At 68.0% G+C, this 56,202-nt stretch carries 48 protein-coding genes and 2 tRNA genes (1 of these 50 running past the window's edge); 24 read left to right on the forward strand and 26 right to left on the reverse strand.

All coding sequences use genetic code 11. The annotated features are described in order from the left end of the window. From KHC28_RS09730 to KHC28_RS09775, 10 genes are all read right to left on the reverse strand, one after another. A protein-coding gene (locus KHC28_RS09730; protein ID WP_214008115.1) for an autotransporter outer membrane beta-barrel domain-containing protein crosses the window boundary here: on the reverse strand, positions 1 to 4,951 show its 5' portion. 1,505 nt of this gene lie to the left of the window's left edge; 4,951 of the gene's 6,456 nt are visible here — the first part of the coding sequence; its start codon is at positions 4,949 to 4,951; its stop codon lies off the left edge, out of view. 475 nt (positions 4,952 to 5,426) lie between these two features. Then, positions 5,427 to 6,107, reverse strand: coding sequence for a flavin reductase family protein (locus KHC28_RS09735; RefSeq protein ID WP_214008116.1), 681 nt, complete (start codon positions 6,105 to 6,107; stop codon positions 5,427 to 5,429). Further along, a complete protein-coding gene (locus tag KHC28_RS09740) occupies positions 6,104 to 6,868 on the reverse strand; it encodes a GntR family transcriptional regulator (RefSeq protein WP_214008204.1) in 765 nt (254 codons plus the stop codon). Before KHC28_RS09740 ends, KHC28_RS09735 begins: the two co-directional genes overlap by 4 nt. A 39-nt stretch (positions 6,869 to 6,907) precedes the next feature. Next, on the reverse strand, positions 6,908 to 7,417 hold the full coding sequence (locus tag KHC28_RS09745) for a nucleoside deaminase (protein WP_214008117.1): 510 nt from the start codon (positions 7,415 to 7,417) through the stop codon (positions 6,908 to 6,910). 93 nt (positions 7,418 to 7,510) lie between these two features. Further along, positions 7,511 to 8,590, reverse strand: a complete 1,080-nt coding sequence (locus KHC28_RS09750; RefSeq protein ID WP_214008118.1) for an ABC transporter ATP-binding protein — start codon at positions 8,588 to 8,590, stop codon at positions 7,511 to 7,513. A 14-nt stretch (positions 8,591 to 8,604) separates the two neighbouring features. Beyond that, on the reverse strand, positions 8,605 to 9,417 hold the full coding sequence (locus KHC28_RS09755; protein ID WP_214008119.1) for an ABC transporter permease: 813 nt from the start codon (positions 9,415 to 9,417) through the stop codon (positions 8,605 to 8,607). Continuing rightward, complete coding sequence (locus tag KHC28_RS09760) at positions 9,414 to 10,343, reverse strand: ABC transporter permease (RefSeq protein ID WP_246564551.1); 930 nt, start codon at positions 10,341 to 10,343, stop codon at positions 9,414 to 9,416. Before KHC28_RS09760 ends, KHC28_RS09755 begins: the two co-directional genes overlap by 4 nt. Positions 10,344 to 10,370: 27 nt before the next feature. Further along, positions 10,371 to 11,501: an ABC transporter substrate-binding protein gene (locus KHC28_RS09765; protein ID WP_214008120.1), complete on the reverse strand. Its 1,131-nt coding sequence runs from the start codon at positions 11,499 to 11,501 to the stop codon at positions 10,371 to 10,373. Positions 11,502 to 11,899: 398 nt separating this feature from the next. Then, a tRNA-Ser gene (locus tag KHC28_RS09770) sits at positions 11,900 to 11,989 on the reverse strand. Positions 11,990 to 12,117: 128 nt separating this feature from the next. Next, entirely contained in the window at positions 12,118 to 12,444 is a 327-nt protein-coding gene (locus tag KHC28_RS09775) for a hypothetical protein (protein WP_214008121.1), read from the reverse strand. A gap of 313 nt (positions 12,445 to 12,757) precedes the next feature. Here KHC28_RS09775 and rplU point away from each other — a divergent pair, with 313 nt between their 5' ends. From rplU to KHC28_RS09840, 13 genes are all read left to right on the forward strand, one after another. After that, positions 12,758 to 13,066 carry a 50S ribosomal protein L21 gene (rplU, locus tag KHC28_RS09780; protein ID WP_214008122.1) on the forward strand — a complete coding sequence of 103 codons (309 nt, stop codon included), beginning with the start codon at positions 12,758 to 12,760 and terminating at the stop codon, positions 13,064 to 13,066. Positions 13,067 to 13,094: 28 nt separating this feature from the next. Further along, positions 13,095 to 13,364, forward strand: a complete 270-nt coding sequence (rpmA, locus tag KHC28_RS09785) for a 50S ribosomal protein L27 (RefSeq protein WP_213352509.1) — start codon at positions 13,095 to 13,097, stop codon at positions 13,362 to 13,364. Positions 13,365 to 13,504: 140 nt separating this feature from the next. Next, positions 13,505 to 14,152 (forward strand): GNAT family N-acetyltransferase, encoded by a 648-nt coding sequence (locus KHC28_RS09790; protein WP_214008123.1) that lies wholly within the window; start codon positions 13,505 to 13,507, stop codon positions 14,150 to 14,152. Positions 14,153 to 14,262: 110 nt separating this feature from the next. Then, on the forward strand, positions 14,263 to 15,297 hold the full coding sequence (gene obgE, locus KHC28_RS09795; protein WP_214008124.1) for a GTPase ObgE: 1,035 nt from the start codon (positions 14,263 to 14,265) through the stop codon (positions 15,295 to 15,297). A 252-nt stretch (positions 15,298 to 15,549) separates the two neighbouring features. Beyond that, complete coding sequence (proB, locus tag KHC28_RS09800) at positions 15,550 to 16,737, forward strand: glutamate 5-kinase (protein ID WP_246564553.1); 1,188 nt, start codon at positions 15,550 to 15,552, stop codon at positions 16,735 to 16,737. Positions 16,738 to 16,816: 79 nt separating this feature from the next. After that, entirely contained in the window at positions 16,817 to 17,359 is a 543-nt protein-coding gene (locus KHC28_RS09805; protein WP_214008125.1) for a hypothetical protein, read from the forward strand. Positions 17,360 to 17,585: 226 nt separating this feature from the next. After that, positions 17,586 to 18,596, forward strand: coding sequence for a serine hydrolase domain-containing protein (locus KHC28_RS09810; RefSeq protein WP_214008126.1), 1,011 nt, complete (start codon positions 17,586 to 17,588; stop codon positions 18,594 to 18,596). Positions 18,597 to 18,858: 262 nt separating this feature from the next. After that, positions 18,859 to 20,034 (forward strand): extracellular solute-binding protein, encoded by a 1,176-nt coding sequence (locus KHC28_RS09815; protein WP_312893150.1) that lies wholly within the window; start codon positions 18,859 to 18,861, stop codon positions 20,032 to 20,034. Positions 20,035 to 20,262: 228 nt separating this feature from the next. Further along, on the forward strand, positions 20,263 to 21,345 hold the full coding sequence (locus KHC28_RS09820; RefSeq protein ID WP_214008127.1) for an ABC transporter ATP-binding protein: 1,083 nt from the start codon (positions 20,263 to 20,265) through the stop codon (positions 21,343 to 21,345). Between the two features lie 12 nt (positions 21,346 to 21,357). Beyond that, entirely contained in the window at positions 21,358 to 22,374 is a 1,017-nt protein-coding gene (locus KHC28_RS09825; RefSeq protein WP_214008128.1) for an ABC transporter permease, read from the forward strand. Continuing rightward, a complete protein-coding gene (locus KHC28_RS09830; RefSeq protein ID WP_214008129.1) occupies positions 22,371 to 23,258 on the forward strand; it encodes an ABC transporter permease in 888 nt (295 codons plus the stop codon). The genes KHC28_RS09825 and KHC28_RS09830 overlap by 4 nt, the downstream gene beginning before the upstream one ends. 195 nt (positions 23,259 to 23,453) lie before the next feature. Next, positions 23,454 to 23,954: a MarR family winged helix-turn-helix transcriptional regulator gene (locus KHC28_RS09835; RefSeq protein WP_214008130.1), complete on the forward strand. Its 501-nt coding sequence runs from the start codon at positions 23,454 to 23,456 to the stop codon at positions 23,952 to 23,954. 77 nt (positions 23,955 to 24,031) lie between these two features. Next, positions 24,032 to 24,589, forward strand: a complete 558-nt coding sequence (locus tag KHC28_RS09840) for a hypothetical protein (RefSeq protein WP_214008131.1) — start codon at positions 24,032 to 24,034, stop codon at positions 24,587 to 24,589. Here the strand turns inward: KHC28_RS09840 and KHC28_RS09845 are convergent. The 6 genes from KHC28_RS09845 to KHC28_RS09870 all read right to left on the reverse strand — a co-directional run bounded on the left by KHC28_RS09845 (position 24,558) and on the right by KHC28_RS09870 (position 30,541). Beyond that, positions 24,558 to 25,355 carry a glutamine amidotransferase gene (locus KHC28_RS09845; protein ID WP_214008132.1) on the reverse strand — a complete coding sequence of 266 codons (798 nt, stop codon included), beginning with the start codon at positions 25,353 to 25,355 and terminating at the stop codon, positions 24,558 to 24,560. The two genes, KHC28_RS09840 and KHC28_RS09845, sit on opposite strands and share 32 nt — an antisense overlap. A 173-nt stretch (positions 25,356 to 25,528) precedes the next feature. After that, positions 25,529 to 25,990: a tellurite resistance TerB family protein gene (locus KHC28_RS09850; protein WP_214008133.1), complete on the reverse strand. Its 462-nt coding sequence runs from the start codon at positions 25,988 to 25,990 to the stop codon at positions 25,529 to 25,531. Between the two features lie 307 nt (positions 25,991 to 26,297). Further along, positions 26,298 to 27,020, reverse strand: a complete 723-nt coding sequence (locus KHC28_RS09855; RefSeq protein WP_214008134.1) for a GntR family transcriptional regulator — start codon at positions 27,018 to 27,020, stop codon at positions 26,298 to 26,300. A 217-nt stretch (positions 27,021 to 27,237) separates the two neighbouring features. Further along, a complete protein-coding gene (locus KHC28_RS09860) occupies positions 27,238 to 28,743 on the reverse strand; it encodes a tripartite tricarboxylate transporter permease (RefSeq protein ID WP_214008135.1) in 1,506 nt (501 codons plus the stop codon). A 57-nt stretch (positions 28,744 to 28,800) separates the two neighbouring features. Further along, complete coding sequence (locus KHC28_RS09865) at positions 28,801 to 29,301, reverse strand: tripartite tricarboxylate transporter TctB family protein (RefSeq protein WP_214008136.1); 501 nt, start codon at positions 29,299 to 29,301, stop codon at positions 28,801 to 28,803. Between the two features lie 226 nt (positions 29,302 to 29,527). After that, positions 29,528 to 30,541: a Bug family tripartite tricarboxylate transporter substrate binding protein gene (locus tag KHC28_RS09870; protein WP_214008137.1), complete on the reverse strand. Its 1,014-nt coding sequence runs from the start codon at positions 30,539 to 30,541 to the stop codon at positions 29,528 to 29,530. Between the two features lie 785 nt (positions 30,542 to 31,326). Here KHC28_RS09870 and zwf point away from each other — a divergent pair. The 3 genes from zwf to edd are packed head-to-tail and all read left to right on the forward strand — an operon-like array spanning position 31,327 to position 35,383. Continuing rightward, entirely contained in the window at positions 31,327 to 32,802 is a 1,476-nt protein-coding gene (gene zwf, locus KHC28_RS09875) for a glucose-6-phosphate dehydrogenase (RefSeq protein ID WP_214008138.1), read from the forward strand. Positions 32,803 to 32,816: 14 nt separating this feature from the next. Next, positions 32,817 to 33,500, forward strand: coding sequence for a 6-phosphogluconolactonase (pgl, locus tag KHC28_RS09880; protein ID WP_214008207.1), 684 nt, complete (start codon positions 32,817 to 32,819; stop codon positions 33,498 to 33,500). A gap of 38 nt (positions 33,501 to 33,538) precedes the next feature. Next, the gene (gene edd / locus KHC28_RS09885; protein WP_214008139.1) at positions 33,539 to 35,383 is read left to right on the forward strand and encodes a phosphogluconate dehydratase; all 1,845 of its coding nucleotides are present in this window, start codon (positions 33,539 to 33,541) and stop codon (positions 35,381 to 35,383) included. Positions 35,384 to 35,727: 344 nt separating this feature from the next. On the opposite strand, the gene KHC28_RS09890 is transcribed toward edd, so the two are convergent. Next, a complete protein-coding gene (locus KHC28_RS09890) occupies positions 35,728 to 36,789 on the reverse strand; it encodes a DUF2125 domain-containing protein (RefSeq protein ID WP_214008140.1) in 1,062 nt (353 codons plus the stop codon). 1,697 nt (positions 36,790 to 38,486) lie between these two features. Here KHC28_RS09890 and KHC28_RS09895 point away from each other — a divergent pair. Further along, positions 38,487 to 39,026: a gamma-glutamylcyclotransferase gene (locus KHC28_RS09895; RefSeq protein ID WP_246564555.1), complete on the forward strand. Its 540-nt coding sequence runs from the start codon at positions 38,487 to 38,489 to the stop codon at positions 39,024 to 39,026. 131 nt (positions 39,027 to 39,157) lie between these two features. Here KHC28_RS09895 and KHC28_RS09900 read toward each other — a convergent pair whose 3' ends face one another. Then, positions 39,158 to 39,487: a hypothetical protein gene (locus KHC28_RS09900; RefSeq protein WP_246564557.1), complete on the reverse strand. Its 330-nt coding sequence runs from the start codon at positions 39,485 to 39,487 to the stop codon at positions 39,158 to 39,160. Between the two features lie 227 nt (positions 39,488 to 39,714). Between KHC28_RS09900 and KHC28_RS09905 the strand changes: the two genes are divergently transcribed. Continuing rightward, positions 39,715 to 39,791: transfer RNA gene (locus tag KHC28_RS09905), tRNA-Arg, on the forward strand. A gap of 58 nt (positions 39,792 to 39,849) precedes the next feature. Here KHC28_RS09905 and KHC28_RS09910 read toward each other — a convergent pair. The 6 genes from KHC28_RS09910 to KHC28_RS09935 form a co-directional block, all read right to left on the reverse strand. After that, a complete protein-coding gene (locus tag KHC28_RS09910) occupies positions 39,850 to 41,157 on the reverse strand; it encodes an FtsX-like permease family protein (protein ID WP_214008142.1) in 1,308 nt (435 codons plus the stop codon). A gap of 3 nt (positions 41,158 to 41,160) precedes the next feature. Continuing rightward, positions 41,161 to 41,835 carry an ABC transporter ATP-binding protein gene (locus KHC28_RS09915; RefSeq protein ID WP_214008143.1) on the reverse strand — a complete coding sequence of 225 codons (675 nt, stop codon included), beginning with the start codon at positions 41,833 to 41,835 and terminating at the stop codon, positions 41,161 to 41,163. Between the two features lies 1 nt (position 41,836). Then, entirely contained in the window at positions 41,837 to 42,250 is a 414-nt protein-coding gene (locus KHC28_RS09920) for a hypothetical protein (protein WP_214008144.1), read from the reverse strand. 263 nt (positions 42,251 to 42,513) lie between these two features. After that, positions 42,514 to 43,296 (reverse strand): ABC transporter permease, encoded by a 783-nt coding sequence (locus KHC28_RS09925; protein ID WP_214008145.1) that lies wholly within the window; start codon positions 43,294 to 43,296, stop codon positions 42,514 to 42,516. Further along, the gene (locus KHC28_RS09930) at positions 43,296 to 44,111 is read right to left on the reverse strand and encodes an ABC transporter ATP-binding protein (protein WP_214008146.1); all 816 of its coding nucleotides are present in this window, start codon (positions 44,109 to 44,111) and stop codon (positions 43,296 to 43,298) included. The genes KHC28_RS09925 and KHC28_RS09930 overlap by 1 nt, the downstream gene beginning before the upstream one ends. A 45-nt stretch (positions 44,112 to 44,156) precedes the next feature. Beyond that, the gene (locus KHC28_RS09935) at positions 44,157 to 45,266 is read right to left on the reverse strand and encodes an ABC transporter substrate-binding protein (RefSeq protein ID WP_214008147.1); all 1,110 of its coding nucleotides are present in this window, start codon (positions 45,264 to 45,266) and stop codon (positions 44,157 to 44,159) included. Positions 45,267 to 45,868: 602 nt separating this feature from the next. Between KHC28_RS09935 and KHC28_RS09940 the strand changes: the two genes are divergently transcribed. The 3 genes from KHC28_RS09940 to KHC28_RS09950 all read left to right on the forward strand — a co-directional run bounded on the left by KHC28_RS09940 (position 45,869) and on the right by KHC28_RS09950 (position 49,610). Continuing rightward, complete coding sequence (locus KHC28_RS09940) at positions 45,869 to 46,753, forward strand: Hint domain-containing protein (RefSeq protein WP_214008148.1); 885 nt, start codon at positions 45,869 to 45,871, stop codon at positions 46,751 to 46,753. Positions 46,754 to 47,033: 280 nt separating this feature from the next. Beyond that, entirely contained in the window at positions 47,034 to 47,924 is an 891-nt protein-coding gene (locus KHC28_RS09945; RefSeq protein ID WP_214008149.1) for a Hint domain-containing protein, read from the forward strand. Positions 47,925 to 48,185: 261 nt separating this feature from the next. Further along, positions 48,186 to 49,610: an aldehyde dehydrogenase family protein gene (locus KHC28_RS09950; protein WP_214008150.1), complete on the forward strand. Its 1,425-nt coding sequence runs from the start codon at positions 48,186 to 48,188 to the stop codon at positions 49,608 to 49,610. Positions 49,611 to 49,714: 104 nt separating this feature from the next. Here KHC28_RS09950 and KHC28_RS09955 read toward each other — a convergent pair whose 3' ends face one another. Continuing rightward, positions 49,715 to 50,248: a YciE/YciF ferroxidase family protein gene (locus KHC28_RS09955; RefSeq protein WP_214008151.1), complete on the reverse strand. Its 534-nt coding sequence runs from the start codon at positions 50,246 to 50,248 to the stop codon at positions 49,715 to 49,717. A 140-nt stretch (positions 50,249 to 50,388) separates the two neighbouring features. After that, positions 50,389 to 51,915, reverse strand: coding sequence for a malonate--CoA ligase (locus KHC28_RS09960; RefSeq protein WP_214008152.1), 1,527 nt, complete (start codon positions 51,913 to 51,915; stop codon positions 50,389 to 50,391). A 200-nt stretch (positions 51,916 to 52,115) separates the two neighbouring features. Between KHC28_RS09960 and cysQ the strand changes: the two genes are divergently transcribed. The 3 genes from cysQ to cysN all read left to right on the forward strand — a co-directional run bounded on the left by cysQ (position 52,116) and on the right by cysN (position 55,833). Beyond that, complete coding sequence (gene cysQ, locus KHC28_RS09965) at positions 52,116 to 52,964, forward strand: 3'(2'),5'-bisphosphate nucleotidase CysQ (RefSeq protein WP_214008153.1); 849 nt, start codon at positions 52,116 to 52,118, stop codon at positions 52,962 to 52,964. A 78-nt stretch (positions 52,965 to 53,042) separates the two neighbouring features. Continuing rightward, on the forward strand, positions 53,043 to 53,936 hold the full coding sequence (cysD, locus tag KHC28_RS09970; protein ID WP_214008209.1) for a sulfate adenylyltransferase subunit CysD: 894 nt from the start codon (positions 53,043 to 53,045) through the stop codon (positions 53,934 to 53,936). A 1-nt stretch (position 53,937) separates the two neighbouring features. Continuing rightward, entirely contained in the window at positions 53,938 to 55,833 is a 1,896-nt protein-coding gene (gene cysN, locus KHC28_RS09975) for a sulfate adenylyltransferase subunit CysN (RefSeq protein ID WP_214008154.1), read from the forward strand. The last annotated feature ends 369 nt before the right edge of the window (positions 55,834 to 56,202 follow it).

Consider the following 56,202-nt stretch of genomic DNA (forward strand, 5'->3'; position numbering starts at 1 on the left):
TGCCCGACCGGCTCCGGTAGGTGCCGCCCGCCTCGGTGAGGAACTGGTTGGCGCCGGAGGAGAGCAGCACGTCGCCCTCGATCGTTCCCCAATTGGTGAGGCTGGTGGTGCCCAGCCGCGAGATCAGCGCCAGCTCGGAGGCCGCCCCCATCAGCGAGCCGGCGGTCAGCTTGACGGTGTTCGCCCCCGCCGCGTCGATGCGGATGCCCGCCCCGGTGCCGGAGCCGCCCCAGATCGTGCCGTCATGCGTGATGTCGGCGCTGCCGCTCCAATAGGCGACGCGGCTGTCGATCGAGCCGTCGGTCTTCTGGCGGCCGGCCTGGATGAACACCCCATAGGCGTCCTTGCCGGTGGCGATGATGTCGCCGCGTGTGTCCAGCGTCACCTTGCCGGCGTGGCCGGTGTGCCAGTTCGGCGTGTAGTGGTCGGACTTGCCGGGCGGATCGGTGTGTTCGTCATAGGTGTCCTCGATGATGCCCCAGACGAAGCTCTTGAACCGGCGGATCGGGCGGCTCGCCGCGCTGGTGATCGGCGCCACGTCGGTGCCGTTGACGTCGAAGGCGGCGCCGCCGCCCCCGGTCAGGCTCTGGATGAACAGGCCGTGCGCCCGCTTGCCGGTGGTGAGGATGGACATGCGCGAGGACGGGTCGTCCATGCCGACTTTGATGTCGCCGCCGTGGCCGTAGGACGGCACCCAGCCATTCACCCGGCGCGTAGTCTCCGCGAGGTCGTAGACGGAGGCCATCTTGATCTGGCCGGTGCCCACGCCGCCATAGCCACCGCCGCCGCCGATGGACTGTAGCAGCGCGCCATAGGCGCCGTCGCCGGCGGTGACGATCCGCGCCCCCGACCCCAGGGTGAGCGTGACCTTGCCGCCGTCCCCGCCGGCGTTGCGCTGGGTGTCGGAGCTCGACAGGCCGCCGAAGGTGAGATCGAAGGTCACCGGCTTGTTCTGGCTGCTGGCATCGGCGCCGAGACCGCCGCCCGCGCCGATGCTCTGCGCCACCACGCCGATGGCGCCGAGGCCGGCGGTCGCGATGGTGCCACTCGTCGTGACCTTCACCTCGCTGCCGGATCCGCCGAACGGGTTGTTCGAGGCGTAGCCCGCTCCGCCGAACTGCGCGGTGACCTTCGCCGCTGGGATGCCGCTGGCCTCGGCCTCGCGCAGCGCCTTGAGGTCCAGGCTGTGATCGCCGGCCTCGCTGGCGGCGTCCGCCAGCAGCGCGTCGAGCGCCTTGAGGGCGTCGGCTTCCTCCTGGCTCGCCGCGAGGGTCTCGGCATCGGCCGGATCGCGCCGGTTGATCACATAGACGCCGCCGCCGCCGCCGATGCTCTGCGCGACGATGCCGTGCGCCTCCTTGCCGCCGGTGGTGATGAGACCGGAATTGACCAGCGTGACGGCGCCGCCATCGGCCAGCGAATTGATGCTGGCGCCGAGGCTCACCTTGGCGTTCATCGCCGCCGTCATCGCCTTGCTCGACGTCGCCGCCACCAGCCCGCCGCCGCCGCCGATGCTCTGGCCGAGCATGCCGAACGCCGCGTTGCCGGTGGTGGCGATCGCGCCGCTATTGGTGAGGGTGGCGCTCGCCCCGGCACCGGAGGCGCCGCCGGAGCGGTTGCCGATGGTCATGTTGATGTCGAAGACGCCGGGGCCGACCGTGACCGAGCCGCCGGCGGTGCCGCCGCCGCCGCCGATCGATTGCGCCAGCATGGCATGGGCGATCGCGCCATGGGTGGTGATGCTGCCCTCGTTCGTCGCCGTGACCTCGCCGCCCTTGCCGCCGTCGCCGCCCTTGCCGCCGACCTGCACGTCGAGGGTGATCGGCACGGGAATGGGGGATTCCTTCAGCTTGCCGTTCGCCCAGCCCTCCTTGGCAAGATACTGCGTCACGCTGGTCACGCGCGCGATCAGGTCCTTGATCGCGGCGGTCTTCACGGCTTCGACGAGCGCGTCGGTGTAGATCTTCTTGTAGTCGATCCGCCGCTCGACCTCCTCCAGCGCCGCCTTGGCCGACAGGGAGCCGTCATTGCCGGCCGCCACCTGCCGGGCGACGTTGCGCCGGGCGTCCTCGATGTCCTGCTTGGCCTGCGCCAGGCCGGCCTTGATGCCGCTGAGGATCGATTTGGCACCGAGCAGCTTCAGCTGGAAGGACGAGTTCTCGTTCAGCCAGTCGACGCTGTTGCCGGCGACCTTGGAGAGCAGGTCGTTGCCCTGGACCAGATAGTTGGCGATCTTGACGACGCTGGAGGCGACGTCGGTGACTGCGTTGCCCTGCGGTTCGGTCGAGTCGCCGAAGGCGCCGCCATTGCCGCCGCCGCCGCCGACGCTCTGGGCCTGCATGCCGAAGGAGCCGTCGCCATAGGTGGTGATGGAGGCGTTGCGCGCATTGGTGGCGGTCGCCACGCCCCCGTCGCCGCCCTTGCCGCCCTTGCCGCCGACCCCGAGCCGGGCGGCGCCGTCGGTCGAGCTCGCCGTCAGGTAGCCGCCGCCATTGCCGCCACCGCCGCCGACGCTCTGGACCAGCAGGCCGGTGGAGGACGAGCCGCGCGTCAGCACGCTCGACGCATTGGTCGCGCTGGCCCGGCCGCCGGCGCCGGCGCCGGCGCCATCGCCGCCCACGCTGATGCTGACGCCGAGCGAGGCGCCGTTCGGGATCGACCCCGCCGCCGTCTCCAGGATGTAGCCGCCGAGGCTGGAATCGGTGGTGAGCCCGGCCTTCACCGACGAGGAGCCGGGACCGCCATTGCCGCCGCCACCGCCGATGCTCACCACCTGCATCGCCGGCGAGAAGGCGCCGGAGGTGGTGATGGTGCCCCGGTTGGTCGCGAGCGCCTCGCCACCATCGCCGCCACCACCACCGGTGCCGCCAATGCCCAGCGAGACGCCGAAATTGTAGCTGACGCCGAGCATGTCGCTGATCGAGCTGGCGGCGGCGCCATTGCCCCCGCCGCCGCCAATGCTGCTGATCAGCATGCCGACCGCGCTGTCGCCGCTGGTCTTGATGTCGGCGCGGTTCACCACCGTGGCGGTGCTGCCGGCGCCGCCCTTGCCGCCCGATCCGCCAAGCGCATAGGTCATGCTGAAGGTGGGAACATCCGGCAGGCCCACCGCCACCGCATAGGCGGAGGCGTCGCCCGCCCGCCCGCCGCCGCCGCCGATGCTGCTCGCCTCGACGCCATGCGCGCCGACGCCGCTGGTGGTGACGTTCGAGGTGTTGTCGATGCTCACCCGGCCGCTGGTGCCGCCATCGCCGCCGTCGCCGCCGATCGAGACCGATATGGCCGAGACGATGCCGCCGGTCTTGCTCGTGGCGCTGCCGCCGGCGCCGCCGCCGCCGCCGATGCTCTGGGCGATGATGCCGCTCGCATTGTTGCCGGAGGTGACGATGCTTCCGCGCTTGCCGTCGGCGCTCGGCCGGATCCTCACCGTGCCGCCATTGCCGCCGGCCCCGCCGTCGCCGCCGCGGGCGACGCCGAGCAGGATCGCAAATCCGCCGGCATCGCCGCCGGGTCCGCCACCGCCGCCGACGCTCTGGGCCAGCAGGCCGTAGGCATCCTTGCCGGAGGTGGTGATGCTGCCGTCATTGTCGACGACCACCCGGCCGCCGTCGCCGCCATAGCCGCCCGTGCCGCCCTTGGAGAAGAACGTGCCGTCGCCGCCGGCGCCGCCGCCCACATAGGAGCCCGGCGTGATCTTCGACAATCGCACCGCCGCCAGGGCGGCGCCCCCGCCGAGGCTCTGCGCCGCCAGTCCGATCGAGCCCTGGCCCGACGTGGTGATGGTGCCGGTATTGACCACCTCCACATTGCCGCCATTGCCGCCGGCCCCGCCATTGCCGCCATGCGTGAAGATGTCCTCGGAATCGCCGCCATTGCCGCCGGGACCGCCCATCGAGGCGGCGGAGACGCCAAAGGCGTAGTCCCCGGCGGTGGTGACGGTGCCGGTCTGGCGCAGCCTGACATGGCCGCCATCGCCGCCGGCCGCGCCGGGCACGCCGCCGATGCCGGCGCCGTCGTCCTCGAAATAGGCGACGGCCCGGCCGCCTTGCCCGCCCACCGAGCGCAGGACGATGCCATGCGCGCGTTCCCCATGGGTCTCGACCCGGCCGTCATTGGTGACGATCACCTCGCCGCCGGCCCCGCCCGGCGTCAGTCGGCCTTCATCGTCGTAGCCGGCGTCGAGGCCGGTCCCGCCGATGGATTCCGCCAGCACGGCGGGCAGGGCGCTCCAGGTCTCGATGCTCCCCGCCTTGCCGATAGTGACCGTCACCGGGCCGCCGGCGGCGCCGGCATAGTAGCTGGTCTGCCAATCCTCATCCCGCTCGAAGGCGAAGGCGATCGGATTGCCGGTCCGGTTGCGGCCGGACTGCCCACCCTTCGAAAGCGCCCAGATCCCCGTGACCGCGCCGTTCTCGGCGCCGCTCTCGAACAGCGAGCCGTTCATCTCGACGGTGACCGCGCCGCCTGAGCCGCCGCGACCGATGCCGCTGGCTCCGACGCCGCCGGAACCGCCGATGGAGTAGGCCTCGATCACCGCCCGCTCATTATTGGCGCGGTAGGCGTCGGGCACGTAGAGCGAGACGCCGTCGCGGATGGTGATGTGCACATCGCCGGCATCGCCACCATCCTTGCCCGCCACGTCGCGGGCATAGCCGAACAGCTCGTCCAGCCTTGTGTACGGCGTGGTGCCGATGCCGCCGTCGCCGCCGACCGATCCAGCTTCGACGAGCGGGCTCACCTTGTCGGAGATGCCGGTTTCGACGACCACGGTCACCGGCCCGGCGGAGCTTCCGGCCGTCGCGCCATGGTCGGTAGTGTAGGAAGTGCCGTTCGCGCCGCGCACGACATGGGCAATGCGCTCGTCGGCCTGCGCGGTTTCGGCGGTCTGCATGCAGAGGGCAAGCACGAGGCAGCTTGTGCCCGTCAGGAGAAGCCGGCGCCGCTGACTCATACGCCCTTCCCGAACCATTGCGTCCTGCCCTGCCCCCGTATCCCGACCGTGTCGGGCTCGCAGGCCTTTCGTCGGCGAGCAATGTGATCACCAACGGCCGTAAGGTCCAAGGAGATCAGGCGAGTGGACGCTTCGTCATGCTGAATTGCACAGGGTTGTCGCCGTTCGGGCACACCTCGGAGCCGGGCTGCCCATGCGGGGGGGAATCCGTCATCCGCGATGGCGGGCCCCCGGCTAAGCGACCGACCGGAGATTTCTGAGCCGCCTCCCGACATACGGCCCGGATGGGCGAGGCGACCTCACAAGGTCCGGCAGTCGGTGAGGGCGAAGGTGCGACACCGTCACCACGCGTTGAAGCAGGGGCGTTTCGCCGATGCGGCTTGGCGTACCCGAGCCGGAGCCGATGCATCGCCGCCCAGGCGCAACGGGCCACGATGCATCGGCGGGCACAACGTCCCGGTATCGGCGAGTAGTGCTAGCCTGCCCGCTCGCCGGCCGGCGCCAGCGCCGACCATTCGGCGAAGGTCGGGGTCGGCATGTCGAAGCGGTCGCGGATGGTCGCGCAGGTCGAGCCGCCGAGCCGGGCGATGGCGTCGAGCCGCGCCGGGTCGACGCGCAGCCGCTCGGCATCGACCACATCGGCGCGGTAATGCGCATAGACGATCTCGCCAAGGATGATCTGGCGCGACTTGCCGAGCTCCAGCGTCAGGTGCCGCCGGCACTCGAAGGCCGCCGGCGCCTCTCGTATCCAGGGCGAGGCCACCTTCACGCCCGGCATTGCGGTGAAGCCGGCGGCGGCGACCTCGTCATGGCCCGGCGGGAAATTCGCCGCGCACAGATGCATGCCCTCGGCGATGGCGTGCGAGACGATGTTCACCGTGAACACCTCGGTCAGGCGGATATTGCGCGCGGTGTCCTTGAACGACATGTCGGCGTGGTTCTCCACCCCGAGCGCCAGGATCGGCGGATCGGCCGACAGGCAGTTGAAGAAGCTGAACGGCGCCGCGTTCACCCGCCCTTGCGGGTCGACGGTCGTCACCAGCGCGATGGGGCGCGGCACGATGGTGCCGATCATCAGCTTGTAGCGCTCGCGTTCGCCGAGCGCCCGGAAGTCGAAGCCGACGGTCTCGGCGGCGGGTTCTGTGAGCGTGCTCATAGGTCGAGCCCCTTGATCCGCGCCGCATAGGGGGCGAGGACATCGCGGATGTCGCGCTCGACCTTCTCCTGCAGGAGCGCGCGACTGGCGACGGCGGCGAGGTGATGGTCCATCAGCCCGGCAGCGCGCGCGGCATCGCCGGCGATCAGCGCGTCGACGATCTCGCCATGTTCGCTCACGCCGCAGTCGGAGGAGTGCGGGCGGCCATACATGGCGAGGATGAGCGAGCAGCGCGACACCACCTCGGTGACGTAGCGGATCAGCACGTGATTGCCGGTCAGCCGCGCCAGCAGCAGGTGGAATTCGCCGGCGAGGCGGATCGATTCCACCTCATTGCGGCCGGAAACCTCGTGCTCGCGGGCGACATGGTCGCGCAGCACGGCGATCTCGTCCGCCTTCAGCTTGCCGGCGAGGCATTCGGTGACGATGCGTTCGAGGCCCCGCCGGACGACGAACACGTCGCGTCCCTCGTCGAGGCTGGGATTGGCGACGAAGGCGCCGCGATTGGGTTTCAACTCGACCAGTCCTTCGACGGCGAGGCGGCCGAGCGCCTCGCGCGCAATGGTGCGGCTGGTGCCGAAGGCGTCGCCGATGGCGTCCTCCGGGAGCTTGGCTCCCGGCTGGAGCCGCTGCTCGATGATGGCCTGCCGAAGCGCGTCCTGAACCGCTTCGGTACGGGAGATCGCCCCGTGCTCGGCCGGGGGCGGACCTTTCCCCTTGGCGGTCGGATCGTTGACGGAGCGCGAGGCCCCCTTCTTCATCGTGTTCATGCGAATTCTCTGCGTTTCGTATGCGCTGAATCAGCCTCGCGCCGCGGTGGCAGCCTTGCGCGCTTTCACCCAGCTGTCGAGGATCGCCACCGCCTCGGTGTCCATCGCCTGCTGCGACGGCATGGCACGCGCCTCGACCGGGGCGCCGGCGGCCACGCGCAGCGCCTCGACATCGATGGGGTGGCGCTCGGCGCGGGTCAGCGTGGCGAAGGCGACACCGGCCTGACCCATCGAGGCGGCGTAGTAGAGCGTCGAGATGCCCGCCACCTCCATGGTCGCCACGCACATCGCGCAGGGCTCGCAGGAAGTGTAGAGCTCGCAACCCGAGAGGTCGACGCATTCGAGCCGGCGGCAGGCGTCGCGGATCGCCTCCACCTCGCCATGCGAGGTCGGATCGAAATGGGCGAGCGAGTGGTTGAGCCCCTCGCCGACGATGGCGCCATCCTTGACGATGACGCAGCCGAACGGTTCGGTGCCGGGCTTTTCCAGCGCCTCGCGCGAGATGTCGATGGCGCGGCGCATGAAGTCTTCGCGATACATGTCTGTCTCCTCCTTCGATAGGTCAGGCGGCCTGCGGTAGCAGCCGGCCTCAGTATGTCGAGCCCGGCTGCGGCGGCGGCCATGCTCAGTGTGTCAGGCGGCCTGCGGCAATAACCATGCATGCCGCGAATCCCAACTCAGCTTCACCCGGCGGCCGGGCACGAGGTCGAGCGCTTCGATCTCGTGCTGCTGCTTCTGCACGCGGAATTCCGTGCCGCCCTCGATCTCGACGAACACGGTCTGCGTCGAGCCGACGAATTCGAGCCCGAGCACGGTCCCCGCGATGCCCGGCCCTTCGATGTCAGCCGCTAGGGCAATGCGGTCGGCGGCGATCACGAAGTCGCCGCGACTGCCTTCCGGGCGCGCGGCGTCGGCCGGCACGCGGAAATCGCCGAGCGCGCTGCCGATCTCCAGCTGGCCGTCCGCACCGCCGCGCACCTCGCCGCGGATCAGGTTGTTCATGCCCATGAACTCGGCCACGAAGGCGTTGGCCGGCGCGCGATAGACGTCCTGCGGCCGCCCGACCTGCTGGATGTGCCCCTCGCTCATGATGACGATGCGATCGGCGAGCGCGAAGGCTTCCGACTGGGCATGCGTCACATAGACGAAGGTGATGCCGAGCTCGCGGTGCAGCCGTGACAGCTCGGTCTGCATGCGCACGCGCAGATGCGCGTCGAGCGCCGAGAGCGGCTCGTCGAGCAGCAGCACCGAGGGTTCCGTCACCAGCGCGCGGGCGATGGCGACGCGCTGGCGCTGGCCGCCGGACAATTGGGCGATGTTGCGTTCCGCCATGCCGGCGAGGCCGAGCCGGTCGAGCCAGTCGAGCGCGCGCTTGCGCCGCTCGGCCGCGCCGACCTTCTGCATGCGCAGCGGGAAGGCGACGTTCTCGGCCACGGTGAGGAACGGGAACAAAGCGAGGCTCTGCCACACCATCGGCGTGTTGCGCTGGAAGGCGGGCACGCCGCGCATGCTGTCGCCGCCGATACGGATTTCGCCGCCGGTCGGCTCGTCCAGCCCGGCGATCAGCCGCAGCGTGGTGGACTTGCCGCAGCCGGACGGGCCCATGATGGCGATGAACTCGCCGGCGTCGATGTCGAGATCGATCGACTTGACGGCGTGGTGGTCGGGGTAGCGCTTGTCGAGCTTGTCGAGCGCGATATAGGGCGTCGGCATCGGACTCTTCCTCGTCAGGATGTGGGGTTGCGGCGTCCGGCGCGGACACCGGTGAAACGCTGGGCGAGCAGCACCAGCGCCACGCTGACGACCAGCACCACCGTGCCGACCGCGTTGATCTTCGGGTTCACCTGTCCCTGCAGCAGGTTGAGGATGCGCACCGGCAGCGTCTCGTGCACGCCGCCGACGAACCAGGCGATGAGGAACTCGTCGAACGACACCGCCGCCGACAGGAAGAACGAGGCGATCAGCGCCGGCTTGCAGAACGGCAGCACGACATGGATGAGCGCCGCCGCCGGCGAGGCGCCGAGGTTCCACGCCGCCGGCTCGAGGTCGCGGCTGAGATCGTTGAGGCGCAGGCGGATGATCGCCATCGAGAAGGAGGTGGCGATGGCGACATGGCAGGCCATGATGGTCTCCAGCCGCCCGAACAGCCCGAGGCGGGACAGGAAGGCGAGCATCGCCATGCCGAGGATGGTGGCCGGTACCGCCGGTGGCACCGCCACCAGGAGCACGAAGGGCAGCTTGAGCTGGAAGCGGTAGCGGAAGTCGATATAGGCCGCCGCGAAACCGAGCACCGTCGAGGCGATCGCCGTCCCCAGCCCGACCAGCACGCTGTTGACGAAGGCATCGCGGATCATCGGGTCGTCGAGGATGGCACGGTGCCATTCCAGGCTGAAGCCGCCCCACGGAATGGTGGGGAAGCGGTTGGCGTCGAAGGAGAACACCACGATGACCAGCATCGGCGTGGCGATGAACAGGAAGAGCGCGCCGAGAAAACCATATTGCGCGAGGCGCGACAGCCGGGTGGCGAGGGGGCGGTTCATCGCGCGGCCCCCCGTCGGGCGGTGCGGCCGGACGACAGCCACTGGCCGATCCCCAGCACCAGCGCCAGCATTACCAGCATGGCGACGCCGATCACCGAGGCGCGCGGCCATTGCGAGCCGGACTTCACCGTGTCGACGATCAGGATGGACAGCGTCGGCGGCTTGGAGCCGGTCATGAACAGCGGGCTGACATAGTCGCCGAAGGCGAGCAGGAAGCTCGTCGTCGCCGACAGCATGATGGCGGGACGCACCGACGGCGCGATGACATGCATGATCACCCGCGCCCGCCGGCAGCCGAGATTCTCCGCCGCCTCGATGAGGGTGCGGTCGATGCCGGCCATGGCGAAGACCAGGATCAGCACGGCGATCGGCAGCGTCAGGGTGAGCAGCCCGACCTGCAGCGAGAAGGCGCCGCCGAGCAGCGGCAGCGGCCCGACGCCCGTGAGCCCGAGCAGGGCATTGATCATGCCCTCCGGGCTCAGCACGATCTGCCAGGCATAGATGCGCAGCATGTAGCTGGAGAACACCGGCACCACGAGGAAGGCGACCACGAGGTCGCGCATCCGCGGGCTCAGCCGGAAGGCGATGGTGTAGGCGGCGGGAAAGGCCAGCGCCACCGCCAGCACGGTCGTGGTGCCGGCCACCGCGAAGGTATGGACGAGGGCGCGCTGGAAGGTGGCGGAGAACAGGATCCGCGACCAGTTGTCGAGGACGAAGGCGGGCTCCAGCCGGAACGCCTTCACCTGCCAGAAGGTCACGACGACCAGGAACACCAGCGGCGCGGCGAAGAACACCGCCTGCCACAGCAGGACGGGCAGGCCCAGCACGGCCGGCAGCACGGCGGGAGATCCCGCCATGCGTGGCCGTCCCAGCCAGGACCAGCGCGACAGGGCGCTGGCACGCGTCGTCACGGAGGCGGCCGTCATGGCTTGGCTCCTTCCTTGGCGATGGGGTCAGAGGCTCTTGAACTCGCTCCAGGCGTCGTTCCAGTCGGAGATTTCCTGCTGCTTGGGCAGCTGGCGGAACTGGATCTTCTTCGCCTTGTACTCGTCCATGACGTTCGGGCCGGTCAGCGTCATGCGCAGGATCTCGGCGTCCTTCGGCATGGTCTGGTTGAGCAGCTTCCAGCCGGGGATGGACGGGATCGACTTCTTGTTGTCGACCTTGGTCGCCATCTTCACCTGGCCCTCGGGCGAGGTGGTGTACTGGATGAACTTGCGGGCGAGATCGCGCTTGGGCGTGCCCTTTACGATGGACAGCGATTCCGTCCACTGCAGGCCGCCTTCCTCCGGGATGATGGTGTCGACCGGCACGCCGTTCATGCGCAGGCCGAGGGTGATCCACTCGCCGATGCCGGGCACCAGCTGGGCGCGGCCATTGGTGAGCGAGGAGAAGATGTCGGCGATGGTGTAGAAGCCGGACGCCTGCGGCTTCAGCGTGAACAGCTTCTGCTTCACCGCCTCGAAATGCGCCTCGTCGATGTCGAAGGGCGGGCGGTTGCCGTTGGCGAGGCTGATCGAGCCGATGGAGGGCAGGTACCAGTCGAAGAAGCCGACCTTGCCCTTGGCCTTGTCGCTCCACAGCGCGGCGTAGGAGGCGACCTCCTTCGGGGTGAACTCCTTGGTGTTGTAGGACAGGCCGAGATAGCCGAAATCGGTCATCACGCCGTAGAGCTTGCCGTCGAACCAGTGCAGCGGGAACTGCTGGAACTCCGGCCAGTAGTCCTTCAGCGGGTAGTCGGCCGGGTCGAGCTCTTCGATGAAGTCGGCTGCATGCAGCAAGTGCATGTACTCGGCGTCGGCCAGCACCACGTCGAAGGAGCCGGGCGGCGACTGGTTGATGACGGCGAGCATCTGGTCGCCGCCGACATATTCCTTGATGCGGATCTTGACGCCGTTCTCCTTCTCGAACTGCTCGACGAGATAGGGATCGGCATTGCCCGGCCAGGAGAGATAGTTGAGCACCTTGGGATCGTCAGCCTGGGCCGACGACCAGCGCGAGGTAGCGGCGAGGGCGCCGGCGGCGACGCCGGCCTTGAGGAAGGAGCGGCGACTGATGTCACCGGCGAGGAAGGGAGTGCGCATCGGGTCTGTTCCTGCTTCTGGGTTATATCGCATGCATCAAGTGCATACGATATCAAAAGCAAGTCGTGTGCCAAATGTCGCGCCGGGGCAGTTGGGTTTGAAATCAGATACTTACGAAACGCAGCGATTTCGCCGCCCGCGCCCATGCTGTCGCAAATGACGGCGCCTCGATCAAAATGTGTGCAATAAGTGCGTGCAATCTATGCTGTCCTGAATGACGTTCCAGGTGCGACGATGCATGCCTTTCGGCTTTCGGAGCTGGCTCCCGTCGCTGGCGGACGGGCGCGCTGCGGGGCATCGCGGCGCGGCGAGCGGAAATCCGGCCGCTCATGCACGGCACATCGCGCCGACGGAGCGACGGTAAACCGGAACAGAGGGCTATCTGGGGAGAAGCATATTGGCGGAGAGGGTGGGATTCGAACCCACGGTACGCTTGCACGCACAACGGTTTTCGAGACCGTCCCGATCGACCACTCCGGCACCTCTCCGCGCACGGGACGCGACGGCGGCCGCCGCGTCGTGGAGCGCAGGCTCAATAACCGAGGAGTCGGTCAGGCACAAGACCCGTGCCGACAGGAAGTGGATCGCGCCCTTGGCAATCCACTCCGGCCGATGTTCAGCGGCGCGAGGCCGAGCTGCACAGCCAGGCGAGCGCCGCACCGGCGATGCCGGCGGCGAGAATCAGCGCGACCGGATGCCGGCCGGCATGGTGCGTCAGTTCCTGCATGCTGCGCCCATAGGCCGAGCGGCCGAACTCGAGCGCGTCGTCGGCGAGATGCCCGGCCTGCCCCCGTGCGCGCTGGCCGATCGCCACCGCATCGTCGTAGAGATCGTCGAACTGGGCGGCGGACTGGCGGCGGGCGCCGCCGGCGACGCTGCGCAGCCGGCCGCCAACCTCGTCCGCCAGCTCGCGGGCTGCTCCGGTAATGCGATTCCTGTTCATCTCGTCCTCGCTGTCTCGACGGCCGGAAACGCGCCGGGCCGTCATCCGGGGTGGTAACGCCGCGGCGCGGCGAAAAGTTCATGGCGGCGAGAGGTTCATGCCGGTGAAGGGCTGGTGGTAAAGAGTTCGGCTCGCCTCGGCTACCGCCATCCGCTCCGTTTTGCGCGCCGGAAAACCTTGACTCGATCCGGCCCAGCCCCTATAGGCGCTGCCTTGGCGCGAAATGGGTTCGTGCCATGATCCGTAGCCGACCGAAAGAAGCCGGTCACGTGCCGCAAGGCGCGCAGTCCGGGCTCGAACGAAAGGACATAACATGTTCGCGGTCATCAAGACGGGTGGCAAGCAGTATCGCGTTGCCGCCGATCAGGTCGTCACCCTCGGCAAGATCGAAGCCGAAGACGGTGCGACCGTCACCTTCCCGGTGCTGATGCTCGGCGGCGATGCCCCGAAGGTCGGCGCTCCGCTGGTCGAGGGTGCTTCCGTCACCGCCGAAGTGGTCAAGCAGACCCGCGGCGACAAGGTCATTGCGTTCAAGAAGCGCCGCCGGCAGAATTCGCGCCGCAAGATCGGCCACCGGCAGGACTTCACCGTGGTCCGTATCACCGCCATCACTGGCGCCTGAGACCGCAAGCAGGATTTAGGAGAGCACCATGGCTCATAAAAAAGCAGGCGGTTCCTCGCGCAACGGTCGTGATTCGGCCGGCCGTCGTCTCGGCGTGAAGAAGTTCGGTGGCGAAGCCGTCATTTCCGGCAACATCATTCTGCGTCAGCGCGGCACCAAGTGGCATCCCGGCACCAATGTCGGCATGGGCAAGGATCACACCCTTTTCGCCCTCGTCGAAGGCCGCGTCGAGTTCCGCAATAAAGCCAATGACCGAACCTACGTATCCGTGATTCCGGCCGCCGAGGCCGCCGAATAAAGCCGGTGAGGTTTCTTGAAATCCCACCGGTCTCGCCCGACCGGTAGGATTTCTGGAGCCACCGTCCATGCTCCGGGTGCCCGAAGGGGAGGCGAGGAAGACCGCCTCCCCTTCGTCGTTCCACGCACCAGGAGCCAGCCATGACCATCGTCGAAGCGACCCTCGGGTCCGCCCTTGCCGAGAGCAGTACCGCCGTCCTCGAGACCGGCCGCCTCTTTCTGCGCGCCCCGCGAATCGAGGACATGGCCTGGATCGCCGAGCTCGCCGACAACCGGCGCATAGCCGAGATGACGTCGAACATTCCGCATCCCTATGGCATGGCGGATGCCGCGGCCTTCGTCGCCAACCTGCCGGCCGGGCCGGATTGCGCGACCTTCGCGATGTTCATGAAGAATGACGGCTCCAACCCGCTCGGCCCGCCGATCCCGATCGGCATGTGCGGCTTTTCCCCGCGCGACGAGGCGGTGCCGGAGATCGGTTACTGGGTGGGCGAGCCCTATTGGGGCTACGGCTATGCGACGGAGGCGACGCGGGCGCTGCTCGACCATGCCTTCGAGGACCTCAACCTGCCGGCGCTCAACGCGGCGGCGCGCGTGGTCAACCCGTCCTCGCGGCGGGTGCTTGAGAAGTGCGGCTTCCAGTGGACGGGTGTCGGGCTGACGCGGGTGCGCGCGATCGGTGCCTCGGTTCCCGTCGACCGGTTCCGCCTCGAAAAGCGGCTATGGGCCTCGCTGCGTTCCTGGGGCGCTACCGCCTCGGCGACCCGGCACGTGCAAATAACGCATTGAGCGCGCCGCAATCGCGGTCGTGATTTGCTATGATCACATCCTCCCCGCTCCGGTTTGCCGGAGCGGGGAGACTCGTTCCGAACCGCGCTGATCCGCCGAGCTGACACGTCATGAAATTCCTCGACCAGGCTAAGATCTATGTCCGCTCCGGCGATGGCGGCGCGGGCTGCCTGTCGTTCCGGCGGGAGAAGTTCATCGAGTTCGGTGGCCCGGACGGCGGCGATGGCGGACGCGGCGGCGACGTCTGGATCGAATGCGTCGACGGTCTCAACACGCTGATCGACTACCGCTTCCAGCAGCACTTCAAGGCCAAGAAGGGCGGCTACGGCATGGGCAAGAACCGCGCCGGCGGCAAGGGCGACGACGTGGTGCTGAAGGTTCCCGCCGGGACCGAGGTGCTGGACGAGGAGGGCGAGACCGTGATCGCCGACCTCACCGAGGTCGGCCAGAAGATCCGCTTCCTCAAGGGCGGCAATGGCGGCTTCGGCAACGCGCATTTCCAGACCTCCACCAACCAGGCGCCGCGCCGGGCCAATCCCGGGCAGGAGGGCGAGGAGCGGTGGATCTGGCTGCGGCTGAAGCTCATTGCCGATGCCGGCCTCGTCGGCCTGCCCAATGCCGGCAAGTCGACCTTCCTCGCCGCCACCACGGCGGCCAAGCCGAAGATCGCCGACTATCCCTTCACCACCCTGCATCCCGGCCTCGGCGTGGTGCGGGTGGACGGGCGCGAATTCGTGCTCGCCGACATTCCCGGCCTGATCGAGGGCGCGCATGAGGGAGTGGGCATTGGCGACCGCTTCCTCGCCCATATCGAGCGCTGCCGGGTGCTGCTGCACCTCGTCGACGGCACCTCGGAGCATGCCGGCAAGACCTACAAGACCGTGCGCAAGGAGCTGGAGCTCTATGGCGCCGGGCTGGAGGACAAGCCCGAGATCGTCGCCCTGTCCAAGGCCGACGCGCTCGATCCCGAGCAGCTGAAGCAGCAGGTGGCCCGCCTGCAGCGCGCCGCCCGCAAGAAGCCGCTGGTGCTCTCCGCCCAGTCGGGCGAGGGCGTGACGCAGGCGCTGCGTGCGCTCGCCCATGTCATCGACGAGAGCCGGGGCGAGGACGAGGCGCAGGAGGTTCAGGAAGCGTGGCGACCGTGACGCCGTCTCGCCGCCTGGCCGCCTGAACATCCATCTTCCCACGACCCCACGAGCGTCGTCCCCGGCGCCGGCGCGGCGAGCCACCATCAAGGGCCCGTCCCGCATCGGGAGCGCGCCGATCCGGTCCCTCCCCGTGTCCCGCTGGCCGGGCCATGGTTCGGGCGGCGAGGTCAGAAGCTGGATGGCGGGAAGACGGCAGGCATGCTTTGGCCTATAAGCCCGTCCTTTCATCGCCCGCCTGCGAGACCGCCAATGTCCGCCGATTCGACCCCTGCCGCCTCGACCCCCGCAATCCATTCCGCCGCCGGCCTGACGGGCGTGCCGCAGATCGCCTCCTTCCGCCGCATCGTGGTGAAGGTCGGCTCGGCGCTGCTGGTCGATAGCACACGCGGCCAGCTGCGCCATGCCTGGCTCGCCGCGCTGGCCGAGGATGTCGGCGCGCTGCACCGGGCCGGCAAGGAAGTGCTGGTGGTCTCGTCCGGCGCCATCGCGCTCGGCCGCAACCTGCTCAAGATGCCGAAGCGCCCGCTGAAGCTGGAGGAGAGCCAGGCGGCGGCGGCCATCGGCCAGATCGCGCTCGCCCGCGCCTGGTCGGAAGCGCTGGCGCATGAGGGCGTCACCGCCGGGCAGATCCTGCTCACGCTCGGCGATACCGAGGAGCGCCGCCGCTACCTCAATGCCCGCTCGACGCTGAACAAGCTGCTGGAGCTCAAGGCCGTTCCGGTGATCAATGAGAACGACACGGTGGCGACCTCGGAGATCCGCTACGGCGACAATGACCGGCTCGCCGCCCGCGTCGCCGGCATGGCGAGCGCCGACCTCCTGATCCTGCTCTCCGACATCGATGGCCTCTACACCGCCCCGCCCAATGACGACCCGAACGCGGCGCTGATCCCGGTGGTGCCGCGCATCACCGCCGAGGTGGAGGCGATGGCGGGCGGCGCCGGCACCGAATTGTCGCGCGGCGGCATGAAGACCAAGATCGAGGCCGGCAAGATCGCCACCACGGCGGGCGCGCATATGGTGATCGGCTCTGGCAAGGTGAAGAACCCGATCCGCGCCATCGAGCATGGCGCGCGCTGCACCTGGTTCCTCGCCCCGGCCAATCCGGTGGCGTCGCGCAAGCGCTGGATCGCCGGCTCGCTGGAGCCGCGCGGCGTGCTGCATCTCGACGCCGGCGCGGTGGCGGCGCTGCGGCGCGGCTCGTCGCTGCTGCCGGCGGGGGTGAAGAAGGTCGAGGGCGAATTCACCCGGGGCGACGCGGTGGTGCTGCGCGGCCCCGACGGCGCCGAGATCGGCCGCGGGCTGGTGGCCTATGACCACGACCACGCCGAGCGGATCAAGGGGCGGTCATCCGACGAGATCGTCGGGATCACCGGGTTCGAGGGACGCAGCGCCATGGTGCATCGGGATGATCTGGTGCTGGGCGGGGGTGGGTGAGACTAGTTGGCGTTGAATAGGCTATTGTAGATGCTGTAAACGAGCTTCTATAACGTCATGCATAACTCTGGGGAGGCGCATGGCAAAGCTCGCGGAAGCCTACCTTCATCTTAAACTCGTTTCAGTCCCAGACAATGTGGGCGAGCTTGGTGATCAGGTCATGCGCGACGCTGTGAAGGCAGCGTCTGGCGTTTACCAGTTTCCTGTAAGTGTGAGTGTTAGATTAGAGGAGGGGAGTCTAAAATATTGGACGTCTGTAGTCGGGAGGCTTTGTGTCGCGATTGCAGCATATCCGACTGTGAAAATGGGCATGGTAGAGCTTTATAAAGATGCAAAAATATTCGGATCTATAGTATCCGAACGTATGATGGTTGAGGTTCCCCCTGCATCTGTTGTTTATCGAATTGAGCGCCGAACTCAAGACTCGGGTCGTATCTATCGCCTTCACAAGCGTATCGATAAAATAGACAGATCGCGTAGCATGCTGAACGCATCTGCGGTGGAGGCCGAGCTTCGTTCAATTCAAGATGAGTTAGATCGTATTGTTGGCGGATTAAGCGATGAGGATGCTGAATTTCTGATAAAAAATCTCAGTATTAATGCGAAACAAAACGCGATTTGAGGCAGATAAAGCCGCGTTCAAAGAAGACCGATCAATTGTCTCTGATGGAGAGGGGGCATGATCGCGACGATGATCGAGATGGCAAGGTCGTCTATCAGAGTTCCGAGGTCGTAATGCCGACAACGTCACCGCGATTCACCTTAGCCGAACAAGGTACTCTCAATACGTGAAGCCCCTCTCCCCATCGTGACCCCACCACGCCTCCGATCCTCCTATCCTCCCCGGCATGAACCGCCGCACCCTCCTGCTCGCCGCCCCGGCCCTGCTGCTCATCCCACGCCACGCTCCGGCGCAGCCTGCACCCCCATCTCCCTTCACCCCCGCCCTCGACACCGCGTCCGCGCTGACCCCGTTGCGCACGGTCCACATCGCGCATGACAACCGGCTCGCCGACGCCCGCGCCTATAACGGTGCCCCGCTCGATGCCCCCGCCAACATCAAGTCTGCCTCGAAATCGGTAATGTCCGCGCTCGTCGGCATCGCCATACATAAGGGCGTGCTGGAAGGTCCTGATCAGCCCATCGCGCCGCTGCTCGCGCGCGACCTGCCTGATGATCCCGATCCGCGCCTCGCCCGGATCACCGTCGGCAACCTCCTGTCCATGCAGGCCGGGCTCGCGCGTACCTCCGGGCCGAATTACGGGCGCTGGATCGCCTCGCCCAACTGGGTGCGCGCGGCGCTCGCCGAGCCGTTCGAGGCCGAGCCCGGCGGGCCGATGCTCTATTCCACCGGCTCGACGCACCTCCTCTCCGCCATCCTCACCCGCGCCACCGGCCGCCCGACGCTGGCGCTGGCGCGCGACTGGTTCGGCCCGGTGGAGGGCTTTGCCATCGCCTCCTGGGATCGCGACCCGCAGGGCATCTATTTCGGCGGCAATCAGATGGCGATGCGCCCGTCCTCGCTGCTGGCCTTCGGCGAACTCTACCGGCGCGGCGGCGTGACGGTGGACGGCACCCGCATCCTGCCGCAGGCCTGGATCGACGAGAGCTGGCGCGTGCGCACCCAGTCGCGCTTCACCGGCGACGGCTATGGCTATGGCTGGTTCCGCCGCACGCTCGGCGGCGCCGATGTCGCCTATGGCTGGGGCTATGGCGGGCAGATGCTCTATGTGGTGCCCGAGCGCGGCCTCACCCTCGCCATGACCTCGGCCACCGACGCGCCCGCCGGCCGCTCCGGTCATCGCGACGACCTGCACGCCCTGGCGGGCGCGCTCATCGAAGCTGCCGGCCCGGGTTGAACCGTCGTTCAATCCGCTTGCGGTTCGGCCGGGTATGAAACCGGATTTATTTCGCCGCTGTTCAATCCGCGCTTAATTCGCATGCATGCACGGGCGAAAATCTGCTGAAAACGACGCCACCGGCAGTTGATCTTCCGGTTGGGAGCGCTGCCGCGCCCCGGCTCCGGGAGGCGAATCGCGGCCGCTCCGACCTGTGGCATGCTTCCTGCTGATCCCCTCGCATCAGTCCGCCAGAAAGGCGGCCCAGAGCGAGGACAAGGACGTGACGAAGCAGACCGACCTTCGCAACTCGACGAACCTGACCCTTCTCGCCGCGCGAGGGTTCACGCGCCGCACCCTGCTCAAGGGCGCGCTCGGCGCCGGCGCGGTGGCCGCTTCCGGCCCGTGGCTGGTGCGGGACGCCTTCTCCTCGTCCGGCGAGCTCAGCCTGCTCAACTGGGACGACGAACTGCCCAACCCGGTGATCCCGAACTTCGAGAAGAAGACCGGCATCAAGGTGAAGACCACCCCGTTCTCGCAGAACGAGGAGCAGATCAACAAGCTGCAGGCCACCGCCGGCGAGGGCTTCGACCTGTGCGAGCCCACCCGCGACCGCGCCCCGCAGTTCAAGGAGCTCGACGTCCTCGCGCCGTTCGACACCAACAAGCTGCACCTCGACAACCTGCTGCCCTCGATGCTGGAAGCCTCCACCAGCGTGTGGACCTGGGACGGCAAGCTCTATCACGTGCCGCATTGCTGGGGCTCGGAGGCGATCTCCTGGCGCACCGACCTCGCACCCGGCCTCACCTACGACAAGCTCAGCTACGGCACGCTGTGGGCGCCGGAGTTCAAGGGCAAGATGCAGGGCCGCCCCCACTCGCTGCTGCTCGGCATCGGCCTGTGGATGGACGCCAACGGCAAGCTCCCGTCCAACCGCATGCTCGATGCGTTCAAGGACGAGGACACGATGAAGAAGATCTACGACGTCATCCTCGCCTACGCGATCGAGAACAAGGCGCAGGTGAAGCAGTTCTGGGATTCCTCGGACAACACCAAGTCCGGCTTCATGGAGAATGGCTGCACCATCGGCCAGACCTGGGACGGCCCGCCGCTGTCGCTGAAGAAGCAGGGCAAGCCGGTCACCTATATGGCGCCGCAGGAAGGCGCGATCACCTGGGTCGACGGCTGGGCGATCACCAAGGGCGCCAAGAACATCGACCAGGCCTATGAGTGGCTGAACTACATCCACTCGCCGGAAGTCTCGGCGCAGGTGGCGGATGGTTCGGGCTACAACCCGGTGGTCAAGGGCGCCGACGCCTTCCTCTCCGAGGCCGCCAAGAAGAACTTCTCCGAGGCCTATCCGGGCGACGCGCTCTCCAAGCTGTGGAGCCGCCCGCCGGAGCCGTCGTGGTACGCCGAACTGCGCACCCAGTACGCCGAGAAGTTCAAGGCGGCCTGATCGCGCGACGATCCCGCCGGAGCCGGCTTGCCGGCTCCGGTCTGCCGCTTCCCGGGCCGGCTTGCCGGCTCCGGTCTGTCGCTTCCCGGGCCGGTCCGTCGGCCCGGGGGTGCCGTTCTTCCGGTCCGGTTCGCCGGCCCGGGTCCGCGCGCGGGGCGATCGTCCGCCCGCGTTTCCGCCGCCATGTCCCGCGATCTGGCGGCCAGTCGACAAGCAACCGGAGACCCTATGGCCGCAGCCGTGGAGCTCGAGGGCGTCAATGTGACGTTCGGGGATTTCGTCGCCGTCCGTGATGCCAACCTCACCATCGAGGCCGGGGAGTTCTTCTCCTTTCTCGGCCCGTCCGGATGCGGCAAGACCACGCTTTTGCGTACCATTTCCGGCTTCATCGAGCCGACGCGCGGGCAGGTGCGCATCGGCGGCAAGGACATGGTCGGCATCGGTCCCAACAAGCGGCCCACCGCGCTGATCTTCCAGAACCTCGCGCTGTTCCCGATGATGAGCGTGGCCGACAATATCGGCTACGGCCTCCGGGTGCGCGGCGTGCCCAAGCATGAGCGCGACGAGAAGGTGAAGAACCTGCTGATCCAGGTGGCGCTGAGCGAGCACGGCCACAAGAAGGTGTCGGAACTGTCCGGCGGCCAGAAGCAGCGCGTGGCCATCGCCCGGGCGTTGGCCGTGGAGCCGTCGGTCCTGCTTCTCGACGAGCCGCTCTCGGCGCTCGACCTCAAGCTTCGCCAGCACATGCGCGCCGAGCTGCGTGCCATCCAGAAGCGGGTGGGCATCACCTTCATCTACATCACCCACGATCAGGGCGAGGCGCTGACCATGTCGGATCGCATCGCGGTGATGAATGCCGGGGTGATCGAGCAGGTCGGCAATGGCCGCTCCGTCTATGCCGAGCCGCGCACGCCCTTCGTCGCCGCCTTCGTCGGCGAGAACAACCAGATCCGCGGCCGCGTCACCGCCGTCGCCGACGGCATGGCGACGCTGGATACGCCGCTGGGCGCGCTTTCCGGGCGCAACCCGGTCGGGCTGAAGGCTGGCGAGGAGGCGCTGCTGTTCGTGCGGCCGGAAGCGCTATCGCTGGTGCCCACGGGCACGCCGAACGGCTCGACAGTCGGCTTCGACGGCGAGGCGCTCGACGTCGCCTATGAGGGCAGCGTCACCCATGTGACGCTCCGGGTCCGCACCGGCCAGAAGATCACCGCCACGGTCGGCGGCGGCGTGGTGCCGGTGAGCGGCGAGACGCTGCATATCGGCTTCAAGCCGCAGGACGGCCTGCTGCTCGCCCGTGCGGCGAGCCACTGAGGGGAGGGCAGCATGGGAGCGACCGGCGGCCTCACCCTCGTCTTCGGGCTACCGCTGGCGGTAGCGCTGTTCTTCTTCGGGCTCGCCGCCTATGAGCGGCGCATGGGCCTCGCCACCGGGCCGGGCTTCTTCCAGCGCAACGGCCTCGCCGTCGGCCTCTATCTGGTGCTGGCGGTCGGCTTCTGGGTGTTCTTCGTCATCGTGCTTCCGCAGTTCTCGATGGTGGACATGTCGTTCCGCCCGAAGCTGCCGCCTGCGCAGATGGGCGGGCCGAAGGACGTGTTCACGCTGGAGAACTACCGCTACTTCCTGTTCGGCTCGACCACCTCGACGTCGAGCTGGAACTGGACGCATCTCAAGGCTTTCGTGCTCACCATCGGGGTGAGCATCGCCATCACCCTGTTCAACTTCGCGCTGTGCTACCCGATCGCCTTCCACATGGCGCAATCGGCGGGGGCGGCGCGGCTGCGCATCCTGCTGCTGCTGCTAATCATCCCCTATTGGGTGAACGAGATCCTGCGCGCCTTCGCCTTCCGCGTGCTGCTGTCCTCCGGCGGCATCATCAACAAGCTGCTGCTGGGCGCGGGCGTGATCGGCGAGCCGATCGATTTCCTCGGCGCCGATGTCGGCCTCTATATGGGCCTGAGCTACGCCTATCTCCTGATGATGGTGTTCCCGCTCTACAGCGCCATCGAGAGCCTCGACAAGAACCAGATCGAGGCGGCGCGGGACCTCGGCGCGCCGTGGTGGCACATCCACCTCTTCGTGGTGATGCCGCACGCCAAGCCGGGCATCGCCTCCGGCTGCACGCTGGTGTTCATGCTGTGCGCCGGCGCGCTCGCCGCGCCGCTGGTGCTGGCCGGTCCGCGCACGCTGTGGTTCACGCCTATCGTCTATGACCGATTCTACCAGGCGTTCAACTGGCCGCAGGGCGCCGCCTATGCCTTCATCCTGCTGGTGACCTGCGTCGTCTTCGTGCTGCTGGTGCTGAAGATGTTCCGCCTGAGCCTTGGAGAAATCACGCGATGACATCCGGGCCGCTCCAACGCATCCTGTTCGCCGTCTATATCGCGGTATTCTTCCTCTATCTGCTCGGCCCGCTCATGGTGATGGGTGTCTCGGCCTTCAACACCCCGCAATACCCGCAGGTCTGGCCGATCGAGGGGCTGACCCTCGACTGGTTCTCCCAGCTCTTCGCCGATCAGGACATGATGTACGGGCTGCGGACCAGCCTGTGGATCGGTGTGCTGGTGGTCGCCATCTCCGTGCCGATCGGGCTCGCCGGCGCCATCGTGATGACGCAGATCCAGCCGCGCGTGCGTTCGGCCTATTATCTCGTCGTGGTGTCGCCGGTGCTGACGCCGGGCATCATCATCGGCATCTCCACTGTGGTGTTCTGGCGCGAATTCACCACGATGACCGGCACGAGGTTCCTCTATGACGGCATCATCCTCACGGTGATCGGCCAGTCGAGCTTCATCTCCGCCTATTGCATGCTGATCATCCTCGCCCGGCTGCAACGCTTCGATCAGGCGCAGCAGGAGGCCGCGCTCGATCTCGGCGCCTCCTATCCGCAGGTGTTCCGCCACATATTGCTGCCTTTCCTGCAGCCGGCGCTGTTCTCGGCGGCGGTGCTCGCCTTCCTGTCCTCCTTCGAGAACTACAACACCACCACCTTCGCCATTCTGTCGGAGAAGACGCTCACCACCGTGCTCGCCGGCCGGGTGCGGCAGGGCTCCACACCGGCGATCAGCGCGCTCGCGGTGATCATCGTCGCGGTGACGATCGTCGGCGCCATCGCCTATGAGCTGTGGAAGCGCCGGGCCGACGCGGCTGCCGAGCGCCGCCTGCGCGCCGCGCAGGCCGCCGAGGAAAGCGAGCTCAGCGGCACCGCCGCGCCCATGGCGGCCTGATCGCGCGCCGGCGCGCCAGGGCCTCCTTCGACCGGACGGCATCCGCGCCCGGTCGCCCCGCATCCGCCGGATCGCCGCGGGCGGTTGCGGCATCGCAAGCCCGGGACGGCAGGCCTGCGATAGTCGATCACTTGCGATTAGATCGTATACGACTATTTTACGGGTGGGCGCCATCGCGCCGAGAGGACACCCGCCATGAAGGGACATGCTGATGAGGCCGCCGCGCGGACGGCGCCGACCACTACGGAGCTAACCGCCGCCGCGCCGCGCGCTGGCGATGCCGGTCTCGACGACTTCCTTTGCTTCGCGGTCTATTCCGCCAATCACGCCTTCAACCGCGCCTATCTGCCGCTACTCGACGCGCTGGGCCTGACCTATCCGCAATATCTGGTCATGGTCAGCCTGTGGCGCACCGACGGGCAGACGGTGGGCGATCTTGCGGGCCATCTCGCGCTGGAATCCAGCACGCTGACGCCGCTGATCAAGCGGCTGGAGGCGCAGGGGCTGGTGAAGCGCCGCCGCAGCGTCGCCGATGCCCGGCAGGTTCACGTCCATCTCACCGATGAAGGGGAGGCCCTGCGGGCGAAGGGCGCGGCGGTGCCGGCCGCCATCGCCGCCGCCACCGGCCTCGACCGTCCGGCGGTGGAGCGAATGCGCGCCGATATCGCCCGGCTGCGCGCGGCGCTCCGGCGCTGAGCGCGGCAGAGGAGACGGGGCGCCCGGCCGCTGCTATGACCCGCGGTGGTAAAACCGCTTGCAGGAGTCGCTCGCCCATGGACGCCGCGCCGATCGAGATCGACATCCGCCTGCGCGACCTGCGCAATTTCTTCGCCACGCCGGATATCGATCCCTTCGCCGGCGAGAGCATCGACGAATCCGGCATCGACCGGCTGATCGATCTGGTGACGGCCGAGCGGCGCTGGCGTCGCCGGCCGGTGCGGCTGCGGCTGCATGTGGCACCGACGCCGGGCAATGCCGAGCTCGCGCCGCGCCTTCCCGAGGCGCTGGCGCGCTATTGCGACACCAATCGCGACTATGCCGAGCGCAAATTGCGCGAGACCCGGCGCGAGGGGCTGCGCACGCTGGCGGTCGGCGTGGTGTTCCTCGCCTTGTGCATCGGCGTCGCGACGTTGATCAGCAGCTCGGCGCTGGACGAGATGCTGGTAGGCGAATTGCTGAGCGAAGGCGCCATCATCGCCGGCTGGGTCGGGCTGTGGCGGCCGATCGAGATTTTGCTGTTCGACTGGTGGCCCTATGCCCGCGACCGCGTGCTCTACACGCGGCTGCGCGGCCTCGAGATCACTGTGCTGCCGTCTGAAGCGGTGCGCTGAACGCCCCGGCGGCGGCCGCGCCGCCGAGCCAGCGGTCGAGGAAGCTGTCCAGCCACAACCGCACCCGCCCGTCATGCTGCAGCCGGTCGGTGAAATGGGCGCTGCGCGGGCGCGCGCCGGGCAGCGACAGCCGCTCATTGCCGCGTATCGTCCACCGGCACATCATGTGGTGCGTCACTTCCGGGTGGAACTGCAGGCCATAGGCTGCCGGCCCGTAGCGGAACGCCTGGTTGGGGAAGGCATCGCCGGAAGCCAGCAATTCGGCGCCGCGCGCGAGCTCGAAACCCTCGCGGTGCCAGTGATAGACATGGTTCGGCCAGTCGTCGGAGGGCGCCGTGCCGGTGGGGGCGCCCGCCTCGTCCCGGCCGTCGTCGAGCAGCGCGCGTCCGGCGGGGGTGGGGCGCAGCGGATAATAGCCGATCTCCACCAGACCCTCGGGATGCGGCGCCACGCGGGCGCCGAGGTGGCGGGCCAGCATCTGCGCACCCAGGCAGATGCCGAGATAGGGCTTGGCTTCCTTCAGCGCGACGCCGATCCAGTCGATCTCGGCGCGCACATAATCGTGGCAGTCATTGGCGCTCTGCGGGCCGCCGAACACAACGGCGCCGGCATGGTGGGCCAGCGTGGTGGGAAGGGGATCGCCGAGGCAGGGGCGCCGCACATCCAGCCGGTATCCGCGCTCGACCAGCAGCCGGCCGACACGGCCGGGCGAGGAATGCTCCTGGTGCAGGACGATCAGGACGTCGGAGGCGAGTTGCTGACCCATTCTTTTCGTCGTCGGCGCGAATCCGCAACGCTGCGCTGCGGCATATGTCAGCCATCACGACATGATTTTCGAGCGGTTTCAAGGCGCGGCGACATGAAAACCCAGCGCCGGTCCGTGATTTGGCGTCGTGGGCGCGCGATACGGGAACGATGCCGGCACCCTGCGGCCGGCGTTCACGCCTCGTCGAAGGTCTCGCGGATGCGCTTGCGGATCTCTACCCGGTCGCGCGAGGAGACGTTCAGCAATTCGGCGGCGCGCCAGACGAGGTTGTCCTCGAATTCGGTCAGCCCGCCATCGGCATAGGCGACCTCGAACATCATCTCGATCACCCGCTTGCGGCCTTCCTCGTCCATTGCCCGGTTGAGCACGCTGGTGAAGGCGTAGAGGTCCACCGCCTCGGCATCGCGGGCGATGGCGGCCTCGAGCAGGTGCTCGGCCTCCTCCGGCTTCAGGCTGAAGCGGAAGGCGAGGATGTGCCGCAGCTTCTCCATCTCGGCGTCGCCGATGATCCCGTCGATGGTCACCACATGCACCAGCAGCGCGGCGGCGGCGAGACGATAATCGTTCTCGGCGAACTCCGGCTCGCGGGTGCCGCCGGCGATCTCGGCGATGAAATCGGTCAAACTGCGCAGCATGCCGGCGCAAGGCTCCAGCGGCGAGGTTCCAGGAACCCCGTTTGATCGAGGGACATTTGGGTGCGGCGAGGCCGGTAGCCAACCTCGCATTTTTGCGTATCGGAATTGCCGGGGCGGCGCAACGTTCTCCCGCCGGCGGGCGGTCGATCCCGCTGCGTGCGTGCAGGCGGGCCACACCATTGGCGTGCGGAAAGAAAAAGCCCGGCGAGGTCGAGGAACCCGCCGGGCGCAGTTTCGGAAAGTCGGGCAAGTCAGCCGGAGGCCGGGGAGCGGGCTCCGGCACAGGCGCGGGCGCCGGCCCGGCCGCCTATGCCAGATAGGCGGCGTAGCGCGCCACGTGATCGGCGAGGCCGAGCGCGTGGTTGCGCACCAGTACCTCGGCGCTGTCGGTGTCGCGGGCCTCCAGCGCCTGGATGATGGCGAGGTGGTCCTGGATCGAGCGGTCGGCGCGGTCTTCCTCGGCGATGGTCTTGCGGCGGATCATCCGCATATGGGTGAACAGGTTCTCGGCGAGATTCACCAATATGCCGTTGCCGCCCATGGCGATGATCGCCTGGTGGAACTGGATGTTCACCTCGGAATATTCGTCGAGCTTGGCGTGCGGGGTGCCGTCCTCGAAGGTGGCGAACATGGCGCGCAGCGTGGCGATCTCCTCGTCGCTGGCGTGCTGGGTGATCAGCCGGGCGGCGAGGCTCTCCAGCGCCGCCCAGACCTGGATCATCTCGATGACCTCGCGCTTGGTCTTGCGCACCACATAGATGCCGCGGCGCGGCACCGAATGGACGAAGCCCTCGCGCTCCAGCTGCGCCATCGCCTCGCGTACCGGGGTGCGGCTGACCCCGAGACTCTGGGCGAGCTGGCGCTCGTCGAGCCGCACCTCGTGCGGCTGGTCGTAGATGTTGAGCGAGACGATGACGTCCTTCAGCGCGGCATAGGCGCGGTTCTTGAAGGTGGAGGTGTCCTCGAGCGGCGCCACGGCGAGCTTGGCGGCGCTGGCGCCGACGCGCGGGATGCTGGTTTCGATGCTCATCGTCCGGCCCGCCTGCGCAACTGAGATGCCGACATGGCGGCGGTGTTGGCGGTGGTCATTGGCGTTGCCCTCCCAATCCCCTGAAGCGTGGTGTGGTCCGCAGGCAGCGCCGGCCGCCTTGTCGGCGTGTCTCGGCGGCATGCGGTCGATCCGGTTCCGGCGGATCGAAAGCCCGCCGCGCGATGGGCGCGGCGGGCCGTGTTGCGGTGCCCGAGGCTCACGCGGGCTGCGGCGAGCGCAGCCGGCTGAGCAGGTTGGAGATCATCGGGTACAGGGCGGCGACCAGGCCGAGGCCCATGATCGTCGACACCAGCGGATTGGACCAGAAGATCCCGATCGAGCCACCCGAGGAGAGCAGCGACTGGCGGAAGGCTTCCTCGGCGCTGTCGCCGAGCACGATGGCCAGCACCAGCGGCGCCAGCGGGTAGTTGGTCTTCTTCAGCACATAGCCGAGCACACCGAACACCAGCATCATCACCACGTCGAACACGTTGTTGTTCACCGTGTAGGCACCGATGGCGCAGATCACCAGGATCACCGGGGCGATGATCGAGAAGGGGATGCGCAGGATGGCGGCGAACAGCGGCACCGTGGTGAGCACGACGATCAGGCCGACGACGTTGCCGAGATACATCGAGGCGATGAGGCCCCAGACAAAGTCCTTCTGCTCGACGAACAGCATCGGGCCGGGCTGGAGACCCCAGATCAGCAGGCCGCCGAGCAGCACCGCGGCGGTCGGCGATCCCGGCACGCCCAGCGCCAGCATCGGCAGCAGGGCCGAGGTGCCGGCGGCGTGCGCGGCGGTCTCGGGGGCGACGACGCCCTCGATCTCGCCATTCCCGAAGTTCTTGCCGTTCTTCGACACGCGCTTGGCGATGCCATAGGCCATGAAGGAGGCCGGGGTGGCGCCCGCCGGGGTGATGCCCATCCAGCAGCCGATGATGCAGGAGCGGATGGAGGTCGCCCAGTAGCGCGGCAGGCTCGCCCAGGTCCGCAGCACCACCTTGGCGTCGATCTTCGCCGACTTGCCGCGGAACTCGAGGCCTTCCTCCATGGTCAGCAGGATTTCGCCGATGCCGAACAGGCCGATGACGGCGATGAGGAAGTCGAAGCCGTTCAGCAGTTCCTCGGAGCCGAAGGTGAGGCGCAGCTGTCCGGTCACCATGTCGAGGCCGACGGCGGCGAGCGCGAAGCCGATCATCATCGACACGATGGTCTTGGCCGGCGGTTCCTTGCTCATGCCGACGAAGGAGCAGAAGGCGAGGAAGTACACTGCGAACTTCTCGGCCGGCCCGAAGCGCAGCGCGAAGGCGGCGACCAGCGGGGCGACGAGGGTGATCATCAGGATGGCGACGAAGGCGCCGACGAAGGAGGAGGTGAAGGCCGCGGTCAGCGCCTCGCCCGCCTTGCCCTGCCGCGCCATCGGATGGCCGTCGAAGGTGGTCGCCACCGACCAGGGCTCGCCCGGTATGTTGAACAGCACCGAGGTGATGGCGCCGCCGAACAGCGCGCCCCAGTAGATGCACGACAAAAGGATGATCGCCGAGGTCGGCGACATGGAGAAGGTGAGCGGCAGCAGGATGGCGACGCCGTTCGCGCCGCCGAGGCCGGGCAGCACGCCGATGATGACGCCGAGCAGGATGCCGACCACCATCAGGAGGATGTTGAACGGATCGCCGGCGACAGCGAAGCCGTGCCAGAGATTGACGAAATTGTCGAACATGAGCGCTTTCCCCTGGGAGCCCGCCCGCGCGTGCTCCCGTTCCGGTTTATGGTGGCGTCACAGCCCGAGCAGGGCTTCGACCGGACCTTTTGGCAGTGGGATGAGGAACCACTTCTCGAAGACGAAGTAGAAGGCGGCCGGCACGCCGATGGCGATGGCGGCGGTCAGCGGCCAGCTGTACTTGCCCAGCCACTTCATGAAGACCGCGATCAGCAGGATCGAGGGGAGATAGATGCCGAGCGGCTCCACCATCAGGCAATAGATTGTGGTGGGAACGAGCACCTTCAGCACCTGGCGGAGTTGGCTCCATTCGGCGAACAGGTCGGCGGGGTTTTCCCGCAGTCCCTGCGCCAGGTTGATGAGGCTGCAGCCGCAGATGGCGATGCCGACATAGAAGGGGAAGAAGCCGGCTTGCGGGCCGTCGGCGCCCCAGCCGAAGCCGACGATGTAGCTGCCATAGACGACGATCAGGCCGAACAGCAGGGTCAGCAGGGCGACACCGATCTCGGCGTTGCGCTGCGTGGGGCCCGTTCCGGCGCCGTGGGATGTTTCGCTCATGATGGGTTCCGCGCTCCTGTCACGATCCGACCGTCCGGCGGGATGTCTCCCGCCGGTGCCGGATCGGCGCATTCTCGATTGACGCGATGTTCTGTGCGCCGGGCCGGCGAAACTGCCCGGGCCGCGCATCGATGGCGGCGGCGGGGGGCAGGTGCTGGCAAGCGGCCTTGTTAGCCGGCGTCGCTCCCGCCGTCGGCGCCGGGGCGCCGGGCGGGAGCGCGCGGGATCAGTTGGCGGCGGCGATGAAGCCGGCTTCCTGCATCAGTCCCTTGTGGGTCGTCTCAGCCTTGGTCAGCCAGTCCTTGAATTCGGCACCGGCCATGAAGGTCTGGTTGAAGGCGCCGTCCTTCATCAGCTGCTGCCATTCGGGGGTCTCGCGGACCTTCTTGAACAGGTCGACGAAATAGGCGACCTGCTCGTCCGAGACGCCCGGCGGCATGAAGATGCCGCGCAGCATCAGATATTCGACGTCGAGGCCGGCCGACTTGCAGGTCGGGATCGAGGACCAGGACAGGTCGCCGAGGATCTTGTCGGTGTAGGGCAGCTGCTTCTGGTCGAACACGCAGAGCGGGCGCACCTTGTCGCCGCGCCACTGGGAGACCGCCTCGATCGGGTTGTTCACCGTCGAGTTGACGTGGCCGCCCACCAGCTGCACCGCGACTTCGCCGCCGCCCTTGTAGGGGATGTAGGTCATCTTCTTGCCGAGCGCCTTCTCGATGGCGACGGTGATGATCTGGTCTTCCTGCTTGGAGCCGGTGCCGCCCATCTTGAAGGTGCCGTCCGGCGCCGCCTTGATCGCGGCCTCGTATTCCTGCGCGGTCTTGTAGGGGTCCTGGGCGTTCACCCACAGCACGAATTCGTCGAGCGCCAGCATCGCCACCGGCGTCATGTCCTTCCAGTTGAAGGGAATGCCGGTCGCCAGCGGGGTGGTGAACAGGTTGGACAGCGTGATGACGATCTTGTGCGGGTTGGCCTTGGAGTTCTTGACGTCCAGGAAGCCTTCGCCGCCGGCGCCGCCGGACTTGTTGATCACGATCAGCTGGGTCGGCATCAGCTCGTGCTTGGCGATGATGCCCTGCAGCGTGCGGGCCATCTGGTCGGCGCCGCCGCCGGTGCCGGCCGGGACGATGAACTCGACGGGCTTGGTCGGCTTCCACTCCGCCGCCGCCGGCAGTATCGACATCGCGGCCAGGCCGAGCGCGGTCAGCGTCCCGAGGCCGAGAGCATGGAAGTTCTTCATTTGGCGTTCCTTCCCACGGGGTTTGGTCTCTTGCCGTTCCATTCGTTGCGGCATTCTTGCTTGATGTTTTTTACTTGGAGTCCCGCATCTTCGGGCCGTCGACGACTTTGGCGAGAGGTCGTAACCAGCGATGCGGGGCACATCGACAGCCGGCTGATTTCCTTATGTCTCTGGAACGGTCTGTCTGTGGAATAAGTTGTACCAAGATGACTGTAATGCCAAGAGATAATTCTAAAGTTGCATGGTGCGACGCAAGGTAAGTGGGAATTACATATCCAATATTCAGGCATCTGGCATGCCAATTCTGGTATACGTAATAATTCATATTTTGTTCCGGCATATCTTATTAATTAACCCATTGGCTGTGCAGATATTTTGGAACGATTCTTTGCGTAATGTGCCGTAGCGGTGTCGGCGCGCGGCGAAGAACAGTGGTAGAAGCCGGATTTTCGAGAAGACCGGCTCTTGTCTGTGTTGGCCTTGTTTCCGCCCGAATCCCGGCACAATCCCGCCGTTCCTGCTGCGGCGCAGCAACTTTTCTGCAGAGCGGTCGGAAGCAGGCCGTCGCAATCCGGCGACCCGAATACGGTCCTCCGATCCCGGCGGGCCGACCTTTCGGCCCACGGCGTGTCGCGCCGGGGTGTCACTGCCCTGCGCTGGCCGCGTGGCAGAATGGCGTCCGGCGGCGATGGCGTCGCCGGGCGGAATCGTTTTTGCTACGAGTGGTGTGAAGAGCCGGCTGCGTGGCGCCGCATCCGGATGAACGTTGAGGGAGAGTCCATTTCATGACCAGTCGCGTGATTCCCGTGGCGCCTTTCGTCATCGCCGTGTTCGGCGCCACCGGCGACCTGTCGCGCCGAAAATTGCTGCCGGCGCTGTTCCACCGCGATATTGACGGCCAGCTGCCGGACGACGCGGCGATCGTCGGCGTGTCGCGCCGCCCGCTCAGCGACGAGGATTTCCGCGCCTTCGCGCTGCAGGCGCTCAACGACCACATCCCGGCCGCCGAGCTCGTTCCCGAGCTGGTGGAGCGTTTCCTCGCCCGCATCACCTATATCTCCGCCGATGCCGGCCGCGAGGAGGGCTGGGACAAGCTCGCCGAACGCATGAAGGCGGCCGGCGAGCGCATCAAGGTCTACTACCTAGCCACCGCGCCGGAGCTGTTCGGGCCGATCTGCGAGAAGCTCGGCAAATACGGCCTCGCCGAAGACGGGCGGGTGGTGATCGAGAAGCCGATCGGCAAGAACCTCGCCTCGGCGCTGGCGCTGAACGCCGAGATCGGCCGCATCTTCCCGGAAGACCGCGTCTACCGTATCGACCACTATCTCGGTAAGGAGACGGTGCAGAACCTGATGGCGCTGCGCTTCGCCAACGCGCTGTTCGAGCCGTTGTGGAACAGCGCCCATATCGACCATGTGCAGATCACCGTGGCCGAGGCGCTCGGCGTCGAGGAGCGCGCCGGCTATTACGACACCGCCGGCGCCATGCGCGACATGGTGCAGAACCACATCCTGCAGCTGCTCTGCCTCGTCGCCATGGAGCCGCCGTCCTCGCTCGACGCCGACGCGGTGCGCGACGAGAAGCTCAAGGTGCTGCGCGCGCTCAAGCCCATCGACGACCAGAACGCCGGCACCCTCACCGTACGTGGCCAGTACCGCGCCGGAGCGTCGGCGGGCGGCGCGGTGCCGGGCTATCTGGAAGAGCTCGGCTCCACCCGCAGCCAGACCGAGACCTTCGTGGCGCTCAAGGCGGAGGTCGGCAATTGGCGTTGGGCCGGGGTGCCGTTCTATCTGCGCACCGGCAAGCGCCTCGCCTCGCGCGTCTCGGAGATCGTGGTCCAGTTCAAGCCGGTGCCGCATTCGGTGTTCGACGCCAATGTCGGCCCCATCGAATCCAACCGGCTGGTCATCCGCCTGCAGCCGGACGAGGGCGTGAAGCTGTGGCTGATGATCAAGGATCCCGGCCCGGGCGGCATCCGCCTCACCCATGTGCCGCTCGACATGAGCTTCGCCAAGGCGTTCAAGGTGCGCAACCCCGACGCCTATGAACGCCTGATCCTTGACGTGGTGCGCGGCAACCAGACGCTGTTCATGCGCCGCGACGAGGTGCAGGCGGCGTGGGAATGGGTGGACCCGATCCTGGAGGCCTGGCGCAACGCCAAGGAGCCGCCGCGGCCCTACACCGCCGGTACCTGGGGCCCGTCGGCCGCCATTGCGCTGATCGAGCGCGACGGCCGCACCTGGCTGGAGGACGGCGCGTGAGCGCCGCTCTTCCCATGCACATCTTCGCCGATGGTCTCGCGCTCGCCGAGGCGCTGGCCGATTTCGTCGCCGGCAAGCTGGCCGCCCGCGTCGCCCGCGACGGCGGCGCCAGCCTCGCCGTCTCCGGCGGACGCACGCCGACCCGCTTCTTCGAGGCGCTGTCGGGGCGCGATCTTCCCTGGTCGAAGATCGGCATCACCCTCGTCGACGAGCGCTGGGTGCGAGAGACCTCCGACCGCTCCAATGCCCGGCTGGTGCGCCAGCATCTGCTGAACGGTCCGGCGGCGGCGGCGCGCTTCGTGGCGCTGGCGAACGACGCGCCGACGCCCGAGGATGGCCTGTTCGCCATCAACGAGGCGCTGGAAGACCTCTACTGGCCGCTGGCCTGCGCCGTGCTCGGCATGGGCGAGGACGGCCACACCGCCTCGTTCTTCCCCGGCGGCGACCGCCTGTCGGAGGCGCTGGATCCCGAGGGCAGCCTCGGCCTGCTGCCGATGCGGGCCGCCGGCGCCGGCGAGCCGCGCATCACCCTTACCTTGCCGGTGCTGCTGGCGGCGGACGGGCTGGCGCTCCATATCGAGGGCGAGGGCAAGCGCCCGGTGCTGCAGGCGGCGCTGGCCGACGGCCCTGTCGAGGAGATGCCGGTGCGTGCCGTGCTGCGCGCCTCCCGTCCGCCCGATATTTTCTGGTGCCCCTGATGGCGCCGGTCCGAATCCGCTAGCCCGAGGAGATCCGCATGGCCGAAGCCCCTGAGACGTCCGGCGTGAGCGCCCGCCTCGGCGAGATCACCGAGCGCATCGTCCGCCGCTCGCACGATACCCGCACGCGCTATCTCGAGCGCATCGCCGTCGCCGCCGAAAAGGGCCCGAGCCGGCAGAAGCTCGGCTGCGCCAACCAGGCGCACGGTTTCGCCGCCTGCGGGCCGGGCGACAAGGCGATGCTGCGCGAGGGCGCCGGCGCCAATCTCGCCATCGTCACGGCCTATAACGACATGCTCTCGGCCCACCAGCCCTATGAGCATTACCCCGACCTCATCCGCGCCGCGGCGCGGGCGGCGGGCGGCGTCGCGCAGGTCGCCGGCGGCGTGCCGGCGATGTGCGACGGCGTCACCCAGGGCGAGGCCGGCATGGAGCTGTCGCTGTTCTCGCGCGACGTCATCGCGCTGGCGACCGCGGTGTCGCTGTCGCACCAGACCTTCGACAGTTCGGTCTATCTCGGCATCTGCGACAAGATCGTTCCGGGCCTCGTCATCGGCGCGCTGTCCTTCGGCCATCTGCCGGCGGTGTTCATCCCTGCCGGGCCGATGACTTCCGGCCTGTCCAATGACGACAAGGCGAAGATCCGCCAGCTCTTCGCCGAAGGAAAGGTGGGCCGCGACGCCCTGCTCGAGGCCGAGAGCCAAGCCTATCACGGGCCGGGCACCTGCACCTTCTACGGCACCGCCAATACCAACCAGATGATGATGGAGATCATGGGCCTGCATTTGCCCGGCGCCTCCTTCGTCAACCCGAACACGCCGCTGCGCGACGCGCTCACCATCGCCGCCGCCGAGCGGGCGATGGAGATGACCGCGCTGGGCAACGACTACCGGCCGGTCGGGCGGATGCTGGACGAGCGGGCCTTTGCCAACGGCATTGTTGGGCTGCACGCCACCGGCGGCTCCACCAACCACACCATGCATGTGGTGGCGATGGCGGCGGCGGCCGGCATCAAGCTGACCTGGGACGATTTCTCCGACCTCGCCGACGTCACCCCGCTTCTGTGCCGCGTCTATCCCAACGGCAAGGCGGACGTGAACCATTTCCACGCCGCCGGCGGCATGGCCCTGGTCATCCGCGAGCTGCTCGGCATCGGCATGCTGCACCGCGACGTCGAGACGGTGTGGGGCTCCAGCCTCGACGCCTATACGCTGGAGCCGAAGCTTACCTCCGAGGGCACGCTGGACTGGCGCGACGGCGCGCGCTCCAGCGGCGACGAGAACGTGGTGCGCCCGGCCTCGCGGCCGTTCCAGGCGACCGGCGGGCTCAAGCTGCTCTCCGGCGATATCGGCCGCGCCGTCATCAAGACCTCGGCGATCGCCGCCGAGCGCCATGTCATCGAGGCGCCGGCCAAGGTGTTCCACTCGCAGGAGGAACTGCAGAAGGCCTTCAAGGCCGGTACGCTCACCGGCGATTTCGTCGCGGTGGTGCGCTATCAGGGTCCGAAGGCCAATGGCATGCCGGAGCTGCACAAGCTGATGCCGCCGCTCGGCGTGCTGCAGGACCGCGGCCAGAAGGTGGCTCTGGTCACCGATGGCCGGCTGTCCGGCGCCTCCGGCAAGGTGCCGGCCGCGATCCACGTCACGCCCGAGGCGGCGGATGGCGGCGCCATCGCGCTGATCCGCGAGGGAGACATCGTGCGTGTCGACGCGGTGGCCGGCACGCTGACGGTGAAGGTCGATCCGGCCGAATGGGCGGCGCGCAGCCCGGCGACCACCGATCTCACGGTCAGTCACTGGGGTGTCGGCCGCGAGCTGTTCGGCTCGTTCCGGGCGGCGGTGGGCACGGCTGACACCGGCGCCACCATCTTCGCGGTGGCGTAGACCGCCGCCTCCTGCTCCCCCGGACTCGCTGCCCGCTGTGCAGCGCGGGGCCGGGGCCGAGGAGCGGTTCGGCGAAGCCGTCGAGTCTCGGCGTGGTCTCCCTCTCCCCGTCCGAACTCGGCTGTTGCCGAGTTCGGCTCCGGCAACGCCGAAGCCTGAAACATCCGACTTCGGCGGAGGGGTGGCCCGTCCCCGGGTCTCGCCTCCGGCGAGCCAAAGGACAGGCTCCGCGGGTCGGTGAGGGGAGATCTCATCGGGAAGCGCCGAAGGCCGCTCACCCCGCCCCTCTCCCGATGTGGAGAGGGAAAAAGTACTGCGGCATGCGGGTTCCTATCAGGCCGCCCTCAGTACAGCGGCCCGATCTTGCCGAGCGGAATGAGGCCGAGCGCCACCCGCCCGTCGCGGAACACGAAGGGGAAGGCGCTGGCCTTGGCACCGTCGAGGGTGGTGGGCATGCCCGCCGCCATCAGCAGTGGCGCCAGCGAAATGGCCTGTTCCGGCAGCAGGCCTGAGCCCCCCAGCGCGCCCATCAGCCCCTGCGGGTTGGCCACCGCCAAAGTGAGGGCGCCGGCCGGCCGGCGCTGGCCGTCGAGGCCGATATCGCCGGTGGCGTTCATCGCCCCGCCGCCGGCGGAGAGCTTGGCGACCTCGACCTTCACCTTGCCGCCGGCCTCCTGCCACAGCCGCAGCCGCTCGGCGACCGGCATCGCCTGGAAGGGCGGCACCTGCGAGATGGTCGCCTGCAGCTCGGCGTCGGCCGCGGCCTGGGTGCCGCCATTGAGCGCGCCGCTGCCCGCTCCCTTCAGGCCGATGGCGACGTCCAGCGTGTTGCCGTCGGCGCCGGGATGATGACGGGCATGCAGCTCGGCGTGGCGGGCGAAGAACAGCGTCCGGCCACCTTCGCTCAGCACATAGTCGTTGGCCGAGGTGGAGACGCGGTCGACCACGCCTCCGGCGCCGACGGCGCTCACCTGCAACAGCGACCAGTTGGCCTCGATGCTGCGGCCGCTGGTCGGTTCCTTCAGCACCGAGGGCCCCTGGAATTCGGCGATGATGTGCTGCGGATCCCAAACCTGCGCGACGGCATGCACCCGGGAGGCCGACCACTGCCACGGATCCGACCCGGTGAAGGTGACGCTCGGCTGGGCGCAGATCAGTTCGAAGCGGAACGGAAAGCCGGTCAGCCGCCGGTCGGCGCAGCTCCATTGCCGCCCGGCCGCCGCCTCGTTGGCGATCCAGCCGTCGATCTCCTTCTCGGCGCGGCCGGCGGCATAGAACCAGGCAGCGGTCCAGCCGAGGCCGGCGAGCACGAACAGCGCCAGCGGCAGCACCACCCAGAGCGAGGAGCGGCGGCCGGTCACGGACGGCGTTTCGGCGGGCGAGGCGGCATGGTCGGGATCGGTCATCGGTCAAGTCTCCTGCGCGGGCCCGGCATCATCGTCCTTTGGCCTGCCATTGCGTCACCGGTGCGGCGACGGCCGGCCGTCGACGGATGCCACGGACCGGATAACGCGTTCCGCGCGCCGCGTTAAGGGCGTGATTGCGGCGCCGCCGTCCCGGCGCCCCGCCGACAGCGCCGCTCTTGACGCCGGCCACCTCGGTCGGTCGCCCAGCAGCAGATGGCGCGCGCGGCGCCACCGAGTTGCCTCCGTGGGATCCTTCGGTGCCGCGCAGACCGTGCCCTCCTCGGCACCCGCCACTTCCGGTCGGTCGCCCGGATGCGCTGGTGCCGCCGGCGCTACCTGTTCGCCGCCCTGCGATCCCTTCGGTGCCGCACAGACCATCGCGGGCCGCTACGGCTGTGCGGCTACGAAGCTATGGGGGGCGTTGCACCCCGGCGCTGGAAGGGCGGGTGTGTCGATAGCCGGCTGCGCGCCGGATGCGAGGCGAACGCCGCGCGGCCGGCCGAGGAGCCGGCCGCAGCCGATTGGGCACCATCCGATGACCCGTCGTACCCTTGTCGCGGCACTGGTCGACGACCGCGCCGTATCGACGGACGCAATCTAGGGACTCGTCGTCATGCCTTGTCATGGGCGCGGAATGGTGCCTCGGCCGACCGTCCCGTCCTCGGATATCGGCCGACCGCCGTAACTCCGTCCGTTGACGCAGATCGTATGTTGCGCTCCGCCCGCCGCGTTAACGACGCGATCGCGGCGACGCCGTAGCGACGCCCGGCCGACATGCCCTTCTCGGCGCCCGCCGCGCGACGTTGGTCGCCGGGGCGCGATCCTCTCGGCTCAACGCCACGCTCGGCGATGGCGGTTCGAAATGGCCGGGGCCGACGGTCGCCATCCCGAACCTCGGTCAACCGCCACAAGCGCGGTTGCGTCGATGGCCCCGTCGACGATCCCCGCGCCCACGGTATCCCGGAACGGCAAGCGGCGGTCGATCATGGCGTCCTGGCCGGCGACCTCGGGGCAGCCCAACCGGCACGGCTCGGGCTTCGGCAACCGCCGGCGGCACAGTCAAGTTCAGGGCGTGACGTGGCGCGCCGGCGGGGGGATCGGCGCAACCATGATTGCGTGAGGACCCTGCTGGGGTGAATAGCGTTGTGTCGGGATACCTGCGGTTCGCGCGGCAATCGCTGCCGCGTCGATTGCCGCGGGACTGGCGTTACCAGCGGCGGGGAAGGCGGGACGCCGAAGGGCCGTAAACCATGGCGTCGCAGCTGGCCGCCTCGGGGGGCATGACGGGAACAGGTGCACCGGTCGTCGAGCAAGTCGTATGGCTCGGCCTCCGGCCGCCATCGATTGCCCGATCGAGGTCGCTCCGTACCATGGCATGCCGGCGCGGGCGTGGATCGCTGAAGCCGTGAACACCGAGAACCCGTCCGGCTAGAACGGCGTCGAGGCGGGATGCCTGCCCCCAAGCCCCAAGCTTTCGAAAGCGAAACTCTCAAGCGCCACTCCGCCGGGCGCGCGAGCCCTGGGCGGGGATCGCCATCCACGCGGATACGCGCACCATCGATGCCCGGCGAGGGACATGGCCTTCCGCCGCGATCAGGGACTTCCGCCCCGCCGGCGCCGGTGCCAGCATGCCGCGAATCGGCGCGCATCTCCGGCGCCGCAGGCGGCTCGGATCGGTACGGCGCATGGACCCCCTTATGTCTTCCACCCACGAGGCGGTGAGCGATCTCTGGGTGTTCGGCTATGGCTCGCTGATGTGGAATCCCGGCTTTGAGCATGAGGAGGCCGTGCCGGCACGGCTGATCGGCGCGCATCGCTCGCTCTGCGTCTTGTCGGTGCACTGGCGCGGCACGGCGGAGAGGCCCGGCCTGGTGTTGGGGCTGGACCGTGGCGGTAGCTGCATCGGCATCGCCTTCCGCGTCGCCGCCGCGCGGGCGGAGGCGACGATCGCCTATCTGCGCGAGCGCGAGCAGGTGACGATGATCTATCGCGAGAGCACCCGCCGGGTCTGGCTGCGCGACGGCAGCCGGCGCAGCGTGCCGGCGCTGGCGTTCCTGGTGGATCGCGGCCATGCGCAATATGCCGGAGCGATGGGCCGCGAGGAGCGGCTGCATCTGGTGCGGCAGGGCCATGGTGTCGGCGGTCCGAACGGCGACTATGTCCGCGCCACCGCCCGGCATCTCGCCGATCTCGGCATTTCCGACGTCGAACTCGAATGGATCGCCGCGCGGCTCTAGGGCCCTTTCCGATCGGGTGGAAGCACCGGATCGACAAGAACGCGCTCTCGATCAGCTGGAGCCGGTTCTCGTCGCGAAAGCCATTCAGCGTTCGCGGGACATGCTCTAGCCGCGGGGGCCTGCCGACCGGCTCATTCCGGCACCAGCGGGCCGCTCTCGGTCTCCGGCACGATGCGCAGATGGATCTCCTGCGCGCCGGTGGCCAGCGCGGCGACGCGGGCCTTGGCGCCGGCCGGGCCGCTCCACAGCGCCACGCAGCGCCCGCCGGTGCGGCGCACGGCGAGGGCGATGGCGTCCGGATAGTCCGGCGCGTCCTCGACGGCATAGACGGAGAAGACCTGCCGCCGCCCATCCGGGCCGCGCCAGAGCCGAAAGCGTCGGGCGAGCACGCTGTCGGCGACGGTGAGCGGACCGTCGTCGCGCAGCGAATCGCCGCTGAGGGAGGGTAGCGTGATCATCATGAGAACAAAGTTAGAACATCTGTGGATGAGGTCAATGCGGTTCCTTTGGTGAATCCGCATGAATGCTGAAAGTTCCCGTCACGCGTGCGTGAATCGGGGGGCGCAACGCCTACCGGGTCGGCGGGGAGGCGTGCGCCGCGTGCCGGCGAAGTTGGCGCCGGCCTCTTGCAAGCTCGGCCGGTTCGGACCATACGCTTGCGGCGGGCGCCCGCGCCCGCGACGGCTGCGTCCCGGTAGCTCAGCAGGATAGAGCACAGGTTTCCTAAACCTGGGGTCAGGGGTTCGATTCCCTTCCGGGACACCAGCGCCGCGCCGTGAATTGCGGCGCCTCGGCTGCCGCTTCGCCCGTTTCCAGCAGTGGCTCAGCCGCGCAGGGCGGCGGCGGGGGACTGGCGATAGGCCAGCAGCGCCGGCACCATGGCCAGCACCGCCGTCGCACCGGCCAGCACCATCAGCGGCGTCAGGTCGTCGGGCGCGAACAGTACCGGCAGCGCCACCCCGCTCTGCGCCTCCAGCCGGGCGGCGATCGCCCGCGCGGCGGCATAGCCAAGGCCGACGCCTGCGGCGAGGCCGAGGCCGAGCAGCGCGAAGCCCTCCATCCACACCACCGCGAACACCGCGAGGCGCGGCGCCCCGAAGGCGCGCAGCGCGCCGATCTGCCGCCGGCGCTGGCCGACATGCAGCAGGATCACCAAAAGGATCGCCGCCGCCACCAGCGCCTGCGCGCCCAGGGCGACGGCGGAGAGCACGCGCCGGGCATCGCCGAGCGTCGCATAGAGCCGGGTCAGCACTTCGGCCGGGAACAGCGCCAGCGTGGTGTCGGTGCGCCAGTCCTGGCGCAGCTTGTAGGCGTCGGCGATGCTGCGCGGCTTCACCACGATCGCCGGCACGCCGGGGGCGTTGGCGGCGGTGGCCCGCGCGGCGTCGAGGGCGGCATGCGGGTCCATCGCCGATCCAGCGTGGTGATGCGCGTCCCCGGCCTTTCCGTTCTCCGCCTTTCCATCTTCCGCCTGCGCCCCGCCAGCGGCCTCTGCGGCGTCGTGCTCGTGTTCGTCGCCGTCCGTATGCGCCTCCATCCCATGGGTGCGCCACACCGCCTCGATCGGCACCAGCACCGCGCGGTCCCAGGGCGTGCCGGTCGGGGCGAGCCGGCCGACCACCTCATAGGTGGTCTCGCCATGCATGTGGCCGCCGCTGGAGGCCTGGCCGTGCAGCGGGTGGAAGCGGTCGCCGGGGCGCAGCGCCACGCCGGCGCCGGCCACCGCCTCGCCGAGCCGGGCGAAGCTTTTGCCCTCGCGCAGGCCGCCGAGCCCGTCGATGAGCGCCTGCGTGGTGCCGACGATCGGGTAGTCCTCGACGAAGTCGCCGAAGCCCACCGGCGCCGCCCAGGCGACGCGCGGATCGGTGGCGAGCGAGGCCAGCACCTTGCCCGGCACCAGGCCGAGCGGCGCCGGCTGCAGGAACACCGCCGAGAGCATCAGCTGGGTCTCGCTGCCGGCGGCGCCGACGATCACCGGAAACGCCGTCGCCGCCCGGGCGCTGCCGAGCCGCAATGCCCGCTCCTGCAGCGTCACCGCGACGCCGAGCGCGGTGGCGAAGGCGACGATCAGCACGATGGCGAGCGCGCCGAGCGCGTTGCGCCGCAGGTCGGCGGCGACGAGACGGAACATGGCTCAGCCCTCGCTGGCGGTGATGCGGCCGGCTTCCAGCCGGATCACCCGGTCGAGCCGCTCGATGAGGCGCGGATCGTGGCTGGCGACGATCAGCGTCGCCCCGGACTCCGCCGCCAGCGCCAGCAGCAGCGAGGCGACCACGGCCCCTGCCTCGGCGTCGAGACTGGCGGTGGGCTCGTCGGCGACCAGGATGCCGGGCCGGGCGATCAGCGCCCGCGCCACCGCCACGCGCTGCTTCTGGCCGCGGGACAGCGTCTCGACCTTCTGGTCGCGCCGCTCGATGCCGACGCGGGCGAGCAGCCGGTCGGCCTCCTCGCCGGCACCGGCCGGCAAGGCGAGGCGCGACAGCCGCAGCGGCAGCAGCACGTTGTCGCGGGCGGAGAGCCCGTCGAAAAGATGGAAATCCTGCATCACAAGTCCGACATTGGCGGCGCGCCAGCGGTCGCGCCGGCCTTCGGACAGCCGCGCCAGGTCGGTGCCGTCCCAGATCAGCCGGCCGGCGCGGGCGCGCTCCAACCCGGTGATCAGGTTGATCAGCGTGGTCTTTCCGGAGCCCGAGGGGCCGGTCAGCCCGATGCGGGCGCCGGCCTCGATGTCCAGCCGGGGAATGGCGAGGGCGGGGGTGTCGAGGCCGGGGAAGCGGACTTCCAGCGCGTCGACGGTGAGGGCGGGCATGTCAGGCCCGCCCGAAGCGGGCGCCGACGATGCGCAAAAGGCTGACGAAGCCGGTCTCGGGATCGGTCCAGGAGCCGACTTCCAGCGTGCCGGTCACCTCGATCAGCGCATTGGCCTGCTCGAAGGTCTGGGCGCGGTCGAGCCGGACCACCACGATGTTGTCCGGCCAGTCGGCGTCGGAGGAGCAGAACGGGCACAGAGCCATCGGGATTTCGGTAAGCACGAAGAAGTCGGCCTCCGCCTTCAGCGGCGGCGCCATGAAGCCGCGCATCGCCACCGGCTTGCCGGCGAGGCTCTTGGTCTTGTCCGAGAAGGTGAGGCCGAACACGCCCTGGCTGCCATAGAGCTCCTCGAAGCTCAGCCGGTCGGCCGCCCGCGCCGGCGCGGCGATCAGGCCGAGGGCGGCGGCAAGCATGAGCCGGCGCCGGGCCGGCGAGGCGAGGGGAGATCGGGCTGACGGGGATCGGGCCGGCAGGGAACACACCGGGCGGCGACTGGGCATGGCGGCGCTCCTTCGGCTGCGGCCTCTCGGCAAGTAGCCTCGGTGGGTGGGCCTCGCCCGATGCCGTAACGCGAGGCCGGACGACCCTGTCACGGGCGACCTCGGGGCTGGTTAGCGGCGGCATGTGTCAGTTGGATGAAGGCCGCGTCCCCGTCGGCCGGCCGCCGCTCCGGGCTCTAGCGCACCAGTTCGCCGCGGAACGCCCAGCGGGTCATGCGCCGTTCCACCAGCGCGCAGGCGGCATAAACAGCCACGCCCATGATGGCGATGGCGAACAGCCCGGCGAAGGTGGTGGCTGAGTCGTTGCGCGCCGATGCCGACAGCATCAGGAAGCCGATGCCGCGATTGCCGCCCACCGTCTCCGACAGCACCGAGCCGACGAAGGCCAACGTCGCCGCCACCTTCAGGCTGGCGAACAGATAGGGCATGGCGCGGGGAATGCCGACCTTGGTGAGGATCTCGTAATTGCTGGCGCCGAGCGAGCGCATCAGGTCGCGCATCTCGGGCTCGATGGTGGCGAGCCCGGTGGCGACGTTCACCACGATGGGGAAGAACGAGATGACGAAGGCGGTGATGATCGCCGGCAGCGCGCCGATGCCGAGCCAGATCATCAGGATCGGCACGATCGCCACCTTCGGTATGGCGTTGAAGGCGATCAGCAGCGGGTAGAGCCCGGAATAGACGAAGGGCGAGGCGCCGATGGCGAGGCCGAGCAGCAGCCCGAAGCCGATAGCCAGCACGAAGCCGATCATCGTCGTCCACAGCGTCTCCAGGCAGAAGCGCACCAGCAGGTCCCAGCGCTGCACGATCACCTCGAAGACGCGGGACGGGCGCGGCGCGACGATCTCCGGCACGTCGAAGACGATACAGGCGATCTCCCAGGCGATCAGCAGCACGGCGAGGGTCAGCCAGGGCATGGCGAGGCGGACATAGCGCTCCTGGCGGGCGGTCATCGCCATCAGCCGTGCTCCATCTGGATGCGTTCGCGCAGCTCGTGCACGATGTCGACGAACTCGGCCTGGAAGGTGGTCTCCAGCGTGCGCGGGCGCGGCAGCTCCACCTTGCGGATCTTGACGATGCGGCCGGGGCGCCGGCTCATCACATAGACGGTGTCGGCGAGATAGACCGCCTCGCGCAGGTCGTGCGTCACCAAGACGGCGGTGAAGCGCCGCTCCAGCCACAGCGCCTGCATGATCCCCCACAGCTCCTCGCGGGTGAAGGCGTCGAGCGCGCCGAACGGCTCGTCGAGCATCAGGATCTGCGGCTCGTGGATCAGCGCCCGGCAGACATTGGAGCGCTGCTGCATGCCGCCGGAGAGCTGCCAGGGATATTTGTCGCCGAACTCGCCGAGCCCCACCGAGGCGAGCAGCTTCTGCGCCTTGTCGAAATAGGCGGCCCGCTCGGCGCGCAGGCGGCTCTTGTGCGGCTCCACCACTTCCAGCGGCAGCATGATGTTGTCGCGGGTGGAGCGCCAGGGTAGCAGCGTGGCGTTCTGGAACGCCATGCCGACGCCCTTGATCGGCCGGGTGACGCGCTCGCCGCGCACCTTCACCTCGCCGGAGGTCGGCGGGATCAGGCCGGTGACCAGCTTCATCAGCGTGGACTTGCCGCAGCCGGACGGGCCGACCACGGCGACGAACTCGCCCTGTGCGATCCTCATGGTGGCGTCGGCCAGCGCGAGCGTCGCCTCGCGCCCCTCGCCATAGGCGAGGCTGACCTGGTTCAGTTCGACGAGGGGAGAAGAGGCGCCGGAAGCGAAGTCGGGAGCGGTCATGCGGGCACGCGGTTCAGATGGGAAGGGGAGCGCCGGGCGGTCGCGTCACGGCGCCACCATCCGCTCCTCTTTCGGCGGCAGATAGGCGTTGGTGAACACCTTGTCCGGCGCCGGCGCGGCCGGCAGGCCGAAGGCATCGGCCACCGCCGTCACCGAGCGGGCGAAGCGCGCCGGGTCGACGTCGCCCATGCCGTTCGCCTTCACGTAAGGCGTCAGCACGTTCATGGCGAGCGACATGTTGAGCCGCTCCAGCTCCAGCTTGTCGTCGATCAGCGGGTCGCGCGCCTTGGCGGCGGAGATGCCGATGGCCGGGTCGGCGGCGACCTCCTTCCAGGCTTTCGCGGTGGCGCGCAGGAAGCCCTTCACCACCTCCGGCTTTGCGGCGAAGGCGGGGGAGACGATGATGCCGTTGCCATACACGTCCATGCCGGCGTCGCTATAGGTGAAGGCGACGATGTCTTCCATCTTCACCCCGCGCGCCTTCAGGTCGAGGATCGACGAGAAATAGTGCCCGGAGATGAAGTCGACCGTGCCCTGCACCAGCGATTGCTCGCGCAGCTGCGGGGTGAGGTTGACGTGCTCGACGCTCTTCGGGTCGATGCCGACCTTCTTGGCGAAGGCGGGGAACAGCCGGAACGAGGCGTCGAACACCGGCGCGCCGAGCTTCTTGCCGGCGAGCTCGGCCGGCTTGGTGATGCCGGACTTCTTCAGCGCGTAGACGCCGAAGGGCGGGAAGTCATAGGCCATGAACACGCACAGCACTTCCTTACCGGGATTCTTGGCGTTGTACTCGATCAGCGAGTTCACGTCGGCGAAGCCGATGTCGTAGGCGCCGGACGCCACGCGCTGCACCGCCCCCGCCGAGCCCTGGCCGGGGTCCATGGTCACGTCGAGCCCTTCGGCCTTGTAGTAGCCCTTGTCGAGCGCCACGAGGAAGGGCGAGGTCGGGCCCTGGAACACCCAGTCGAGGGTGAATTTCACGGGAACGGGAGCTTGCGTCTGCGCCTCAGCGCCCGCCGCTCCCAGCGTCATGGCCGCCGCGATGCCCAGCGCGCCGGCGACGGCGCTGCGCATCGAGGAGACGAGGCGGCGCAGCGGGGCGGGTGCGGCGCAGCGGGTGGCAGGAGAAGCGGCGCGAGAGGCGAGGCGGGGCATGCTGAGCACTCCGGTCGGGCGAGGGGCGGACGCGGTTCCAGCCGACGGGAGGACCGCCGGCACGTGAGGTCCACCGGCATGCAAATCCGCCGCCAAGCCTGACATCATGCGGGCTTCCGGCTGACGCAAGGGTATGCCGAGACGGTACGCCGTGCCGTCTGCCCAATCCTTGGGCGCTAGGTTTTCCGACATCCTCCGGGCCGTCACCCGACGCGGCGGCGCCGGCGATTCGCCAGCACGTGGTGGTTGCGACAGTCGTGAGATTCCTGCTGCGACAACCTGCCGCATATTCCGGCCATGTACCGCGCGAGTCCGCGCGCGCCGCCGGTGCCGGCATACCGGATTTTCCCGCAGCGCCAATTCGTTAGCCGCGTTCGTTTGAGTCGAAAATGATTGCAATTTGTTTCGAAATTTAAGTGTCAAAATTTGATTATTAATTCTAATTTCGTTCTTTTTTATCGTGAAACCCTTCCAAAAATTGCAGCGCCGGTTAACCCTTCGCCCATGCGGCGGGTCGGCCCGAAAGGCTCTGCCGCCCGGAGCGCGGGGGAGCGCGACGGTCTTTCGGAGGCAATCGAACAGCGAAGAGGGAAATCGTCGAGATGGCGACCGATACGTTCAGCTACGCCTATCTGCTCAACAATCAGGGTAAGGTCCAGAACGGCAATGCCGCTGGGCATGCTCGCAACCCTTATCTTGATACGACTGTAAATTCAGGCGCCGATGCGACGATCACCTCCGGCGACACCATCACGATCGGCGGATTTTCAAGCGGATCGGCGAAATTCCTCTACGCAAGCGGCGACGGCATCGTCATTTCCTACAACGGCGCCACGTACCTGCTCACCGACACCGCCCAGACCGGCAACACCACTCCGCCGAACAGTGGCGACAGCTTCGTGGTCTGCTTCCTCGCCGGCACGATGATCGCGACGCCCACGGGCGAGGTCGCCATCGAGACGCTGAAGGCTGGCGATCTCGTGCTTACCGCCGATGGCGCGACCAAGCCGGTGCGCTGGCTGGCCCGCCAGACAGTATCCGCCCGCTTCGCCGATCCGCTGCGCGTGATGCCGGTGCGCGTCCGCGCCGGCGCGCTGGGCGACAACCTGCCCGTGCGTGATCTCTTCGTGTCGGTCGATCATGCGCTGCTGGTCGACGGGGCGCTGGTGCAGGCCGGCGCGCTGGTGAACGGTACGTCGATCGTCCGCCATACCGCGATGCCGACGCGCTTCGTCTATTTCCATGTCGAACTCGATGACCACGCGCTGGTGCTGGCCGAGGGCGTGGCGGCAGAGACCTTCGTCGACAATGTCACCCGCTACGGCTTCGACAATTGGGAAGAGGCGCCGGAGGCGCCGATAGCCGAACTCGACCTGCCGCGCGTCAAGTCGGCGCGCCAGCTGTCGCCGGCCACCGGCGCCCGGCTGGCGGCGCGCGCCGCGCAGCTCGGCTTCGCCGCCGACCAAGTCCCCGACCGCGCCGCCTGATCGCAACACGCGTGTCGGCGGTGCTCCATCCCGCCGGCCGCCCCGGGAACGGCATTCCCGGACAATTCTGTCCGGAGTGCCGTTTCTCTCGCTCCCCCGTCCGTGCCCGCCATCGGTCGTCCGGCGCGGCGGCACGTTCCGTGCCGTATCGTTCCACCTCCGGGCTATTTCCAGAATGGCGGTGGTTTGATACTTCTTTCGTCGAATGGGGGCCGCCAGGCGGAACGTCGGCCCTCATGGCGGGCGCGGTAGCGCCCGTCGGTGCCGACGGGGGCCGTGCATGGACATCAAGATCTTTAGCTATGCCTATGCCGTGACGGCTGACGGCTACGTCATCGCCGGCAGCGATCCCGGGCAGGCGGACAATCCCTATGTCGACGTGCTCGTCGGCACGCTCGACGATCCCGTGCTCGACGCCGACAATCCGGTTTTCGCCTATTCCGCCCCCGATGGCGGGTCGGGCAATGGCTATTTCTACTATGCCAGCGGCGACGGGCTGGTGGCCGGCCTCGGCAGCGGCGTCTATTGGTGGTTCACCGACACCGAGCAGGAAGCCGGTGACTATGCGGAGCGCGACGGCACCAGCTTCATCGTCTGCTTCCTTGCCGGCACGATGATCGCGACGCCCACCGGCGAGGTCGCCATCGAGACGCTGAAGCCCGGCGATCTCGTTCTCACCGCCGATGGCTCCACCAAGCCGGTACGCTGGCTGGCCCGCCAGAGCGTTTCCACCCTGTTCGCCGATCCGCTGAAGGTGATGCCGATACGGATCCGCTCCGGCGCGCTCGGCGAGGGCCTGCCGCTCCGCGATCTCTTCGTGTCGTGCGACCACGCGCTGGAGATCGACGGCGTGCTGGTGCAGGCCGGCGCGCTGGTCAACGGCACCAGCATCGCGCGCCACACCGACATGCCGCAGCGCTTCGCCTATTTCCATGTCGAGCTCGACGATCATTCGCTGATCCTCGCCGAGGGCGTGGCGGCGGAAACCTTCGTCGACAACGTCACCCGCCGCCGCTTCGACAATTGGCAGGAGGCGCCGCAGAGCGCCATTGCCGAGCTGGACCTGCCGCGTGTGAAGTCGGCGCGCCAGCTTCCCCGGCATATCCGCGCGCGCCTTGCCGCCCGGGCCGGGGTGCTGGGTCTTTCCACGCGGGATGAGCAGGCCGCCTGACGGCCCGGCCGTTAACCAGCGAGCGGGTCGTTCGGCGGCGAATGTCACGCGCACACGCGCGCGTACCTTAGTATGGGCATTGGTTAACGAGAGCCGCCTCGGCCCGGTGGCATGCTCCTCAACCGGCATGTTCCTCGGGCACCATGTTCATCCGGCGCCGGCCGTGCATAAATCGCCATGGCCGGCGCGGCTCGACCGCGTCGCCGCCCGGATGGCCCCCGGCCATCCTGTCCTTGCCGGTCCGTTCAAACGAGAGCGCAGATGAGCCACCACCAGAAATTCTACATCGACGGCGCCTGGGTCGACCCGGTCGAGCCGCGCCTGCTCGACGTCATCGATCCCTCGACCGAGGAAGCCTATACCCAGATCGCCATCGGCTCGGCGGCGGATGTCGACAAGGCGGTCGCCGCGGCCAAGGCCGCCTTCGCGACCTTCTCGCTGGTGCCGAAGGAGGAGCGCCTCGCGCTGCTCAACCGCATTCTCGCCGCCTATAATGAGCGCTTCGAAGACATTGCCCGCGCGGTCAGCCAGGAGATGGGCGCCCCGCTGTCCTTCGCCCGCGATGCGCAGGCCTGGGCCGGCCGGGCGCATATCGAGGCCACCATCAAGGCCTTCGAGACCTACGAATTCACCGAGCACCGCGGCGCCACCATGGTGGTGAAGGAGCCGATCGGCGTCTGCGCGCTGATCACCCCGTGGAACTGGCCGCTCAACCAGATCGCCTGCAAGGTGGCGCCCGCCATCGCGGCCGGTTGCACCGTGGTGCTGAAGCCCTCGGAGATCGCGCCGATCAGCGGCATCGTCTTCGCCGAGGTGATGGAAGCCGCCGGCACCCCCAAGGGTGTGTTCAACCTCGTCAACGGCACCGGCCCGGATGTCGGCCAGATCATGGCCGGCCACAAGGACGTCGACATGGTGTCCTTCACCGGCTCGACCCGCGCCGGCATCATCGTCGCCAAGACGGCGGCCGATACTGTGAAGCGGGTGGCGCAGGAACTCGGCGGCAAGTCGGCCAACATCATCCTGCCGGACGCCGATTTCGCGGAAGCCGTCGCCCAGGGCGTGCGTTCCTGCTTCGGCAATACCGGCCAGTCCTGCGACGCGCCGACCCGCATGCTGGTGCCGGCGGCCCGCCACGACGAGGCGCTGTCGATCGCCAAGGAAGCCGCCGAGGCGCTGGCGACCGGCGACCCGAACGCCGAGGGCACCGATCTCGGCCCGGTGGTCAGCCAGATCCAGTACGACAAGATCCAGCGCCTCATCGAGGCCGGCATCGCCGAGGGCGCCACGCTGGTCACCGGTGGCCCCGGCCGTCCGGAAGGGCTGAACCGCGGCTACTACATCCGCCCGACGGTGTTCGGCCATGTCACCAACGACATGACGGTGGCGCGCGAGGAGATCTTCGGCCCGGTGCTCTCCGTGCTGTCCTATGACAGCGAGGATCAGGCGGTGGAGATCGCCAACGACACGGTGTACGGCCTCGCCGCCTACATCCAGTCGCAGGAGATCGAGCACGCCCGTGCGGTGGCCGCCCGCATGCGCGCCGGCTCGGTGTATCTCAACTACCCGGAATGGGACACGATGGCGCCGTTCGGCGGCTACAAGCAGTCCGGCAACGGCCGCGAATATGCCGACTGGGCGATCCACGATTTCCTGGAGATCAAGGGCATCGTCGGCTGGGGCTGAGGCCGCCATTCTGCCTTCCGGCCGTCGCGCCTCGATGCGCGACGGCCGATCGGCCGATCCGGTCTATCGGGCCGGCATCGGCCGCATCGTCCACCTCACCGGCCTCAGCCGGCGAGCCGCGGAGCGGGCGGATGGCCTCCCGCGCGCGGGGTCAGCTGCCGCTCGGCGAGCAGGCACAGCGCATCGGCGAGCCGTCGGCAGCCGGCCTGGTTGGGTTGCAGCATCTGCGCCGCATCCGGGTGCCCGACCTGCTGCAGCCAGCTGATCAGCGTCGCGTAGCGGGCGGTCTTGAAGACGGCGACGTCCTGGATCGCCGCGGCGATGGCGGCGTCGAGCACATGCGGGTCGTCGATCTCGCCATTGATCTCCTCCGCGCCGATGAACAGCCCGTCTATGGCCGGACTTTCCGCCGCCTTCGGCGTCCGCGCCAGCAGGCGGAACACCGATTCCAGCCGGCCGATGCAGGCCGAATTCCCCGTAAGTATCGCATTAAGCTCGTTTTTCAGCTGGGGGTCGGAAGCTTTGGCAACCAGTGATGGCAGGACGCGGGCGCAGCGTCGTTCGGCATAGAGCGCCTCGCCCAGCCCCTGCACCAGCAGATCGCCGAGCGACTTGATATCCTTGGACAGCAGACCCATGGCGCGCATCTCCCTTTCGGGCGTTCAAGGCGGCCCGTTCTTGGATTGGTGATGACAGCAAAACGCCGGGGAACTCTCGTCGTTCCAAGGTTTTTCTACGATCGTCGCGCCCCGGTGGCGGGCCACCGTCATGCCGCACCTCAGCCGGCGGGAAACAGCCCCTTGTAGCGCTCGCGCAGCGCCGCCTTCTGCACCTTGCCCATGGTGTTGCGCGGCAGTTCCTCGACGGTGGCGATGTGCTTGGGCAGCTTGAAGCGCGCCAGCCGGTCGCCGAGCCAGGCGCCGAGCGCCTTGTCGTCCAGAGAAGCCGCCGCCCGCGCCACCACCACGGCGACCACCGCCTCGCCGAAATCGGCATGCGGCACGCCGATGACCGCCGATTCCACCACGCCGGGGAACTGGTCGATCTCCATCTCGATCTCCTTGGGATAGATGTTCAATCCCCCGGAGATGATGAGATCCTTGCCGCGTCCGACAATGGTCACCCGCCCGTCCGGCGCCATGCTGGCGAGGTCGCCGGTGATGAAGAAGCCGTCCGGCCGGATCTCGGCGGCGGTCTTCTCCGGCATGCGCCAATAGCCGAGGAAACGGTTGGGGCCGTTGGTTTCCAGCATGCCGACCTCGCCGCGCGGCAGCTCCGCGCCTTTCTCGCCGACGATGCGCACGGAGACGTCGGGCAGCGCATAGCCGACCGAGCCGGGCAGCCGGGCACCGTCATAGGGATTGGAGGTGATCATGCCGCATTCGGTCATGCCGTAGCGCTCGAGGATGGCGTGACCGGTGGCCGTCTCGAACTGGCGGTGCGTCTCGGCGAGCAGCGGCGCCGAGCCGGCGATGAACAGCCGCATGCCCTTGACGAGTTCGCGGGTGAAGCCGGCATGGGCGAGCAGGCGGGTATAGAAGGTCGGCACGCCCATCATCACTGTCGCGCGGGGCAGCTGGGCGATCACCATGTCGGTGTCGAAGCGCGGCAGCCAGATGATCTCGGAACCGTTGAGCAGCGCGGTGTTCAGCGCCACGAACAACCCGTGGACGTGAAAGATCGGCAAGGCGTGCAGCAGCACGTCGCCGGGCTGGAAGGCCCAGATCTCCAGCAGCGCCTGGGCATTCGAGGACAGGTTGCGATGGGTGATCATCGCGCCCTTGGAGCGGCCGGTAGTGCCGGAGGTGTAGAGCAGCGCCGCGAGATCGTCTGGAGCGCAGAGGGCGGTTTCCACCGTGCCCGGCAGTGTGGCCGCGAGGTCGGCCAGCGAGCCCTCGCCGTCGGCCCCCAGCGTCTCGACATGACGCACCCCGCGCGCGGCGGCGATCGGGCGCAGCGTCTCCGCCTTGCGGGGATCGGCCACCAGCAGTACCGGCTCGGCGTCGCCGAGGAAGTAGTCGAGCTCGGCAGCCGTGTAGGCGGTGTTGAGCGGCTGGTAGACCGCGCCGATCTTCAGCGTGGCGAGATAGAGCGCGACATTGCCGAGCGATTTCTCCACCTGCACGGTGACCCGGTCCCCGCGCCCGACGCCGAGCAGGGTCAAGGCGTCGGCATGGCGGCCGACCAGGGCGAGCAGTTCGGCATAGCTGAGCGTCGAGCCGTCCGGCTGCCAGAAGGCGATGGCGTCGCCGACGCGTCGGGCGCTCGCCTCAATCGCGGCATAAAGGTTGGCGTTGCTGCTCACGGCCTTGTCCTTTCTTGCTTTTCTCGGCGCTTGACACCGGGCTCCTGCGATCGGTCCGCTGCCTATCACATCTCGCCGGAGCCAGCGAGCAGCAGGGAAGGACGAGGTCCCGTCAGAGGGAGGCGATGCGATATAAGTACGATATTTTATTGTAATTAAAAATATTCCATTGAACCCCTGTGTAAGATATAGAGCTCAACATGAATGAAGCGGTTTTTTCTCGGAACGAAGAATTTTTTTCTAGCCTGGTGCGGCTCGCCCTGCGCGCCGGCCGGGTGGTGATGGACGTCTATGCGACGGAATTCACCGTGTCCGAGAAGGGCGACCGCTCGCCGGTGACCGAGGCCGACCAGCGTGCCGAAGCGGTGATCCTCGAGGGCTTGCAGGATCTGGCGCCGGAGATACCGGTCGTCGCCGAGGAGGAGTTCGCCGCCGGCCGGGTGCCGGAGATCGGCGGGCGTTTCTTCCTGGTCGATCCTCTCGACGGCACCCGCGAATTCCTCGCCCGCAATGGCGAGTTCACCGTCAATATCGCGCTCGTCGAGAACGGCGTGCCGACCGTCGGCGTCGTCCATGCCCCCGCGCTTGGGCTGCTCTATGCGGGCCGGCCGGGCCATGTCTTCAAGGCGAAGGCGGAAGGCGAGCGCCTGGGCTCCGAGACGCCGATCGCGGTGAGGCGCGCGCCGGCCACGCTGCAGGTGGTGGGTAGCCGCTCGCACGGTTCGCCGCAGACGGCGGAATGGCTGCAGCGATTTCCCGAACACAGCTTCGTCTCCGCCGGCTCGTCGCTCAAATTCTGCCTGCTGGCCGAGGGCGTGGCTGACCTCTACCCGCGCCATGGCCGCACCATGGAGTGGGACACCGCGGCGGGCGACGCGATCCTGCGGGCGGCTGGAGGCGCCGTGCTGACATTCGACGGTGCGCCGCTGCGCTACGGCAAGCACGCGCAGGCCGAGGATACCGACTTCGCCAATCCCCATTTCGTCGCCTTCGGCGATCCGGCGCTCGCAACAGGCGTCGCCCGGCAGCCGGACGCGACGGCGTCGTGAATTCGGCGTCGCCCGACGGGTCCCTCTAGCGGCCCCGGGCGCGCATCTTGAAAGGACAGTGTCGTGTCGTCAGATCGCATGACCCATTTGCGGCGTCTCGAAGCCGAGTCGATCCACATCATCCGCGAGGTGGCGGCCGAATTCAAAAAGCCGGTGATGCTCTATTCCATCGGCAAGGATTCGGCGGTCATGCTGCATCTGGCGGTGAAGGCCTTCTATCCGTCACGGCCGCCCTTTCCGCTGATGCACATCGACACCACGTGGAAATTCCGCGAGATGATCGCCTTCCGCGACCGGATGGCGAAGGAACTCGGCTTCGACCTGATCGTCCACACCAATCAGACCGGTGTCGAGCAGGGCATCAACCCCTTCGACCACGGCTCCTCGTTCTACACCAATGTGATGAAGACCGAGGCTCTGAAGGAAGCGCTGACCCAGTACGGTTTCGACGCGGCGTTCGGCGGTGCCCGGCGCGACGAGGAGAAGAGCCGCGCCAAGGAGCGCATCTTCTCCTTCCGCACCGAGACCCATGCCTGGGACCCGAAGAGCCAGCGTCCCGAGCTGTGGAACCTCTACAATACGCGGGTGCGGCCGGGTGAATCGATCCGCGTCTTCCCGCTGTCCAACTGGACCGAGCTCGACATCTGGCAATACATCCTCGCCGAGCGCATCCCCATCGTGCCGTTGTATTTCGCCGCCCGCCGCCCGGTGGTGTGGCGCGACGGGCAGATGATCATGGTCGATGATGGCCGGCTGCCGCTTAATCCTGGCGAGACGCCCGAGCAGCGGCTGGTGCGCTTCCGCACGCTGGGCTGCTACCCGCTCACCGCCGCCATCGACAGCGAGGCGACGACGTTGGAGGGCATCGTGCAGGAGATGCTCATCGCCCGCACCTCGGAGCGGGCAGGCCGCCTCATCGATCACGACGAGGCCGCCTCGATGGAAAAGAAGAAGCGCGAAGGATATTTCTGAGATGAGCCTGGCCGCCGAGGCGACATCGGTCGCTGATTATCTTTCCGCGCAGGAGAACAAGAGCCTGCTGCGCTTCCTGACCTGCGGCAGCGTCGACGACGGCAAGTCGACGCTGATCGGACGGCTGCTCTACGACACCAAGCTGCTGTTCGAGGACCAGCTCGCGACGCTGTCGAACGATTCCCGCAAGCACGGCACCACCGGTGACGATCTCGATTTCGCCCTCCTGGTCGACGGCCTCGCCGCCGAGCGCGAGCAGGGCATCACCATCGACGTCGCCTATCGGTTCTTTGCCACCGACAAGCGCAAGTTCATCGTGGCGGATACGCCCGGCCACGAGCAGTACACCCGCAACATGGCGACGGGGGCGTCGAACTCCGACCTTGCGGTGATACTGGTCGATGCCCGCCAGGGCATCCTCACTCAGACGCGCCGGCATTCCTTCATCGTGTCGCTGCTCGGCATCCGCCATGTGGTGCTGGCGGTGAACAAGATCGACCTGGTCGATTTCTCGCAGAAGGTCTTCGACGACATCGTCGCCGCCTATCGCGAGTTCTCCGCCGGCTTCGGCTTCGAGAGCCTCGTCGCGGTGCCGCTCTCCGCCCGCTATGGCGACAACATGCTGGAGCGGAGCGAGCGCACGTCCTGGTATGACGGCCCGACGCTGGTCGAGCATCTGGAGAGCGTGCCGGTCGCCGACGATGCGCTGGCGCGGCCGTTCCGCATGCCCGTCCAGTGGGTGAACCGGCCCAATCTCGATTTCCGCGGCTTCTCCGGCACGGTGGCGAGCGGCTCCGTGCGGCCGGGCGATGCCATCGTGGTGGCCGGCTCGGGGCGGACCAGCAAGGTCAAGGCGATCGTCACCAAGGACGGGTCGCGGCCGCGCGCCGATGCCGGCGAGGCGGTGACGCTGACGCTGGAAGACGAGGTCGACATCTCGCGTGGCGACATCATCGCCGCGGCCACCGCCCGCCCGGAGGTCTCGGATCAGTTCGCGGCGCATCTCATCTGGATGCATGACGACGCGTTGCTGCCGGGACGGCCCTATCTCATCAAGATCGGCACCCGCACGGTGAGTGCCAGCGTCACCGAGATCAAGCACAAGGTCGATGTGAACAGCTTCCAGAAGCTGGCGGCCAAGCAGCTGGCGCTCAACGAGGTCGGGGTGGTCAATCTTGCCACCCAGCAGCCGATCGCCTTCGACGCCTTCGCCGACGTGCCGCAGACCGGCGCCTTCATCGTCATCGACCGCATGAGCAATCTCACCGTCGGTGCCGGGATGATCGATTTCGGCCTGCGGCGGGCGACCAATGTGCATTGGCAGGCGCTGGAGGTCGACAAGGCATCCCGCGCTGCAATGAAGCTGCAAAAGCCGGCGGTGCTGTGGTTCACCGGCCTGTCCGGTTCCGGCAAGTCGACGGTGGCCAACCTGGTCGAGAAGAAGCTTAACGCGCTCGGCCGGCATACCTATCTGCTCGACGGCGACAATGTCCGGCACGGGTTGAACAAGGATCTTGGCTTCACCGCCGCCGACCGGGTGGAGAACATCCGCCGCGTCGGCGAGACCGCGAAGCTGTTCGTCGACGCTGGGCTCATCGTGCTGACGTCCTTCATCTCGCCGTTCCGTGCGGAGCGGCAGATGGCGCGCGAGATCCTCGAGCCGGGCGAATTCGTCGAGATCTTCGTCGACACGCCGCTGGAGGTGGCCGAGCGCCGCGATCCCAAGGGGCTCTATGCCCGCGCCCGGCGTGGCGAGATCAAGAACTTCACCGGCATCGACAGCCCCTATGAGGCGCCGGCGGAGCCCGAGATCCATCTGGCTTCCGGCGAGCATACGGCGGAGGTCCTATCCGACGAGATCGTCGCCTATCTGACGGCGCACGGTTATCTGCTCTGATTTTATCCCCAGGCCGAAGCCTTGCTGTGCAAGGCTTCGGCGCCTCTCCATGTCGGTCCGGCGACAGGCCGATGTCGTTTTTTCGAAGGGCCTGCCAAATCGGTGTTGACACCCTGAGGGGCTCCCCCTATAACCCCGTTCATCGACGGGGCGCGCCGCTGACGCGGTGCTGACGCTCCTCTGGTTGATCCCGACAGAGACGAGGTCTTCGGACCGGCAGTCGCCGGAGGGAAAACTGTCGACGGCCTAAGGGTGTGAGCCCTTAGGTTGAGGGGTTCGGGTTCGAGTGGATAACTTGAAGTCGGACTTGACGGCCGAAAGGCCAGCGAATATAGAGCCGCTCCCGCCGACGATCAAGTCGGGCCGGTG

This window comes from Ancylobacter sonchi, from assembly GCF_018390695.1.
Classification (GTDB): domain Bacteria; phylum Pseudomonadota; class Alphaproteobacteria; order Rhizobiales; family Xanthobacteraceae; genus Ancylobacter; species Ancylobacter sonchi.

Bases quoted from the DNA above. Each gene is read 5' to 3' on its own strand.
- KHC28_RS09735 (WP_214008116.1), bottom strand. From the start codon at position 6,107: ATGAGCACGCTCACAGAACCCGCCGCCGAGACCGTCGGCTTCGACTTC.
- KHC28_RS09740 (WP_214008204.1), bottom strand. From the start codon at position 6,868: ATGAAGAAGGGGGCCTCGCGCTCCGTCAACGATCCGACCGCCAAGGGG.
- KHC28_RS09745 (WP_214008117.1), bottom strand. From the start codon at position 7,417: ATGTATCGCGAAGACTTCATGCGCCGCGCCATCGACATCTCGCGCGAG.
- KHC28_RS09750 (WP_214008118.1), bottom strand. From the start codon at position 8,590: ATGCCGACGCCCTATATCGCGCTCGACAAGCTCGACAAGCGCTACCCC.
- KHC28_RS09755 (WP_214008119.1), bottom strand. From the start codon at position 9,417: ATGAACCGCCCCCTCGCCACCCGGCTGTCGCGCCTCGCGCAATATGGT.
- KHC28_RS09760 (WP_246564551.1), bottom strand. From the start codon at position 10,343: ATGACGGCCGCCTCCGTGACGACGCGTGCCAGCGCCCTGTCGCGCTGG.
- KHC28_RS09765 (WP_214008120.1), bottom strand. From the start codon at position 11,501: ATGCGCACTCCCTTCCTCGCCGGTGACATCAGTCGCCGCTCCTTCCTC.
- KHC28_RS09775 (WP_214008121.1), bottom strand. From the start codon at position 12,444: ATGAACAGGAATCGCATTACCGGAGCAGCCCGCGAGCTGGCGGACGAG.
- rplU (WP_214008122.1), top strand. From the start codon at position 12,758: ATGTTCGCGGTCATCAAGACGGGTGGCAAGCAGTATCGCGTTGCCGCC.
- rpmA (WP_213352509.1), top strand. From the start codon at position 13,095: ATGGCTCATAAAAAAGCAGGCGGTTCCTCGCGCAACGGTCGTGATTCG.
- KHC28_RS09790 (WP_214008123.1), top strand. From the start codon at position 13,505: ATGACCATCGTCGAAGCGACCCTCGGGTCCGCCCTTGCCGAGAGCAGT.
- obgE (WP_214008124.1), top strand. From the start codon at position 14,263: ATGAAATTCCTCGACCAGGCTAAGATCTATGTCCGCTCCGGCGATGGC.
- proB (WP_246564553.1), top strand. From the start codon at position 15,550: ATGTCCGCCGATTCGACCCCTGCCGCCTCGACCCCCGCAATCCATTCC.
- KHC28_RS09805 (WP_214008125.1), top strand. From the start codon at position 16,817: ATGGCAAAGCTCGCGGAAGCCTACCTTCATCTTAAACTCGTTTCAGTC.
- KHC28_RS09810 (WP_214008126.1), top strand. From the start codon at position 17,586: ATGAACCGCCGCACCCTCCTGCTCGCCGCCCCGGCCCTGCTGCTCATC.
- KHC28_RS09820 (WP_214008127.1), top strand. From the start codon at position 20,263: ATGGCCGCAGCCGTGGAGCTCGAGGGCGTCAATGTGACGTTCGGGGAT.
- KHC28_RS09825 (WP_214008128.1), top strand. From the start codon at position 21,358: ATGGGAGCGACCGGCGGCCTCACCCTCGTCTTCGGGCTACCGCTGGCG.
- KHC28_RS09830 (WP_214008129.1), top strand. From the start codon at position 22,371: ATGACATCCGGGCCGCTCCAACGCATCCTGTTCGCCGTCTATATCGCG.
- KHC28_RS09835 (WP_214008130.1), top strand. From the start codon at position 23,454: ATGAAGGGACATGCTGATGAGGCCGCCGCGCGGACGGCGCCGACCACT.
- KHC28_RS09840 (WP_214008131.1), top strand. From the start codon at position 24,032: ATGGACGCCGCGCCGATCGAGATCGACATCCGCCTGCGCGACCTGCGC.
- KHC28_RS09845 (WP_214008132.1), bottom strand. From the start codon at position 25,355: ATGGGTCAGCAACTCGCCTCCGACGTCCTGATCGTCCTGCACCAGGAG.
- KHC28_RS09850 (WP_214008133.1), bottom strand. From the start codon at position 25,990: ATGCTGCGCAGTTTGACCGATTTCATCGCCGAGATCGCCGGCGGCACC.
- KHC28_RS09855 (WP_214008134.1), bottom strand. From the start codon at position 27,020: ATGAGCATCGAAACCAGCATCCCGCGCGTCGGCGCCAGCGCCGCCAAG.
- KHC28_RS09860 (WP_214008135.1), bottom strand. From the start codon at position 28,743: ATGTTCGACAATTTCGTCAATCTCTGGCACGGCTTCGCTGTCGCCGGC.
- KHC28_RS09865 (WP_214008136.1), bottom strand. From the start codon at position 29,301: ATGAGCGAAACATCCCACGGCGCCGGAACGGGCCCCACGCAGCGCAAC.
- KHC28_RS09870 (WP_214008137.1), bottom strand. From the start codon at position 30,541: ATGAAGAACTTCCATGCTCTCGGCCTCGGGACGCTGACCGCGCTCGGC.
- zwf (WP_214008138.1), top strand. From the start codon at position 31,327: ATGACCAGTCGCGTGATTCCCGTGGCGCCTTTCGTCATCGCCGTGTTC.
- pgl (WP_214008207.1), top strand. From the start codon at position 32,817: ATGCACATCTTCGCCGATGGTCTCGCGCTCGCCGAGGCGCTGGCCGAT.
- edd (WP_214008139.1), top strand. From the start codon at position 33,539: ATGGCCGAAGCCCCTGAGACGTCCGGCGTGAGCGCCCGCCTCGGCGAG.
- KHC28_RS09890 (WP_214008140.1), bottom strand. From the start codon at position 36,789: ATGACCGATCCCGACCATGCCGCCTCGCCCGCCGAAACGCCGTCCGTG.
- KHC28_RS09895 (WP_246564555.1), top strand. From the start codon at position 38,487: ATGTCTTCCACCCACGAGGCGGTGAGCGATCTCTGGGTGTTCGGCTAT.
- KHC28_RS09900 (WP_246564557.1), bottom strand. From the start codon at position 39,487: ATGATGATCACGCTACCCTCCCTCAGCGGCGATTCGCTGCGCGACGAC.
- KHC28_RS09910 (WP_214008142.1), bottom strand. From the start codon at position 41,157: ATGTTCCGTCTCGTCGCCGCCGACCTGCGGCGCAACGCGCTCGGCGCG.
- KHC28_RS09915 (WP_214008143.1), bottom strand. From the start codon at position 41,835: ATGCCCGCCCTCACCGTCGACGCGCTGGAAGTCCGCTTCCCCGGCCTC.
- KHC28_RS09920 (WP_214008144.1), bottom strand. From the start codon at position 42,250: ATGCTTGCCGCCGCCCTCGGCCTGATCGCCGCGCCGGCGCGGGCGGCC.
- KHC28_RS09925 (WP_214008145.1), bottom strand. From the start codon at position 43,296: ATGGCGATGACCGCCCGCCAGGAGCGCTATGTCCGCCTCGCCATGCCC.
- KHC28_RS09930 (WP_214008146.1), bottom strand. From the start codon at position 44,111: ATGACCGCTCCCGACTTCGCTTCCGGCGCCTCTTCTCCCCTCGTCGAA.
- KHC28_RS09935 (WP_214008147.1), bottom strand. From the start codon at position 45,266: ATGCCCCGCCTCGCCTCTCGCGCCGCTTCTCCTGCCACCCGCTGCGCC.
- KHC28_RS09940 (WP_214008148.1), top strand. From the start codon at position 45,869: ATGGCGACCGATACGTTCAGCTACGCCTATCTGCTCAACAATCAGGGT.
- KHC28_RS09945 (WP_214008149.1), top strand. From the start codon at position 47,034: ATGGACATCAAGATCTTTAGCTATGCCTATGCCGTGACGGCTGACGGC.
- KHC28_RS09950 (WP_214008150.1), top strand. From the start codon at position 48,186: ATGAGCCACCACCAGAAATTCTACATCGACGGCGCCTGGGTCGACCCG.
- KHC28_RS09955 (WP_214008151.1), bottom strand. From the start codon at position 50,248: ATGGGTCTGCTGTCCAAGGATATCAAGTCGCTCGGCGATCTGCTGGTG.
- cysQ (WP_214008153.1), top strand. From the start codon at position 52,116: ATGAATGAAGCGGTTTTTTCTCGGAACGAAGAATTTTTTTCTAGCCTG.
- cysD (WP_214008209.1), top strand. From the start codon at position 53,043: ATGACCCATTTGCGGCGTCTCGAAGCCGAGTCGATCCACATCATCCGC.
- cysN (WP_214008154.1), top strand. From the start codon at position 53,938: ATGAGCCTGGCCGCCGAGGCGACATCGGTCGCTGATTATCTTTCCGCG.